Raw genomic sequence first — 56,057 nt, 5'->3', positions numbered from 1 at the left:
TCGAAATGTCGGGCCAGAGCGGTCGTGCTTTCTCAAGTCGCCAGTATCCTTGCGAGAACTGCCCGTTGCGGCCGTTACCGGTCTTCCGCGACTTCGAAAAACAGGAACTGGCCTTCATCAGCAAATTCAAGAAGGGCGAACTCGCCGTCGACAAGGGCGCCACGGTCCTGGTGGAGGGAAGCCACAGCGCCCATCTCTACACCGTGCTCTCCGGCTGGGCGTTCCGCTACAAGCTGTTGCAGGACGGCCGCCGCCAGATCCTCAACTATCTGATGCCCGGCGATCTGATCGGCCTGCAGGGCAGCGTGATGGGCGAAATGCAGCATTCCGTCGAGGCCTTGTCGCCGATGCTGCTGTGCGTTTTCGAACGCGAGTCTCTCCACGAGCTCTACCGCAATCATCCTGGGCTCGCCTACGACATCACCTGGATCGCGTCGCGCGAAGAGCGCATGCTGGACGAGAATCTGCTCAGCCTCGGGCGGCGCAGCGCCATCGAGCGCGCAGCCTATCTTATCGCCTTCATCGGCAGCCGGGCAAAGGTCGTTGGGCTGAATGGCAAGCAATCCGTTCAGATACCGATTACCCAACAGCACATCGCCGACACGCTCGGCCTGTCGCTGGTCCACACCAACAAGACGATCCGCAAGCTGATGGACCGCAAGCTGATTGTCTGGCGCGACGGCGGTTGCGAGGTCACCGATAATGAAGGGCTCAAGCAACTCGCCGGCTGGGAAGGGCTGGGCGAGGCGCGCCGGCCGCTGATCTGACGAAGTGCCTTTTTGTCAGCGCCAGCGGATCGGGTGCACACGCACGCGTTTTCGGCTACTTTGTCCCTAATGCCGGAACCTTGAGACATGCGGCGCGTTTGAAATCAAGCAATCACAAGGAGTTAAGCAATGGCTACTGCCGCAGGAAAGACCGCAACCGAAGGCCCGTCGAGTTCAGATCTCGAAGCCGATATCAGGCAATTGAAGGCCGATATCGACAAGCTCACCAAGCAGTTGGCCAAGACCGGAGAGCATGGCTACGGCACCGCGCGCCGTGCGGCTACGGAAGGGGTCGAGCAATTGCGTGCGCAGGGCGAAGCAGCCTTTGACAGCCTGCGCGGCAATGCCAAGGATATCGAAGCGCAGTTGATGGCGAGCGTGCGCGAAAAGCCGGTGACGTCACTGGCGATCGCCGCCGGCGTCGGCTTCCTCTTCGCGCTCCTCGCGCGTCGCTAGTCGCATTCCAGATGGGAATGCTCGCATCCCTGATTGCAGGTCTGGCGTCGGGCGAAACCGCCGCCGCCATACGCCGGGCGCGCACGGCGGCAATCGTCTATGGGCTCGCCATATCCGTGGCGCTCTGCGGCCTCGGCTTTCTGGTCGGGGCAGCCTATATCTGGACGGCAAGTCGCTACGGATCGCTTGCCGCCGCGCTGTGCTTTGGCGCCGGTTTCCTGCTGCTTGCCGGGCTGATCCTGCTGATTTTCCAGATATCCGCAGGCTCACGTGCCCGGCGCCGCGCACAACAGCGCAATGCCGACATGAAAGCGATCGGCATCACCGCGGCGCTTGCCGTGCTGCCGGCGCTGCTCAAGGGCAAGGGCGGTCTCGGCGTCATTCTGGGTCCTGCCGTGGCGCTGGCTGCCTACGCCATCTACCGCGAAAACTTGAAACCACACGATCCGGAAGAAGACGAGCGGAAGTAAGGTCGGTTCTCTCTTTGACCATGATCTCTTCCGAAAACCGGCTTCAACTTTGCGTCGCGGCCTTTTGGTTCGGCATCATGGCTTGTCACTCGGCAGATCTTCCAGCGGCATCGATATTTCGGCAAACACGCCTTCCGGCCGGAACTCATGGGTCACTTCGCTTGAAATGACCTTGGCAAGGCTGCGTCGGATGAGGATCGAGCCGAAGCCGTGTCGCTCCGGCGGGGCGACTTGCGGGCCGCCGCTTTCGCGCCAGGTCAGCACGAGGCGTCGGGTCCCCTTTCTGCCTTTCGTCCTCCAGCCGAGATCAACCTTGCCTGACGCCACCGACAGCGAGCCATATTGCAGCGCATTGCTGGCCAGCTCATGCAGGATCAGGCCAAGCCCGACAGCCTGGTCTGGCGACAGCAACAAATCGTCGCCGGAGATCGTCATGCGCGGCTGGTCGGCGGTGTCGAAAGGCCTGACCTCGATCTGGACGAGTTCACGGATGCCGATGCCGCGCCACTCGCGGTCGGACAACAGATTGTGGGCGATGCCCAGGGCCTGAAGCCTCGCACCAAAGGCTTCGAGGAACTCGCTCGGCTGGCGGGCATGCCGCACGGTCTGCGTCGCCAGCGCCTGGACGGTCGCCAGCGTGTTCTTGACGCGGTGGTTGAGTTCGCGCAGCAGCAGCCGTTGCCGCTTGTCGCCAAGCTTGCGCTCGGTGATGTCGTAGTTGACGCCGAAGATCAGGGTCGGCTTGCCGTCGCCGTCGCGCTCGATGACGCGGCCGCGCGTGGCGAGCCAGCGCGGAGGATGAAAGCCCTTCACCCGGTATTCGCCGAAATAGTCGTCGCTGCCGGTCAAGGCATCGCGAAAGCGGGTTTCGGTCTGGTAGACGTCGCGAGGATCGATGGCGGTGAGGATGTCGCGCGCCCGCAGCCGGTTCGAGCGCGGCAGGTTGAACAGCTCCGACAGCAATGTATCGCATTCGATGATGTCGGTGCGGATGTCCCATGCCCAGCTGGCGAGCGAAGCCGCGTCGAGCGCAATGGCGCGCCGCTTTTCCTCACGCACAAGTGCTGCCTCGGCGATGGCGCCGCTGCGGGTCGCATCCTTCAAAGTGAACAGGCTGCCGGCGAGGCCGGCGAGCGCCTTCAACTGCTCGAGCATGGCGCTAGACGGAAAGGCATGCGGCTTGCGGTCGAGCACGCACAGCGTGCCGATGCGGGCGCCAGCCACGATCATCGGCGCGCCGGCGTAGAAGCGGAGATGATGCTTGCCGGTGACCAGCGGGTTGGTCTTGAAGCGTGGGTCCGTCGTGGCGTCCGCCACAACCATCGGCTCGTCGCCTGCAGCAATCGCATGGGCGCAGAAGGAGATGTCGGTCGCGGTTTCGGTCTCGTCCAGACCGACACAGGATTTGAACCATTGGCGCTTGTGGTCGACGAGCGTCACCAAGGCGATCGGAACCTGCATAGCCGCCGCGGCAAGGCTGCTTATGCGGTCGAAATCCGGATCGGCCGCCGTATCCAACGCCTCCAGACCGTGCAGCACGGCCAGCCGGTCCTCGTCCTTGACCGCGCGCGCAACTTCGGCCGGCAGATTCGGCACTGTTTCCGCCTTGCTGTTCACCCAAGTCCCCAATGGCCCGTCCCGGCCTTCGCTGCTTCCCGCACCTGCCGGCTCATGACCAGCCGGCGTCCCCGGAACCATCCTAGCGAGGAACCGTTACCCGACCGTGTTTTGCCGACCGCGCCAGTTGGCGAATAACGAGACAAGGACCGATCATGACCAAGATCATCCCCGAAAACAAAGCGCGTCAGGGGCGGTGGGGCTGGCACGGCTTGCGTATCCTGATTGCAGCGCTGCTTTTGGCCTTCGCGGCCTGGGGCATCGCCGACATCTATGGTGAAATGGCCAAGACGCCGGCGACGGAGCAAGGAAGCGCGCCAAGTGGCTAGATTTTCGGCCTTCATCGTTCGAGATCGCATCAGGCAGCCTTCGCCTCTGCGATGCGGGCCGGCACCAGGACATTGAGTGCGCCAGGCCGGATTTCGATCGCCGTCTCACGGTCAAGCCTGACCAGTTCACCGTCGATGACGGCGCGGAACTTGCTGCTGCCCGAATGGATTTTCAGGACCGTTCGGTCGGCTTGATGGATTTCCACGTGTTCGTTGTCGCGCCATTTTCCGCGCGCCATGTTGAAGAAGAATTTGACCAGTTCGGCACGCTGCTGCGCCACCGTGACATAGACGCCAAGCACGCCGCCCGCCGGGTTGTCGGCGTAGGGCAGGTGGCCTTCGCCGAACAGATTGTTGGTGATGCCGATGCCGGTGATGCGGACCGCCATCTCGGCGTTGCCGATGCTGAGCGTCACGTTCATCGCCGGTGGATTGTTGATCGTCGCCCAGGCCGCCTTGGCCGAGGCGCCGATCTTTCCCAGACGTGAACCGAATTCCATTTTCTGGCGCAGCTGCACCATCTTGGCATGCATGCCGATCGAGAACTGATGAACGAAGGGCCGGCCGTTTGCCGTGGCCACGTCGACTGCGATGATCTCGCCATCGGCGAAGGATTTCAGCGCGGCATCGAGGGACTGCGGAATACCCAGTCCGCGTGCGAACAGATTCATCGTGCCGGCCGGCAATATGGCAAGCGCCTTCCTGGTGCCCATCAGCCGAGCGGCGGCGGCGGAAATGGTTCCATCACCGCCGCCGGCCAGCACGACATCGACAGAGCGTCGCGATGCAGCGCCGTCAAGCGTCTCCACCACGTCCTTGCCGGCAACAACATCAATGCTGAGGCAGTGGCCTGCCGTCTCCAGGGCCTGGCGCATCCTGTCGGAAAAGGCGGCAAGGTCCGTTGTGCGCAAGGTGCCGCCGTCCCGGTTCAGCACCGCAGCAAATTTCATGCCCCGCTCCGCCATTCCATCATGATTCGGCCGGGATAGAACCAGCCACGGGCTGAAACGCGATCAAGCGGGAAAGGTTCCGTTTTGAGAAATCGCTGGCGCTTCCCCGCTTATTGGCTTCGCCACAACGCGAAGTGTTTTGTCGGAACAACAGCATGGTCACGACGTTGTGAAGAAGATGCCGCGTCCGAACCTCCTCAGTGACGGTTCAACCGGGCGCGGCGCGTACCAAATCACCCACGAGGAGGGATCATTATGACCCGCAATCTCTTAGCCACGACCGCACTTGCAGCGCTGGTCGCGACCGGGGCCTATGCGCAGAATGCGACATCCCCGGCGCCCGCCCAGACCCCCGCTGTTCAGGAGCCAGCCGCCGCTCCGGTGCGCACTGAAGGCAGCATCGTCACCAACATCATCGGTGAAACCGTCTACAACGGCACCGGCGACGATGCCGAGAACATCGGCAAGGTCAGCGATGTCGTCTTCGACAAGGATGGCCAGGCCAAGTCCGTCGTCATCGGCGTTGGCGGTTTTCTGGGTGTCGGAGCGAAGAATGTCGCCTTCGATTACGACAAGCTGCAATGGGCCGAAAGGAACGGCGACCGCTGGCTGGTTGCCCAGACGACCAAGGACGAACTGACGGCGCAGCCGGAGTTCGACAGCAAGCCCTATGCACCGGCTCCGGCACCGGCCGCATCGACGGACGCAAAGGCTCCGGCTGCATCCGCGCCGGCTGACACCGCGCAGACACCCGTCGACATGAATGCTGCGCCGGCCGAACCGGTGAAGCGCGCCGACGGCAATCTCGCCACCAACATCATTGGCGAAACCGTCTACAACGGCACCGGCGATGACGCGCAGAACATCGGCAGCGTCAACGACATTGTTCTGACAAATGAAGGCAAGGCCGAGTCGCTGGTCATCGGCGTCGGCGGCTTCCTCGGCCTTGGCGCCAAGAATGTCACCTATGATTTCGGCAAGGCCCAGTGGGCGGAGAAGAACGGCGACCGCTGGCTGGTGGCCCAGACCACCAAGGAGGAACTTCAGGCGCAGCCGGATTTCAACCGCAAGGCCTATGATCCGGCACCGGCAACGACGGCTTCCAATGAGCCGGCTGCAACCGCACCGGCTGCTGCACCGTCCGATGCCACGGCTCCTGCCGTTGCACCGGCTGACAAGACGGCTGAGGCTCCTGCTGCTTCGACACCCGATGCCTCGGCACCCGACCAGACCCAGACGGCGGCAATCGACAAGTCGACCTTGACCGAGATACCTGTCGGCGAGATTCGCGCCGACGACCTGAAGGGCACGACCGTCTACGGCGCCAATGATGCCAAGGTCGGCGAAATCGGTGACGTCGTGCTGGCGCCCGACAGAAAGACCGACGCGGTGATCGTCGATGTCGGTGGCTTCCTCGGCATTGGCGAGAAGGAAGTCGCGGTCGGCATGGATAATCTCAAATTCATGACCGACAAGGATGGCAGGAAGTACCTGTACACGACCTTCACCAAGGAACAGCTCGAGGCTCAGACTGCTTACGACAAGGGCAGCTATACGGAGAAGCGTGACCAGCAGCGCATGATCGTGCAGTAGGATAGCAGGGCAGTAGGGCAGTAGGGCAGTAGGGCAGTAGGGTGCGGCGTAGTCCAAGCCTACCGCTCTACTGCCTTGATCCCCTGCTAACATGGCCGGCAACACCGTGCTCGGTCAGTTCGGCCAGTGCCAGCGACTGGTCGAGATGTTCGGCTCGCCAGGCAAGTAGCCTTTCGGCGAATTCCAGCCGCACGGCCAGGTGGGCCGGATCGGCGGCGAGGTTGTTCAATTCGCCCGGATCGCCTTCCAGGTCGAACAGCAGCGGCGGCAAGTTACCGCCGAAATGCACATATTTGAATTCTTCCGTGCGGATGACGGCGAGATTGCATTGGCGTGAGGCGACGCCGAAATGCCGTTCGGCTTCGCCTTCGGCAATCGAGCGGAAATCGAACTCCCAATGCGCGGCATCGCGCCACGCTGCAGGGCTCCCGCCGCTCAGGAACGGTTTCAGCGAGCATCCGTCGAGATGCGGTTGTGGGGCTTCGCCGAGCAGGTCGAGAAGCGTCGGCAAAATGTCCACCGCTTCGGTGAACCGATCGACACTACCGCCGGCAGCCTTGCCATGGCGCGGGTCGCGGATGATCAGCGGAATGTGGTAGCTGCCGTCGAAATAGCCGCCCTTGCCCAGCATGAAATGGTCGCCCATCATCTCGGCGTGGTCTGATGTCAGCACGATGATGGTGTCGTCCCACGCGCCTGCGGCCTTGACCGCTTGCCAGATACGGCCGAGCTGCGCGTCGACCTCCGAGATCATGCCGTAGTAGATCGCGCGGATGCGGCGAAAGTCGTCATCGCTCCAATCATGCACCTTGCCACTGGCCTCGGGACGGAACTTGGCCTGCTTCTGCCGGCCGAGATCATAGGCGAGATAGGGGTGGCTCTCCGCTTCTGCCTGCCAGCTTGCCGCACGGTGGAAGGCAGGACCGGCAGCCGGATCATACAAATTGTTGTATGGCTCGGGCGCGATGAAGGGCGGGTGCGGGCTGATGAAGGAAAGATGGGCAAACCATGGCGCGTCGTCCTCCTGCTCGCCGAGCCAGCGCGTGAATTCGCCGGTCAGAAAGGAGGATGCGGTTTCGTCCTTCGAATAAACGGGCGGTGCGTTGCTGACGGCGGCCTCGGCCTTGCCGCTTTCGTTCACCGGGCGATGGATATCTGGCGATCCGGCGCCGGTATCGATGCCCCGCTGCTTGAGCCAGGACAGCCACTGCTTCTGATGCTCGGGCAGCAACTGACGCACTGTGAATCCCGGCAGCACACCTTCATAGCTTTGCAGCCGCGGGTCGCCTGGCGCCAGCAGGCGCGGGTCGAGCGATACGTCGGTGTAGCCGAACAGCGTCGGATCATAGCCGAGGCTGCGGGCATGCAGCGCGATGTTGCCGTGACGGGCGTCGAGCGGCGTGCCGTTGCGGCAGACGCGGTTGTTCATCTGGTAGAGGCCGGTGTAGAGGCAGGCGCGGGCCGGCGAGCAAGGTGCCGCACCACCATAGTGCCGCTTGAACAGCGCACCCTCGGCGGCCAGCGCGTCGGCATTCGGCGTCTTCACAACCGGATGGCCGGCGGCGGACATGCAATCGCCGCGCCACTGGTCGCATGTGATCAGAAGAACATTCGGGCGCCTGGCTTTTCCGGTCACTCGCGATACCCTTATCCTGTATGGTCGAACGCCGCTCATGGAACCGAATTCCGGCGACGGCGCAAGCCTGACTTGTTCGTCAATTGGTGAACGAAGTTATTTGGATTGTTCACTATTAAAGCACAGTCCATTCTGTGTTTGCCGCCTTTGCCGCAGGCGCTGGTGTCCTCATATAGGCGTGGACAGCGGCTAGGGCCGTACAAGCACCAAGGGAAGGAGCAAGACAATGCTCGATCAGATCAAGGGCCTCCATCACGTCACTTCGATGGCCAGGGATGCCCGCCAGAACAACGAGTTCTTCACCAGGAAACTCGGCCAGCGCCGGGTCAAGAAGACCGTCAATTTCGACGCGCCTGACGTTTACCATCTCTACTATGGCGACGAGGCCGGCACGCCGGGTTCGGTGATGACCTATTTTCCGTTTCCCAACATCGGCAAGGGCCGTCATGGCGTCGGCGAAGTCGGCACCACGGTCTACTCCGTGCCGGAAGGCACGCTCGCCTATTGGGAAAAGCGCTTTGCCGATGAAGGCGTCTCGGGCCTGTCGCGCGACGAGACATTCGGCGAGAAGCGCCTGGCCTTTGCCGGACCGGACGGCGATGGTTTCGCCCTGGTCGAGGACAAGGCCGACGCCAGAAAGCCATGGGCGAAAGGCGGCATCCCCACCGATGAGGCGATCCGCGGCTTTCACTCCGTGTCGCTCAGGCTAAAGGATGGCGGCGCCACCGAGGAGCTGCTGAAGTTCATGGGCTACGAGGAGATCGACAAGTCCGGAAATGTCCGGCGGCTGGCGGTGAAGAACGGCAATGGCGCCGACGTCGTCGACATCGAATCGCTCCCGGGTGCCGCCTTCGCCGATCTCGGCGCGGGCTCCGTCCACCATGTCGCCTTCGCCGTCGAGAACCGCGCCAAGCAGCTCGAAGTGCGCAAGGCGCTGATGGACACCGGCTATCAGGTGACGCCGGTGATCGACCGCGATTATTTCTGGGCGATCTATTTCCGCACGCCGGGTGGCGTGCTGTTCGAAGTCGCCACCAACGAACCGGGTTTCGATCGCGATGAGGATACCGCTCATCTCGGTGAGGCGCTGAAGCTGCCGACGCAGCATCAGCATCTGCGGCCCTATCTCGAACAGCATTTGCAGAAGCTGGAAGGCTGAGACCATGAGCAAGGACGCTTACACTTACAAGGTGCTGCCCGGTTCGCCGGGCGGTCCGCTGCTCTTCGTCTTCCACGGCACGGGGGGAGATGAGAACCAGCTTCTGTCGCTGGGGCGCGATCTCTTGCCCCAGGCAACCATCATCTCGCCACGCGGCGATGTGGCGGAACATGGTGCGGCGCGCTTCTTCCGCCGCACCGGCGAAGGCGTCTACGACATGGGCGATCTGGCGCGGGCGACGGACAAGATGGCCGGCTTCATCAAGGCCCATATCGAGGCGGCGAAGCCGTCAGCCGCGTTCGGCCTTGGCTATTCCAACGGCGCCAACATCCTGGCCTCGGTGGTGTTTGCGGCGCCGGCGATGTTCGATGCCACGGTGCTGATGCATCCGCTGATCCCGTTCGAACCCGAGATCAACGGCAGTCTCGCCGGCCGTCACATTCTCGTGACCGCCGGCAGGCGCGATCCGATCTGTCCGCCGAACCTGACCACGCGGCTCGAAGCCTATTTGCGTGCCGATGGCGCCGATGTCACAGTGGCGTGGCATGACGGCGGGCACGAGGTGCGGCCAAACGAAATCGAGGCGGCACGGCATGTCTTTGCCGGCGCCACCCAGGGAGTATAGCGATGYCGGACCAACTGCCTGAAATCGAACTGGAAGATCGCGGTTCCAAGGGTCGCTACGTCCTGCGCGGGCCAGACGGCGCCGAGGCGGAGATGACCTTCACCAAGATCGGCGAGCACCAGATCATCATCGACCATACGGAAGTGCCGGACGTCTTCCGCGGTCAGGGTGCCGGGCTTCGGCTCGTCACCCGCGCCGTCGAGGATGCACGCGCGGCGGGCAAGAAGATCATCCCGCTTTGCCCGTTCGCGAACGCCCAGTTCCGCCGCCACCACGAGTGGGCAGACGTGCTGAAGCAGTAGGATCGGCCGGCATTTCGTCGATCGGAACGGGGCGCGACATCAGGCTGTCGTCCCGCTTCGATGGCTTTGGCATTTGCACGGGTAGCGCATCTTGCCTAAGTGGATATGATCTATCGCAGCCACCGCGCCGACAAACGAACCGAATGATCCCCCAATGACCGAAACCGACCTCGTTCCCGTCTTCGACGGCCACAACGACACGTTGCTCAGACTCTACCAGTCAAAAGACACGGACGTCGAAAAGCTGTTCATCGAGGGGAAATCGGGCGGTCATATCGACCTGCCGCGCGCGAAAGCCGGTGGCTTTGCCGGCGGCATGTTCGCCATCTTTCCGCCGCCTGTCGAGAAAACCAGGCGCAGCGCCGTGCCGCTGGCGCCGAGCGATGCCGAGCCACTGCCGCCCGAGGTCCCGCGGGCCGATGCGTTGACCTCGACGATCGCGATGGCCTCGATCCTGTTCAGGCTGGAACGAGCCGGAGGGCTCACCGTCTGCCGCAGTGCCGGCGATGTCCGCAACGCCATGGCGCAAGGCTCGATGGCGGCGGTGTTCCACATCGAAGGGGTCGAGGCGATCGATCCCGAGCTCACAATGCTCGACGTGTTGCATGCCGCCGGCCTGCGCTCGCTCGGCATCGTCTGGAGCCGGCCGAACGCCTTCGGCCACGGCGTGCCGTTCCGCTTTCCGTCCTCGCCCGACACCGGCCCAGGGCTGACCGATGCCGGCAAGGCGCTGGTCAAGGCCTGCAACCAGCTAAAGATCATGATCGACCTGTCGCATCTCAACGAGAAGGGCTTTCGCGATGTCGCCGCGCTCAGCGCCGCGCCGCTGGTCGCCACTCATTCCAACGTCCACGCGATCTGCGGCCATTCGCGCAACCTCACTGACTGGCAGCTCGGCGCGATCCGCGAATCCGGCGGCATGGTCGGGCTTAACTTCGCCACCGGATTCCTGCGTGAGGACGGCAGGATGAATGCCGACACCAGCCTCGACATCATGGTGCGCCACGTCGATTCGCTGCTGCAGGCACTGGGCGAGGACGGTGTCGGCCTTGGCTCGGATTTCGACGGCGCCATGATCCCGGCCGTCATCGGCGATGTCGCCGGCCTACCGAAGCTGATCGATGCATTGGCGGCGCGCGGTTTCGGCCGCGCGCTGATCGAAAAGATCGCCTATCGCAACTGGCTCAGCATGCTGGAGAGAACCATCGGGTAGAAAGACCTATTCGAAACCCATGCGCTTGAGCCAGTCCTTGCCGACACCGCGATCGCGGATGATCGGCAGAGGATCTTCCGAATCGAGCCGCGCGCAGATGCGGTAGACTTCGAGCGTCTCGGCGCTCATCTCGCCGCCTTTGTAGAAGAACATGGCGGCGGCATAGCGTGTGCGGCCCGACCATTTCTCGCCGAGCGGCGTGTTGACCAACTCCCATTGCTCGGCGGCTTCGAGTTCGGCTTCGTCGGTCATGGTCAGAAATCCGCCGGCGGATTGGCGGTGCGGCGGTCGAGCTTGATGAAGGGCCGCGCCACCACCTTGGCCCGCTTCATCAGCTTCTGATACTGCAGCTCGCGCATGGCGTAGATCTCGACCCAGAGGTCCTCGACCATGGTGTCACCATACGGCCGCGCCAGCGAGGCGATGGCGATGTTGCGCTTGGCCATTGGCGACCACATGGCGGCGCTGACCAGGCCGACCTCCTGGCTTTTCTTGTGGTAGACGATGGCGTGTTCGGCGGGGATGTTGCCTTCGATCTCCAGCCCGACCAGCACATGGCGCAGCTTGCGTTTGGCGCGAGCCTCGAGGATGGCGCGGCGACCGTTGAAATGACCTTTCTCCAGATCGATCATGAAGCCGAGGCCGATCTCGTCCGGCATGCGCAGGCGATCGGCACGGATGGCGTGCTCGGCGGTGGTGAAATCCGCATTGGCGACGATCAATCCGGCTTCGAGCCGGGCGCGATTGAGCGCGGTGTAGCCGATGGCGCGGATACCGCGCAGTTGGCCGGCCGTCATCAAGCGGTCCCAAAGGCTGAGCGCCCTGTCGGCCGGGACGAACAGTTCGTAGCCGAGATCGCCGGTGAAGCCAGTGCGAGAAATGCCGACGGTGCCGCCATCATGCTGGAAATCGGCGAGGTCGAATATTTTCAGCTTCTCGACGCCGGTGAAGCCGGCATCACGCAGCACCGCAAACGAGGTCGGCCCTTGCAGCGCGAGCCCGGCTACAGCCTCTGTTTCCTCCGCGACGGTGACATCGAAGCCAATCGCGCTGTCGAGCAGCCATGGCAGATGCCGCTCCTGCGAACACAGCCGGAAGCGTGTCGGCGACAGCCGGAACAGCGTGCCGTCATCGAGGACGAAGCCCTCGTCGTCGCACCACGCCGTGTAGTGGACACGGCCCGGCCTGAGCTTGGCGACATCGCGCAAGGTGACGCGGTCGAGGAAGGCTTCGGCGTCCGGCCCTTCGATCCGGTACTTGGTCATCGGCGAAATGTCGAACAGGGCCGCCTGGCTGCGGATGGCGAAATATTCGAGTTCCTCGTCCCACAGCGAATGTGGCGCGCGGTAGCCGGCCCAATTGTACCAGTCCTGGGTCTTGGCCAGCGCGTCGATTCGCGGCTGGAACGGCGTGCCAAGCCGCAGCGTGCGGAAATGGTCCTGCGTGGCGATGCGGGCGGAAACAGCTGCGTTGACTGTCTTCGAGACGGGCTTCTTCCTGATTGCCTGGGCCATGGCTTACCCCTTCATCGCGATGATGCGCCGCGCGGCGTTGAGGCCGGGAGCGCCGGAGACGCCGCCGCCGGGATGCGAGCCGGCGCCCGCCAGGAACAGCCCTTCGAGCGGTGTGCCATAGCCCGACCAGCCGGACACCGGTCGCGAGATCAGCATCTGGTCGGCCTGCAATTCGCCGTGGTGCCAGTGGCCGCCCGGCATGCGGTAGCGCGCTTCGATGTCGGCCGGCGTCAGAAGCTCGGCGTGGACCACGCTTTTGCCGATGCCAGGCGCATAGGCTTCGAGCTGGGCCATGATCGCCTTGAGGAATTTCGGCTTGCCGGCATCCCAACCCTCTTTCAGCGCGTAGGGCGCGTATTGCACGACCGCCGACAGCACGCAGGCGCCGCTCGGCGCGAGCGACGGGTCGGCGAGGCTTGGCAGCGTGATCTCCATCACCGGCTCGGGTGAGAACTCGCCATATTTGGATGGGTTGAAGGCGCGCTCGACATGGTCGGGCGAGGGCGCGATCACCAGGCGGCCCTTGTGGCCGGCGGCATCGACTCCGGTGAATTGCGGCGGCCGGTCGAGCGCCAGATTGAGCTTGGCCGCATCGCCTTTCATGCGAATGTTTTTCACCTTGCGCACAAAGCCGGTATCGATCTCGCGCGGCCCGACAAGGTCGAGGAAGGTGGTCGCCGGATTGATGGCCGAGACGATCGTCCTGGCACGCAGCACCTCGCCAGTGTAGAGCGCAACACCGACTGCGCGGCCTTTCTCAACAATGATCTTCGCCACCGGCGTCGACGTGCGGATGGTAACGCCGGCCTTTTCCGCCGCGGCACGGATGGCAGCGGCAATCGCGCCCATGCCGCCTTGCGGAAGTATCTGCGCGCCGGCTGCACCGCCGGTCTCGCCGGCCAGCCGGTAGTAGAGGCCGAGCAATGATGTCGGCGAGCGGGGGCCGAGATGGCTGCCCAGCGTCGCATCGAAAGCGAGCAGGCCTTTTAGCCTGATATCAGCCAACTGCTCGTCGAGCAGGTCGGCAACATTCATCAGCAGCACGCGCAGGAAGTCGCGCATGTCTTCCTTGCCGAGCTTCTTCAGCGCCAGCGCGGCCTGGCCGAGGGACGCGGTCTCGATCAGTGACATACCGGCGAGATCGGGCGGGCGCCGGGAGAGGAACGGCTTCAATAGGCCGGCATAGCGCAGCAGCTGCGCGCGCAGCTCCTTCCAGGCCGACTGCTCGGACGAGCTGGCGCCTGTCAGCACCTCGCCATAGGCGCCATGCAAGACCAGCGGCGGGCCGTCCCTCGACAGCGCAACCGACGGCATGAAGTCGGCGCGCGCGAATTGCAGCCCGTGCTTGTCCAGGTCCAGCGCCTTGACCACATCCGGATGCAGCCGGTTCAGCAGATGGGCGACTGACGAGACACGAAAGCCCGGCGCGAATTCCTCGGTGCGCGCGGCGCCGCCGACTTCGCTTCCGGCTTCCAGCACCAGCACCTTGCGGCCGGCTTTCGCCAGCGCGGCCGCGGCGACGAGGCCGTTGTGGCCGCCGCCAATGACGATTGTCTCAGATGACGTCATGGGCAGCGCTCATATGCGAGGTGGATTTGGCGAGGTCGCGCAGGATTTCCGCCGCGGCGTTGCGGCCGGGCGCACCCATGACGCCGCCGCCGGGATGGGTCGAGGAACCGCACATATAGAGGCCGCCGACCGGCGAGCGGTATTGCGCGTAACCCGGCACGGGCCGGTTGAACAAAAGCTGGTCGAAGGTCAGTTCGCCCTGGAAGATGTTGCCTTCGGTGAGGCCGACCTCGGCTTCGATCTCGCGCGGCGTGCGCACCTCCATGTGGACGATGCGGTCGCGAAAGCCCGGCGAGTATTCCGCGATCTGCGAAATCACGCTCTCGGCAAAGCCGTCGCGGTCGGCGTCGGTCCACTCGGCTCCTGCTATCTTGGGGGGCGCGTATTGCACGAAGCAGCTCATGAAGTGCTTGCCGGCCGGCGCCATGGTCGGGTCGAGGGTCGTTGGAATGACCATGTCGAGGAACGGATCGGCCGACCAGCGCCCGGCCTTCCAGTCGTCATAGGCGCGCTCCATGCGCTCCATCGAATCGGTGAAATGCATGTCGCCGCGATAGACCGGCGAATCCTTCGGCAGCGCCGGGAATTCCGGCAGCGAGTCGAGAGCGATGTTGACCTTGCCGGACGAGCCGCGGATCTTGAAGTTCCTGACCCGGCGCAGGAAGACATCGGGCAGTTCCTTTTCCTCGACCAGCTTCAGGAAGGTGCGCTTCACGTCGGCATTGGAGACGACGAGCTTGCCATAAATCTCCTCGCCGCCGGCCAGCACCACGCCCTTGGCCTTGCCCCTCCCGACCAGCACATGGTCGACCTCGGCACCGGTGCGGATGGTGCCGCCCGACGCCTTGAACGACGCGGCCAGCGCCTTGGTGACCGCGCCCATGCCGCCGCGCGCATAACCCCAGGCGCCGACCGAGCCATCGACCTCGCCCATATAGTGATGCAGCAGCACATAGGCGGTGCCGGGCGACATCGGCCCGAGCGCGGTGCCGATGATGCCGGACAATGCGAAGTTCGCCTTGATGACGTCGGTCTCGAAATATTCGTCGAGAAACTCCGAGATCGACATGGTCCAGAAGCGCAGTGTCAGCGCCATTTCCTGCGCCGACAGGCCTGCGAATTTCTTGCCGAGATAGAGCAGTTCTCCGAGGTCGCGCGGCCGCAGGCTGGTCGGGTCGGGTGCGGTGCGCATCAGGAGCGGCTGGATGAAGCGGCACTGCCGCGTCACGTCGCGGGCGTAGCGGTCATAGGCTTCGGCATCGCGCTTCGAGAAGCGGGCGAACTCGCGCCGGTGGGCATCGTGGTCGCGGTAGTTGGCGAGGTAGTCACCGTCGCGCGTGAATACCGCGCCGCCCTCATAGGAGATGACCTGCAGGCCAAAGCGCGGCAGTTCGAGGTCGCGCATAATCTCGGGGCGAAACAGCGAGCAGACATAGGAGCAGTTGGAATAGAGGAAGCCCGGCGTCAATTCCCGGCTGGTGGCGGCACCGCCGACCCAGTCGTTCTTCTCGACCACCAGCACGTCGAGGCCGGCGCGCTGCAGATAGCAGGCGTTGACCAGCCCGTTGTGTCCGCCGCCGATGATGATCGCATCCCAAGCTTTCATTTTGGCCCAGTCTTCCCGTGCGACCCGCTCTTCATTTTTGCGTGATCTGTTCCCGAATGCGCGGAATTTGGCATGGCAGCCGCCATTTTGTCCAGCCATATTGAATGAATGTTCAACAAATGGTGTTGCGTTTTGCCCTGTATGCGCTACGCTTTGCCGGCAATCGAAAGTGCTCAAATCGGCTGACGGGGCCGAGGTGCGATGATCGAAACGGCAGCAGCCGAGCCTGAGTATGACGACACCGCCATTCGCTTCCTCGAGGCGCTGTGGGGCGATGGCTACCTGTCGCCCGGTGGGCCGGACGAGGTTGACCGGGTGGTCGAAGGGCTTTCGCTCAAAGGCAAGACGATCCTCGACATCGGCTGCGGCTCGGGCGGCATCACGCTGCACCTGGTCGAGCGCCATGGCGCTGCCCACGCCACCGGCTTCGATGTCGAACAGCCGGTGATCGAGACAGCCCGGCGCCGCGCCGGCGCGCGTGGGCTCGCGGATCGTGTCAGCTTCATCCAGGCGCCACCGGGCTCGCTGCCTTTCGCCAACCATTCCTTCGATGTCGTCTTCTCCAAGGATGCGCTGCTGCATGTGCCCGACAAGGATGGCCTGTTCGCCGAAATCTTCCGCGTACTGAAGCCGGGCGGTGTCTTTGCCGCCTCCAACTGGATGATCTCGCATGACGGCGAACCGTCGCCCGAGATGAAGGCCTACGTCGCTGCGGAGGGCCTGTCCTTCGCCATGGCATCGCCCTCCCGCTATGCGCAGGCGATGCGCCGCGCCGGCTTTGCCGATGTCACCGTCAGGGACCGCAATCCCTGGTACCGCGACGTCGCGCGTGGCGAGTTGGAAAGGCTGAAAGGACCGCTCTATCCGACTGTGGCCGCGGTGGTCGGCGCCGCCTATGTCGACAAGAACATACGAACCTGGGAAGCCATGCAGAAGGTGCTTGACAGTGGCGAACACCGTCCCACTCATCTTCGCGGTCGGAAGCCGGTTGGATAGCCGGCGATGCTGGAGACCATCAGACCCATGAAGACGGCAGACGCCAGGGAAACCCTCCTTGAACCAATGCGGAAAGCTGAATCCGAGAAGCGCGGACGCAAGGCCTCGAAGGAGGTCAGGCAGCTTCAGCTCATCGAGGCGACGATCGATTCACTGGCCAAGCGCGGCTATTCGGAGACGACGATGGCCGATGTCGCCGATGGCGCGGGCCTGTCGCGCGGCATCGTCAATTTCCATTTCGAGAGCAAGGAAAAGCTGCTCATCGCGACCTTGCAGCATATGTATGACGAGTACTCGGCGCATTGGCGCAATGCCCTGCAGAAGGCCGGCGATGATCCCGCCCGGCAACTCCAGGCGCTGGTCGCGGCCGATTTCGACCGTTCGATCTGCAACAAGCGCAAGCTCGCCGCCTGGTGCGCCTTCTGGGGCGAGGCCAAGTCGCGGCCGACCTATCAGGCGCTGAGCAGTGCCCGCGATGCCGTCTACCAAAACATCTTCATCGACCTTTGCGCGGCGCTGAAGCAGAGCGGCGACTATACCTATGAGCCGCAGGTCATGGCGCTGGCACTCAGTGCCATGACCGAAGGGTTGTGGCTGCGGTTGATGATGGGGACCGAGGACACCACCCGTGAAACCGCCTTGCAGGCGGCAAACGAATTCCTGTCGGCGGCATTCCCCAAACACTATCCGTGGAAGGCGGCCGGCGCGGCGAAACCATAAGAAAACCACAGAGGATGGAACAATGAAAACACTAACGAGACGCCTGACACTGACCCTGGTGCTGGCCGGAACGCTGGCGGCGTCGGCAGCCGCACTTGCGGTCGCCGCCGACAAGGACTTGATCGTGTTCGACTGGTCCGGCTACGAAGACCCCAGCTTCCATCCGAAATATGTCGAGAAGAACGGCGACTCGCCAACCTTCGCCTTCTTCGGCGACGAGGATGAGGCGTTCGAGAAGGTTCGCTCCGGCTTCAAGGCCGACCTCGGCCATCCCTGCTCGCAGAGCGTGGTGAAATGGCGCGAGGCGGGCCTCTTGCAGCCGCTCGACACGTCGAAGATCACGGGCTGGAAGGACCTCAATCCCGGCATCATGGCGATGAAGGATCTTGCCACCACGCCGGACGGCAAGGCGTGGTTCATGCCTTGGGATTGGGGCAACACCCAACTCACCTACAACACCTCCAAGATCGACGCCAAGGACGTGCAGTCGCTGAAGGCCTTCGCCGACCCCAAGTTCAAGGGACGGGTGTCGATCGGCGACAACGTCGACGACGCCTATGCGCTGGCTAGCCTCGCTATCGGCCTCAAGGACTGGACCAAGATGACCGATGACCAGTTCAAGCAGGCTTCGGATTTCCTGCGCCAGGTGCACAAGAACGTGCGCTCCTACTGGACCGACACCACCGACGTCGTGCAGCTGTTAAGCGGTGGCGAGGTCGACCTCGCCTGGGCATGGAATGACGCGACGGTGCAGTCGGTGGCGGCCGGCGTGCCGATCATGTCCAAGAAGGACACCGACGAAGGCATCTCGACCTGGGTCTGCGGCTACGTGCTGTTCAAGGACGCGCCCGACAATATCGACAAGGCCTATGACTATCTGAACGCCGTCAACGATCCGGAGACCGCCAAGGTGCTGGTCAAGGACTGGGGCTATGGCCAGGCCAATGCCAAGGGCATGGCTGGCGTCGATCAGGCGGTGCTGAAGGAAAAGGGTTATGACGACGTGCAGAAATTCGTCGACAAGACGCTGTTCCAGTCGCCGGTTCCTTCCGAACTCAAGCTCAAGATGATCGCCGAATTCGAGAAGATCAAAGCCGGCTATTGAGCCTGTCTCGCCGGTCCGTCCGCCCGTCGACATGGCGGGCGGACGGGCTCGCCAAAGAAGCCGAATTCTCCTAACGTCACAGCAACCTTTTTCGCGACGGGGGAGTTTTCGAGCCATGAAGTCAGTGCTACGCCGCCTTGCCCTTGCCACCGCGTGTTTGATCGGCGCAGGCTCCGTCCATGCCTTGGCGGAGGGTGGTGGCGACCTCGTAGTGTTCGACTGGTCGGGCTATGAAGATCCGCTGCTGCACCCCACCTACGCTGCCAAATACGGCGCCGAGCCGACCTTCGCTTTCTTTGGCGACGAGGACGAAGCTTTCGAGAAGATGCGGGCGGGCTTCACGGCCGATGTTGCCCACCCTTGTTCGCAAAGCGTGGTCAAGTGGCGCGAGGCCGACATGCTGCAGCCGCTCGACACCTCCAGGATCGCCGGCTGGAAGGACCTCAATCCCGGGATCATGGCGATGAAGGATCTCGCCACCACCGCCGACGGCAAGGCCTGGTTCATGCCGTTCGACTGGGGCAACACCTCGCTGCTCTACCGCACCGACAAGGTGACGGCCGAACAGGCGCAGTCGCTCAGGATTTTTGCCGATCCCAATTTCAAAGGCCGCGTCACCATCGGTGACAATGTCGACGACGCCTATGCGCTGGCGAGCCTCGTCATCGGCCTCAAGGACTGGACCAAGATGACCGATGCGCAGTTCCAGGAGGCATCCGCTTTCTTGCGCGACGTGCACAAGAACATCCGCTTCTACTGGACCGACGACACCGACCTCAACCAGGCCTTTATCGGCAACGAGGTCGACCTCGTCTGGGGCTGGAATGAGACCTTCGTGACGCTGAGGGGGCAAGGCATGCCGATCGCCATGAACCGCGACACCAAGGAAGGCATTTCGACCTGGGTGTGCGGCTATGTGCTGATGAAGGATGCGCCGGGCAAGCTCGACGAAGCCTATGATTTCTTGAACTCCGTCAATGCACCCGCCGTGTCGGACTACTTGGTCAAGACTTTCGGCTACGGCCATGGCAATGGCGCCGGCATGGCGGCGATCGACCACAAGGTGCTGGTCGACCGCGGCTTCGACAATCTCGACATATTCCTCGACAAGACGCTGTTCCAGCAGCCGGTGGCGCCGGAGCTCAAGCAGCGCATGGTCGCTGAGTTCGAGAAGATCAAGGCCGGCTATTGACGAGCGAACCGCAAAGAACCGACGTCGTCATCGTCGGTGCCGGCTTCACCGGCCTGTCGGCAGCGCTCGAGCTGAAGGCGGTCGGCATCGACTTCCGGCTGCTCGAAGCGCGTGACCGCGTCGGCGGGCGCGTCGAGTCCAGGCAGAATGGGCTTGGCGAGCGCGTCGACAGCGGCGGTCAGTTCCTGTGCGAGGACATGCCGGAGCTGATGGCCCTCGTCGCGGCGCGCGGCAAGACGCTGGTCGAGACTTATCTGGATGGCGACTTCGTCGCCCAACCGGCGATGTCTGCGAGGGAGGCGGAACGAACTTATGCCGGCTCGATGGCGATCCGCGACCGCATGAATGCGATCTCGCCTGATGATCCGGCAATTGCCGGCCTGACCGTAGCCACATGGCTCGCTGGCCAGAGCGATCCTGACGACGCCAAGGCGGTGTTCCGCTCGATGATCGAAGGCCTGTGGTGTCAGGCTCTGGAAAAGCTGCCGTTGTGGCACCTGATCGACAATGACCGGCGCATCACCAACGAGGTGACGGAGCTGCAGTATTTCGTGCGCGAAACCATGCATTCGCTGGCCGACGATCTGGCTCGCGATCTCGGCGACCGGCTGCGGTTGAGCAGAGCGGTTACGGGGATCGAACATGGGCCGGGAAGGGTCCGTCTCGCATCGGCGGCGGGCACCATCGAGGCGCGGACGGTGTTGATCGCCGTACCGCCGACGATGGCCGCGAAACTGGATTTTGCGCCGCCGCTGCCGGCTGGCCTGCAAAGAGCTCTGGCGGTCTGGCAAAGCGGGGCGGTGATCAAGGTGCTGGTGCGCTTTCCCACCGCCTTCTGGCGCGACCACGGCCTGAGCGGCATGGTGATGTGGCGCGACCTGCCGGGGCTTTTTGCCTGTGATGTCAGCAAGGACGACGATGACGCCGCGCTGGTGGTCTTCGTCGGCGGGCCGCTCGCCTTGCGCTGGCGCGAACTCGGCGATGGGGCACTGCGCGCCGAAATAGCGAAAAGGCTGGTGGAGGCTTTGGGGCCCGAGGCGGCCGGCATCCTCGATCTCAGCTATCGCGACTGGACGGATGACCGCTGGAGCGGCGGCGCCTACGGCGATCTCATCATCGATGCGACGGCAACCGACGCCGAGCGCACAATCCTGGCCGGCGCTGCGCCGGTGTATTTCGCCAGTTCAGAACTGTCGCCGTCATTTCCGGGCTATGTCGAAGGCGCCATCGTTGCCGGGCGCATCGCGGCGGGCAAGATCATGGCCGATCTTCAATCGGCCATCGCCACCAGCGCCTCGGGATCGTAGGCGAGGCGGATCGAGGTGCCGACGGGGATGTCGTCGGCGCCGAAATCGTTGGTCTCGGTCACCGACAGCGGCTTTTCCAGGCCCGGTATCTCGACGATCAAATGGGTGATCTCGCCGAAATAGTGGCGTTCGACGACTTTGCCTGCGACCTCGAACTTGGCCGTCGCGTTATCCCACAGCACGCGCAGGCGTTCCGGCCTGATGCCGAGCGTGGCTGCGCCACCATTGCGCACGAAGGCCTTGGGCTTGTCGGTCTTGACGCGGCCGAAGCCCAGCGTGTCGACAACCAATGACGCGGCATTCTCCTCGACGATCTCAGCCTTGACGAAGTTCATGCCGCCGAGGAAGTCGGCGACCTGGCGATTGACCGGCCGCTGGTAGATTTCCTTGGGCGAGGCGACCTGCGCGATTTTGCCGCCGAACATCACGGCGATGCGGTCGGACATGGCGAGCGCCTCATACTGGTCGTGGGTGACCAGCACGAAGGTGATGCCGACAGCCTGCTGCAGGCGGCGCAACTCGACCTGCATCTGCTCGCGCAGTTTCTTGTCGAGCGCCGACAGCGGTTCGTCGAGCAGCAGCACCTTGGGCCGCATGACCAGCGCACGGGCGAGCGCCACGCGCTGCCGCTGGCCGCCGGAAAGCTCGGTTGCCAGACGCTTGCCGAGGCCGGTCAGCGACACCTGCGCCAGCGCTTCCTCGACGCGGCGTTTCTCCTCGCCGCCCTGCAGCTTGAGCCGCTTCAGCCCATAGGCAACGTTCTGCTCGACATTGAGATGCGGGAAGATCGCATAGCTCTGGAAGACCATATTGGTCGGCCGGCGATTGGCCGGGATGCCTTCCATCGGCTGGCCGCCGACCGAGATCGAGCCGCTGGTCGGATTGTCGAAGCCGGCGATCATGCGCAGCAGCGTGGTCTTGCCGCAGCCGGATGGACCGAGCAGCGAAAAGAATTCGCCCTCTTTGATGGTCAAGGAGGCGTCGTCGAGCGCCTTGAACGCACCATAGCTGCGGGTGATGTTGCGGATCTCGATCATTGGCCTATCGGACTGGGAGCGCTCGACTTGCGGCTGCTCAGGCATAGAGGCCTCCCTCGTTCTGGGTGCGTCTGGCGGCGCGGCGACGCAGGATTTCGGCAACTGTCATCAGCAGGAAGGAGGCAACCAGCAACAACGTGCCGAGCGCCAGCACACCGGGCAATTTCGCCGCGAAACGCAACTGGCCCCAGATGTAGATCGGCAGCGTCGCCTCTGTCCCGGTGAGGAAGAAGGCGATGATGAACTCATCCAACGAGATGGTGAAGCAGACCAGCAGGCTGGAGATGATGGCCGGCGCCACCATCGGCAGCGTCACCCGCCGGAACGTTCCGAAGGCGCTTTCGCCGAGATCGGCGGAGGCTTCCTCCAGGCTACGGTCGAAGCCTTCGAAGCCGGAGGTCAGCACCGTCATCGAATAGGGGATGCAGACCAGGACATGGCCGAGCACGACGGTGAACAGCGACAGGCTCAAGCCGAGCTGCAGCATCACCAGCAACATCGAGATGGCGACGATGACTTCCGGCAGAACCAGCGGCGCCATGATCAGGCCGTTGATGGTGCGGCGGCCGGGATAGCGGTAGCGGGTGATCGAACGGGCGGCGAGGATGCCAAGCACCGTGGAGAGAACCGCGGCCGACACGCCGACGATCAGGCTGTTCCAGGCGGCGTCGAGCAAAGCCGGGGTGCGGGGCAGGTCCTCGTACCAATGCAAGGTGAAGCCGGAGAGCGGGAACTTCGGCGTCGCCGCCGTGTTGACCGAGAAGATCGGCAGGAAAATTACCGGCAGGTAGAGAAACACGACGTAGAGAAACGCGTAGGCCGGCAGCCAGCCGCCGGACAGGAAACGCCGCACCGTCGTCATCGCGCCAGCCTCTGCAGAGCGCGGATGATGAGCACCGTGGCGCCCGCCATCAGCGTCACGATCAGCATGGTGGTGACAGACAGGGCCGCGCCCAGCGGCCAGTTTGAGGCCTTGCCGAACTGCGCCTGGATGGCATTGGCGATCATGACGCCGTCCTTGCCGCCGACAAGCTTCGGTGTGACATAGTCGCCGACGGTCGGGATCATGACGATCAAGGCCGCAGAAATCACGCCTGGCGCCGACAGCGGCAAGGTCACGCGCAAGAATGAGCGCAGTGGGCCGTCGCCGAGATCGGTGGCTGCCTCGACCAGCGTGCGGTCGACCTTTTCCAGTGAGACGAAGATTGGCAGTATCGCGAAGGCCGCCCAGGCATGGGTGAGCGTGATGATGACGGCGCTTGAGTTGTAGAGCAGGGCGGTCGACGGTTCGTCGATGATACCGAGACCCATCAAGCCGGAATTCAGGACGCCGTTGTAGCCGAGGATAACCTTCCACGACATGACGCGCAGGAGATAGCTGGTCCAGAACGGGATGGTGATGAGGAACAGCCACAGGCTCTTGTGGCGACCGCCGTGGAACGAAATGAAGTAGGCGATCGGATAGGCCAGGATGACCGTGAACAGACTGACCGTCAGCGAGATGTAGAGCGAACGCCATAACAGATCGCGGTAGATCGGCTCGGTCAGCGCGATGCGGTAGTTTTCCAGCGTGAAAGTGCGGTCGATGGTCAGGTAGTTCTGCGTCCAGAAGGAGTGCGCAATGACCACCAGGATCGGCAGGACGAGAAGGATGAGCGCGTAGAGAAAGGTCGGGCTGATCAGGGCAAGGCCCTGTACGGGTTCGGATTGCAGAAGGGCATTTCGTCTGGCCCGCGTCATGCGCCACGGGGGCGACCCTTCCGCCGCCGCCGTCATTGCAGGGCTCCGGGTGTGATCTCGGTTGCTGGCCTGGACTGTCCCGCCATACGGCATCCCATTGTGCTGGCGCCGGCGCCTGTTCCCAATTTTGTTTTGGCTTGCCGGCTTTCTTGATCATGCGCGCATCGGCGGATTGAAATCAAGCGCTATTTCTGCAATATTGATTGAACGGACATTCAAAATGAAGTGAAGAACGCCGCCATTTCCGGCATTTGACGCTGAATTTCATGCCGAGAAAAATTGGACGAGATGATGTGGAGGCTATTGTGGCTGCTGTGAGAGATTTGAGGGCTAGCAATACGGCTGATGTCGGCGATGACGATGCCGTCGAGCTGGCCAAGCGCCATCTCATCCAGCCCTGGCCCTATGCCGGTTCTGTCGGTGCCGAAGCGCGCACGCTGATCGGCGAAGGCGACGGCATCTACATCACCGACAGCACCGGCAAGCGGCTGATCGACGGGCCTGCCGGCATGTGGTGCGTCAATGTCGGCCACCGCCGCGAGGAACTCGCCAGGGTGATGTACGACCAGGCGATGGCGCTGTCCTACAACACGCCGTGGTACACGATGAACGCGCCGTCGGCGGAACTTGCCCAGCGCATCGCCGGCCATGCGCCAGGCGATCTCAGCCATGTCTTCTACACCACCGGCGGCTCTTCGGCCGTCGAGACGGCGCTGCGCTTCATGCAGTTCTACAACAATGTGCGCGGCCGGCCGGAAAAGAAGCTGATCCTGAGCCGGGGCGGCGCCTACCATGGCTCGACCTATCTGTCGGCCTCGCTGAATGGCCGACCGCGCGACCACGACTGGATGGACGGCGCCGACGAGCTGGTGATCAAGCTGTCTTCGCCCGATCCGTTCCGCCGCCCGCACGGTATGAGCCTTGCCGCTTTCACCGATTTCCTGGTCGATCAGTTCCGCGACACGGTAGCCCGAGTCGGCGCTGAGAAGATCGGCGCCTTCGTCGGCGAGCCGGTGCAGGCGTCCGGCGGCGTCGTCGTGCCGCCCGACGGCTACCTCAAGCGCATCCGCGAGATCTGCCGCGACAACGACATCCTCTATGTCTCCGACGAGGTGGTGACTGCCTTCGGCCGGCTTGGCCATGTCTTTGCCTCGGGCGACATGTTCGGCATCGATCCCGACATGATCACCTTCGCCAAGGGGGTCACCTCGGGCTATTTCCCGCTCGGCGGTGTCATCATCTCGGAGCGGCTGCTGGAAGAATTGCGCCGGTCGAACCATCCCGACGCGATCTTCGGCCACGGCCTGACCTACACCAGCCATCCCGTCGGTTGCGCCGTGGCGCTGAAAAACCTCGACCTGCTGGAAGAGAGCGTGCTTGCCCATACGCAGGACGTCGCGCCCTATTTCCAGGCGCAGCTGAAGACACTGGAAGAGCTGCCGCTGGTCGGCGAGGTGCGTGGCCTCGGGCTGATGGGCTGCGTCGAATGCGTGGCCGACCGCGAAAGCAAGAACCCGCTGCAGCTCGACAAGAATGTCGGCAAGCGCATCGATGCCCATTGCCATGAACTCGGCCTGCTGGTCCGTCCGCTAATCAACATGTGCGTGATGTCGCCGCCGCTGGTCATCACGCGCGAGCAGATCGACGACATGGTCGGCATCTTGCGCGAGGGCATTTCGCGCACGATGGATGATCTGACGAAAGAAGGCGTGTGGCGGGGGTGAATTCTCCCTTCTCCCCGTAGCACGGGGAGAAGGCCTCTGATCGCCGTCTGCCCTTAAGACCGCGACCTGAGCGCGTCGTTCAGATTCCACATGTCCTTCTCCTCGGGCGCGGTTTCCAGGCCGAGCACCGGCAGCATCTTGCGCAGGTGGTCATGATGGGTGCGCACGCCATATTCGAGGTCGGAGAGATAAAAGCCCTCGAAGGCCTCGGACAGCATGGATTCGTTCGACCATACCGAAAGCTGGACGTCCTCCGACATGGTGTCGCGATCGATGCGGAAGGAGAGGTAGCGGGCCGCGGCCTGCTCGCGGCTCTCGTCGCGGTAGCGGTAGATGGCGCCGCGCAGCAGGGTCTGCCCGGTCGACAGCGGAAACTCCTGATAGAACTGCACCGATTCCGGCATCACCGAAATGACCGCATTGGGGAAGATGCCGTAATAGACCCAGGCCTTCTTCAGATAGTCGGGCAGATGCGTCGGCTCGGGCGCGATCTTGACATAGTTCTTGACGCTCCAGCGGCGGCCGGCATGCGGATTGTAGGTGGCAAAGGAGCGTGACACGCCGTTGATGAACGGCTCGTCGAAATAGGTGGCGCCATAGAGATCCTGCAGCGCGGGATGCGCCATGGCGACGTGATAGCCCTCATTGTCGACATCGCGCACCGACTTCCAGTTGACCGGCGTCTTCTGGGTCCAGATGCCCCAGGAGGGCACCATGTCGGCGGCCTTGTAATGCGCGAATTCCGGCTCGATCGGCTTCATCAACTCGGCGACCGAAGGCTGCGGCCCACCATTGCGGAAACGGATGAAGATGAAACCCATCCAGATTTCCAGATCGAGCGGCATCAAGCCGAATTCGGTCTTGTCGAGATCGGGAAAGGAGCGCGGGCGCGCGGCACCGCGCAGCGTGCCGTCGAGATTGTAGACCCAGCCATGGAACGGGCACACCAGCGCATTCTTGCAATTGCCCTGGCTGTCGGCGACGACGCGGCTGCCGCGGTGGCGGCACATGTTGTTGAAGCCGCGCACGACGTCGTCCTTGCCGCGCACGATCAAGGCGCGCTCGCCGACCACATCCATGGTCAGGTAGTCGCCGGCATTCGGGATGTCCGAGACATGACCGACGATCTGCCAGTGGTTGCGGAAGACGTGCTCCTTCTCGAGTTCCAGAAGGGCATCGGAATGGTAACTCCAGCCCGGCAGTCCCCGCCGGTCCCAATCGTTGGGGATCGCCACGTCGCGGAGGTGCGGGTTCATAAAACGTCTCTTCTTTTTGTTGAATGCTCATTCAATAAAAGCATATTTTTCATTGAAATGCAATGGTTTGTAGGAATCTGGCAATTTCTGGGACGGAATCCTTATGTCGTCTGGAGCCAAAATCTCCGCGGCTGTCGGCCCGGAAAATCCCGGAGAATCCGGGTGTTAGTCACGATTTCAAGGGCGCTGTCCCGACACAATTTTGCGAGGCGAACGGGCGAAGGACGAAGCGCCTCTGCGCGGGCGGGGAAGGGCTTGCCGGTCGCCGCTTTGGGCCGCGCCGCGGCTGCGCTTTGGCCAGTGCAAATTGGGGTCGGAATCGGGCGAAGCCCCATTCTTCGAGAGGATGTGGATACCGCTGTGACCGGTTTTGCCCGATTTTGCCCGAAACACTGTTTCAGGCCGGTTACATTGTCAGACTTGCGCCACCCTAGCCCGGTTACAAAGTGCGGCTAAGTTCGTTTCATCACCAAAAAGAAACTCAGCGAAGGGAACGGCGATGTATGCGAAAGTCAACACGACCCGTGGCGAGCACCTCCTCCAGGCTCCAGAGCGCGATGACCGCCGTCCGAAACTGGCGCTGCGCCAGCAGGCCAGCGACCATCCCATGGCGATGTTCATTCTGCTGGCTGCTTGCGCCTTCATCGGCATGGCGTTCGCGCCGACAGTCGGGCCGGCCTTCGCCTCGTTGAATCCGCCAGCCAACCTCGTCGACGGCGCGCAGACGACGACCAGGACCGCGCGCCTGCCGATGCCGACGATCGACTTCGCCTGCAAGGGTCAGGCCTGGGGCGCCGAGAGCATGGATTGCCTGCGCGCCATCGCCGAGCAGTCAGGAGCGCACAAGATCCGCGCGATCCGCATGATCGCCAATGCTGCGCCGTTGACCAGCACGCCGAACGTTTTCTGATTTTTGTCAAAGCCTGATCCCGAAACCGGTTCCCTCGTTGGGATCATGCTCTGACCTCCCCCGAGCGCTCCCTCCAGCGCGCTCTTCTTCGGCCCCCTGCCACGAGCCCGGCTGGGGGCCTCTTTTTATCCTTTCAATGCCGCCTGTTCGGCAATGGCGGACAGCACGCTGCGTACATCCAAAGTGCTGAACGGCTTTTCCAGGATCTGCGGCCGCTGCTGCGCCGGCAAGGCCTCGATTTCGGCTTTCGCGCCGATCAGGTCGCCGGTGACCAGCACGAAACGCTGCGCCAGGTCGGGCCTTTCGACAAGCAACTCGCGATAGATCGATATGCCACTGATGCCGGGCATTCGCAGGTCCGAAAAGACGATATCGGGCGGCATGTGGCCGCCCAAGGTGATGGTGCCTGATTCCCAGACGGGTGCAATTCGCGACTTGATGCCCATCAATTCGAGGATGTCGGAGAGCGAGCCGGCGACATCCGGCTCGTCGTCGATAATCAAGGCATGACGCAAGCCGCTCGAGCGCGGTTGGTTCTCGCCGGCGCTGGCGGCGCCGGCCGCAATGGCGGGCAGCTGGACCACGAAGCGTGCTCCCCTCGGTATCACTTCCTCGAACCAGACATTGCCATTGTGCCGCTCGATGATCGATTTCGAGATCGACAGGCCGATGCCGGTGCCGACGCCGACCGGCTTGGTGGTAAAATAGGATTCGAAGATGCGGCCGCGGATCGCTTCCGGCACGCCGGGGCCATTGTCCTCGACCGAGAAGCCGGGGTTGCCCCGATCACTGCGGAACGTCCGTACCTTGATCAGCCGGTCGCCGGCAATGCCGGCCAATGCATGCTGGCTGTTGATGAGGAAGTTGGCCGCCACCTGCGTCACGTGGTCGGCGTCGGCCATGGCCAGCAGCGGGCCGGCGGCGAAATCGGTGTCGATGATGATGCCGCTTGATCGCGCGCCGTAGGCGGTCACCTCGAGGGCAGCGCGGATCACCTGGTTGAGGTCGGTCTCGGCCTGGGCTGCAGGATGAAGGCGGACCATCGACAGGAAGCTCTTGACGATGCGGCCGCAACGCTCGGCGGCGGCACGCACCTTCTCGGCACGTACCTTGGTCTGCGGATCGGAGGCGAATTCGTGCAGCAGCGTCGATTGCGCCACCACCACGGCCAGTGGGTTGTTGAGTTCGTGAGAGACGCCGGCCAGCAACGAACCCATCGCCGCCATCTTCTCGTTCTGGTGTAGCTTCTCGCGCTGGCGACCGATCTCCTCCTCGGCGCGTAGCCTGTCGCGCAAATCGCGGATCGAACCGAAGATCAGTCGGCGATCGGCGACCCGCATCTCGGTCGCCGTCAGCTCGATCGGAAACACCTCGCCGGCCGCATTCTGCGTCACGGTCTCTAGCCGCTGGCCAACCATAGGCGCGCCGCGGCCGGACATATAGTCGGCGCCCGAAGAATAGCCCTTGCGGTAGTATTCGGGCACGACGGTGTCGAGCAGGTCCTTGCCGAGGATGTCGCTGCGCTGGAAGCCGAACATCTTTTCGGCGGCAGGGTTGAATTCGATGATCGACCCGGCCTCGTCGATGACGATGATGGCGTCGAGCGAGGCCTGCAGCATGGTGCGGCGAATGACTTCGCTGGCATGGGCGTCGGAGGGCGATCGCTCGATGGCGTCGCCGATGGCGAGCGCGATGATGTGCAGCGTCGCCTCTTCCTCGTCGGTCCACTCGCGCTCGTCGACGCAGTCATTGACCGCCAGCGTGCCCCACAGATGGCCATGCGCGAAGACCGACACCGACAGGAACGACTTGATGTTCTGCTTTTCGAAGTCGGTTCTCAGGAAGCCTTCGAGATCGCGCGTGTGACCGGCGAAGATCTTGCCTTGCCGCTCATCCTCGGCCACCCGCTCCAGCAGCGGATCCGAATTGACGACCGACTGCATGATGACGGTTGGCGATGCCAGTTCTCCGCCGAAGTCGGGGTCGATCCAATAGGCGGCGACCGACTGGGCGAAGCCCTGGCCGGGCAGCTCGCGCAAGCGAAACAGGATGCCGCGCTGGCATTCTATGGCCCGGCAGAGCGTTTCGAGGATGCCCTCCATCTCGCGCTGCCAGTCGCCGGCCTCGCGCAGACGGCGAACGACGCGCACGGCCGCCATCGCCGCGCCCTGCCTGAGCCCTTGCATATCCGTGTTTGCTGCTTCAGCGGTCATCTTCTGCCGTCATTCCAGGGCCAGTTCGATCGGCGAGCGACGGCTGCGAGCCTGACCCTTCTTTGGGGTCGGGTGCTCAGTTGCCGTCGCCGGTCGGCAGCGAAAAGATATAGCCTTCGCCGCGCACCGTGCGCAGAAATTTCGGATTGGCCGGATCCGTCTCGATCTTCTTGCGCAGCCGCATGATGCGGATGTCGACCGCGCGCGACGAGTCCGGGTCTTCGGTGAAGCCGATCGCCTCGGAGATCGCGGCGCGGGTCAGCAGCCGGTTGGCGCGGGTCAGGAAAACCTCCAGCACGTCGAACTCGCTCTTGGCCATGTCGATCACCGAGCCATTGGCGCCGGTGACCAGCCTACCATCGAGATCGGCCTGGAAAGGGCCAAAGGCAACGGAACGGCGATCCGTCGCGGCCTTCTTGCCCTGAAGCTCCTGCGGCTGAGGAACCCGGCGCAGCACGCTACGGACCCTTGCCAGCACTTCGCGCAATTCGTAGGGCTTGACGATGTAGTCGTCGGCGCCGAGTTCCAGCCCGACGATGCGGTCGAGCGCGGTGCCGGCGGCGGTCGCGTAGATGATACCGATCGGCAGCCGCGAACGCAGCCAGCGACCGAGCGAGAGGCCATCCTCGCCCGGCATGGCGATGTCGAGGATGGCGAGGTGGAACGACTGGGTTTCAACAAGGCTGCGCGCGGCGGCCGCACTTTCGGCGGTGACCACGTCATAGCCGGCGGCGCCGAGATATTCGGCAACCGCGTCCCTCAGATCGGGCTCATCCTCGACGATGACAATTCTTGCCCRCACGATGCTCTCGCTCCCACTTTCAGTGGAAAGTAGATTGGGTATAAACATGATGTCCAGCACTCATATCTAGTTGCCAAGGAACGGTTGGAAAATATGGCCGCACGATCCGTCATTGCGCTCGTTTCGGTCGCCGAAGTGGTCGCGACCGAACTCGCCGACCATCTCGAGCGGCGTGGCCACGATGTGCATCAGGCGCGGCAGCCATGGGAGGCTGAGTCGCTGCTGTCGGGAAAGGGCATCGACGTCGTCGTCATCGGCGACAGCGTCAGCCAGGCGGAGGGGCGGGATCTGCTCAAGCGCCATGGTGGCGAGGGCGGACCGGATTTCATCTTGATCTGCCGGCCGGCAGATCTCGTCGACAAGGTGCTGGCGCTCGAGCTTGGTGCGGCCGACGTCGTCGAGAGCCCACTCAATGTCAGGGAACTCGCCGCCCGTGTCGGAGGCTTGCTTTCGCGACGCGGCAGGGGCACGCAGGAACTGATCGTGCTGGAGAACGCGACCGTCGATCTGAGATCGGCCATGGTCATGCATCGGTCCGGCACGGAAGAGCAGCTTTCGCCCGGTCAGGTGGCGCTGCTCAGGCTGTTCCTGGCCAGTCCGCGCAAGGTGCTGACGCGTGACGATATCATTGCCGCGGCACCTGCCGAAAACGCCGACGCCTTCGATCGCTCGATCGATTCGCGCATCGTGCGGCTGCGCCGCAAGCTCGACACCGACACCATCACCACCATTCGCGGCGCCGGCTATCGGTTTGATCCGCCGCAGCAATTCGTCGACTGACGGCTGGGCACTGACGCCATCTCTTGGTTCGAGCATCGGAGTTTCCACCTGGATCCGATGCTCCTGACGATCAGCGCACCACCAGCAGCGAGGGACCCGATGGGATGTCATTGCCCATGCTGAGCTCGCTCGCATGGGCGCGGTCCCTGAGCAGCACGGTGGCAACGGCGGCAAAGCCCAGCAGGCCCTGTGCGTAAAGCAGTGCAGAAAGCACCGAAGCGGCGAATTTCGTGTTCATCGTATCAGTTCCCCATATGTGTGTTGCAGGTCACTTCAGGATACTCCCGAAGTGCCCGCGCCGCTCACGGAGCCCCCCGCTGCGGCGCGGGCCTTCGGTCCTCTCGGCAGCAAGTTGCCGGAGGGGCCGCGCATTCCCGTCAGCTTAAGACCGACCCGCCAGAGGGCCTTGAGCCGAACGACGCGCAGGCTGGAAACAATCCAGACCGTGGCAAAAAACAGTGCGGCATGCAGGGTCGAAATCTCGCCCGACGTCATCGCGCCGAGATTTGTCAACGAGTTGCCGGCAACCGTGCCGACGCCGCCGATGACCACTGCCGCGATGCTGATCCTGAGAACCCAGGACAGTGCGTTCGATTTCGTTTCCATTTTCGTACCGGCTGTTTTCGTTACGTCAACTTTGCTTGCGGCCGGTATCCGGATCATGCCGCTTGGAGTCGCGCTTTGTTGCCGCTTGGTTTCGAGATCGAAGATCATTGTTTCATATACAGAAATTCGCACCTTCGTTTAGAGGCAAATACCCATGTTTGTGATCTGAGCCCCGTCAGCAAGCAGTGTCTGTCCCCCATTCTCGGCTGCGTCAGCGGCGTTTCTTGTTAACCAGAGGAAACAGATTCGAAACAAAAACGAGCATTTCACGAAATCTCCCCGAAACATGCCATTGGGATAAGCAGCCATCGAATTGGAGCCGGCCAAGTCCGGCAGAGAGAGGGGATACCATCATGCACACCGCCATTTCCGCCAAGCTCATCAACGTCGCCGCCGCCGCCCTGACCGGTGCGGCACTGCTGTTCGGCGCAGGCTCGGGCGCAGCGCACGCCGCCAACAAGATCGTGGCGCGCGTCTCGCTTTCACAGCAGGTCATGGAAGTCTCGGTCGACGGCCGGCCGGCCTTCGCCTGGAAGGTTTCCACCGGCGACGGAGCCCATGTGACGCCGACCGGCTCGTTCAAGCCGACACGCATGCATGAGATGTGGTATTCGAAGAAGTACGACAACGCGCCGATGCCGCACTCGGTCTTCTTCAGCGGCGGCTATGCGGTGCATGCCACCAACGCGATCAAGCGCCTCGGCCAGCCGGCTTCGCATGGCTGCGTGCGGCTGCATCCCGACAACGCCGCCGATTTCTATCAGCTCGTCGAAATGTTCGGGCCGACCAACACCAGCATCGTCATCGTCAAGTAGCAGGCTGTGAAACGGGGCAGGCCAACCGCGGCGTCCTCGTTCAAGGCTCCCGCAGGAAAGTTTGCGCGGTATCGAGTACAGCTCAAACCGGCGGTATCGAGCCCAGCCAAAAAAAGAGGCCGGAATTTTCCGGCCTCTTTTTTTGTTGTCATCCTGTTTTTGCTTCAGTTCGGTAGTGCCGGCATCAGCTTGGGATCCGGCTTCTCGGCCAGATGCGGCAGGTCCTTGCTGGCGATGAAAGTGTAGAACATGGGCACGACGAAGAGCGTGAACATGGTGCCGACCAGGATGCCGGTGAAGATGACCAGGCCCATCGAATAGCGCGCGGCGGCGCCCGCACCGCTGGACGTGATCAGCGGCACCACGCCAAGCGCCATCGCCGCCGTCGTCATCAGGATCGGGCGCAGGCGGACCTTGGCCGAGGCGATAATGGCGTCACGCCGCCGCATGCCATGGATTTCACGCTGCTGGTTGGCGAACTCGACCAGAAGGATGCCGTGCTTGGTGATCAGGCCGATCAGCGTGATCAGGCCGACCTGCGTATAGATGTTGAGCGTGCCGAGGCCCAGATTGAGCGGCACGATGGCGCCGAAGATCGACAGCGGCACCGCCATCATGATGATCAGCGGGTCGCGGAAGCTTTCGAATTGCGCCGCCAGCACTAGATAGATGACGATGACGGCCGCCGCAAAGGCGATCAGGATGGTATTGCCCTGTTCTTTCTCCTGCCTGGACTGGCCGGAGTAATCGATGAAGAAACTATCGGGCAAGTTCTCCCTGGCGATGTCCTCCAGTGCCTTCAGCCCGTCGCCGGTGGTGACGCCGGGCAGTGGAAGCGCGGAAATCGTCGCCGAATTCAGCTGGTTGAACTGCTCGATGGCCGCCGGCGCGGCATTGGTCGAAATCTTCACCACCGCCGACAGCGGCACCATTTCGCCAGTAACGCTGCGTACGAAGTATTGGCCGAGTTTTTCGGGGTTGTCGCGGAACTCCTGCGGCACCTGCGGGATGATGTCGTAGCTGTTGGAGTCGCGATCGAATTGCGCCACTTCGGCACCGCCGACCAGCAGCGTCAACGTCCGGCCGATATCGGCGATCGGCAGGTTGAGGGCCGCGGCGCGGTCGCGATCGATGGTCACCGTCACCTGCGGTGCGTCATAGGCCATCGAATTCTGCACGACGATGAAGCGGCCGGAGGCTTGCGCCTTGTTCTTGATCTTCTCCGCCACATCGTACACTTCCGAGGAATCGCCGGTCGATCGCACCACCATGGCGATGGGCAGGCCGCCGCCGGAGCCCGGCAGCGTCGGTGGCGCAAAGACGAAGGCCTGTACACCCGCCACCTTGGCGAGACGGGCCGTAATGTCGGCCTGCAATTCCTTGGAATTGCGTTTGCGCTCAGCCCAGTCCTTGAAGGCAAAGCCGACGAAGGCGCTGTTTGTCTCACCGCCGAAGGCGACGGCGGAGAACTGCGCCCGCGTCTCGGGAATATCCCTCACCAGGCCGAGCATCTGGTTGACGTATGTCTCGGTGTAGTCGGACGTCGCATAGCGTGGCGCCGTCACAATCGAGAGCAGAAAGCCCTGGTCCTCTTCCGGCGCCAGTTCGCTCGAGGTCTTGGTGAACATGAAGCCGGTGACGCCGACAAGCGCCAGCACAATGATCAGCGTCAGCGGGCGATAGTTCAACGAACCGGTGACGGCCCTCTCGTAGACGTGTTCGACCCGCGCGAAGGTGCCGTCGACAATGCGCTGGAAACGGCCCGGTGTGCTGGACTTCAAGAGGCGCGCCGACATCATCGGGGTGATGGTGACGGCGATGACACCTGACAGCACCACCGAGCCAGCGAGCGTGACCGCGAATTCGCGGAACAGCGCGCCGGTCAGGCCGCCGGTGAAGGCCAGCGGCGCGAACACGGCGGCCAGCGTCATCGTCATGGCGACAATGGCCGACGCGATTTCGCGCATGCCGCTGAACGCCGCCTGCATCGGCGACATGTGATCTTCTTCCATGTGGCGGTGGATGTTTTCGACCACCACGATGGCGTCATCGACGACGAGGCCGATTGCCAGCACCATGGCCAGCAGGGAGAGGAGGTTGATCGAATAGCCCACCGCAAACAAAAGGAAGCAGACGCCGATCAGCGACAGCGGGATGGTGACGATTGGCATCATCACCGAACGGAAAGAGCCAAGGAACAAAAGGATGACGACGATGACGATGGCAACCGCCTCGGCGATGGTCTTGAACACCTCTTCAATCGAGGCGCTGATCTGCCCGGTCGCATCGTAGACGACCTCGATGGTCATGCCTTTCGGCAGTGTTTCCTGAATCTGCGGTACCAGCTTGGTAAGCGCCGCCGCCGTGGTCAGCGGGTTGGCCGCGGGTGTCGGGAAGATGGCAAGGAAGGTGCCGGGCTTGCCGTTGAAGCTGACCCTGGTGTCGGTGTTCTCGGCGCCGAGTTCGACGCGAGCTACGTCGCGCAGCCGCACCACGTTGCCGTCGGTCGAGCGCAGCGGCAGCGCGGCGAACGCTTCCGGCGTCTGCAGTGTCGAGCGCACTGTGATCGACGAGACCACATACTCGTTCTGCGTATTGCCCGGCGCCGACAGGAAGTTGGAATTATCGATCGCCTCCAGAACTTCGGCGGCAGTCACGCCGCGCGCGGCAAGCTTGACCGGGTCGATCCAGACGCGCATCGAGTATTCCTGGGCGCCGAAGATCTGCACGTCGGCGACGCCTTCGACCGTCGACATGCGTGGCCGAATGACGCGCTCGATATACTCCGTCAGCTGCTCCTTCGTCATGTTCGGATTCTGCATCGAGATGTACATCATCGCGAACTGCTGGCCGGTGCCCTTGACGATGACGGGGTCCTTGGAGGCGTCCGGCAAGGTGCCGCGCACGCCCTGGACCTTGGACAGCACTTCGGTCAGTGCCACGTCGGGGTTGGAGCCAAGCTTCATCTGCACCGTCACGGTGCTGGAAGACGGACGGCTCGACGAGGTGACGTAGTCGATGTTCTCGGTCGAGGCCACGGCGCGGGCGATCGGAGCGGAAATGAAGCCCTGGATCAGGTCGGCACTGGCGCCGGGATAGGCCGTCGTGATGGTGATCGCCGTCTCGTCGACCTTCGGATATTGCCGGATCGACAGGTTGAAGATGCCCTGGAAACCCAGCAGCAGGATCATGCAGGCAAGGACCGTCGAAAGGACAGGCCGGCGAATGAAGATATCGGAAAAGCTCATTGCGGGTCGGCCTGCTTGTTCGCCGATTTGGTCGGGTCGATAGTGTTGTCGACCGCGACGGACATGCCATTGAAGAGCCGGTTCTGACCGGCGGTGACGACTTCGTCTCCAGCCTTCAACCCCTCGACGATCTCGACCATGCCCTCGTTGCGACGACCGGGCTTGACGAAGACCTGCGACAGCACCAACGCGGGCTTGTCAGCTTCCGCCGCCGGCTTGGCCGGATCGGCAGCCTTGTCCGCTGGCTTTGCCGCATCGGCGGCAGGCTTGGTTGCATCTGCCGCCGGCTTCATCGCGTCAGCCGGTTTGGTATCCGCGGGCTCTTTGTCTGCGGGCTGGGCGTCCGCCGGTTTGTCGGTTGCCGACGCGGCGGGCTTTTCTTCCGGCTTGGCTGCCTGCGCTGGGGGCGCTTCGGCGGGCTTCGCCGGCTGTACGACGAATATATAGTCGCCATAGAGACTGGTGGTCAGCGCCGTCTGCGGCAGCGCCAGCACATTCTGCTCTTCGGGCAGTTCGACACGGACCTGCACGAACTGGCCCGGGGTCAGCTTGCCTTCAGGATTGGCGACTTCCGCCCTGATATTCACCAACCGGCTGGATGGGTCGATTTTCGGGTCGATGCCGCGAATGGTACCGGCATAGGGCATCTCGCCGCCGCCGATGCCCAGCCGCACCGTCTGGCCGATCTTGAGTAGCGGGAGCTGTTGTTCGGGAACCGAGAAATCGACCCGCATCGTGTCCAGATCCTGCAACGTCACCACTACGGTGCCAGGCGCCAGGTACTGGCCGAGGTCGATTCTCGGAATGCCGACCGTGCCGCTGAAAGGCGCCGTCAGCTGCTTTTGGTCGAGCACCGCCTGCAGTTTGTTCACTTGCGCGGCGGTTGCCGATGCGGTTGCCCGCGCCGTGTCGAGCGTAGCGTCCGCATTGACGCCGCGCCTCTGCAGTTCAATGGCGCGCGTCAGCGCCATCTGGACGACCGCGACTTGCGCCTTCGTCGCTTCCAGATCGGCGCGCTCGACCGCACCGTCGAGTTGCAGCAGGACCGCGCCTTCCGCAACCTTCTGGTTGGCGTGAAACAGGATTTCCTTGACGATACCGGTGGTTTCAACCGTCAGATCGACACCGCGCACAGCCCTGACCGTACCGATAGCCTCGACGCCCGGCGTCCAGGTCGACGGCTTGGCGATGGTCGTCGACACTGTCGCCGCCGGCGGCTTCATCGTAGCGAAATACTGCTTGATGCCGTTGTCGCGCAGGAAGTTGAAGCCCACAATGCCACCGACCACGACGAAGAGGACGAGCAGAACCAGGGCGATGATGACGATACGAAGGATACGCTTGAACAAGGAAGTCCCCTCAGCCGAAATCCGGCGCAAAGCGCGGACATCGGGACACATATCGACTGCGGGTCCCGATTTCAAATAACGGCGGTCTTACTGTACCGTCTGGACGGTCTTGTCAATTGGGCCTAAGCTTGCGATGGGAGGGGCCATGAAAGCTCCAAGATCGAATTCGCGCGAGAAGATTCTTGCTGCGGCGGCGGACGTCGCAAGAGAATCCGGGCCCGGCAGCCTGTCGCTGGAAGCGGTCGCCAGCCGCGCCGGCGTATCGAAAGGCGGGTTGCTCTACAATTTCCCGACCAAGGCCAAGTTGATGCAGGGATTGGTCGAGGGCTATTTGCGTGACTTCGGGCAAGCGCTCGAAACCGCAAACAGTGCCGACAAAGGCAAAAACCCACTCGCCGTCTACATCACGCTGTCGGCAAGCGATTGCGAGGAGAAGCGGCCATCGGCATCCTGGATCTTTTCGGCGATCGCCGAGGATCCCGACTTCATGACGCCGATAAAGACGTTCAAGCAGCAGCTTTTCGAGCGGCTGAAGGGCGAGACGCCGGATCTGAAGTCGTTGCTGGTCTGCTACCTGGCCATAGAAGGGCTGCGCAGCATGAGCCTCTTCGATGCGGATGTCCTTTCGAAAGACGAGCGGCAGTTGCTGGTGGCGTCCTTGCTTGAGATTGCGGGATCGCCTCAGACCCGCGAGGACATCGATCAGGGCTGATCCAGGAAGGCCTTGCCGGTTGCCGGGTCAAACAAGCGAAGCGCTGTCTCGTCGAAGGCGAAGCTGCATGCTTCACCCTTGGCAAGCCGGGTCCGTGGCGGCAAGCAAGCCGTCAGCCGCTGTGCACCGATGCGGGCCGTGGTGACCAGTTCGGGTCCGGTCAGTTCGACGACCTCGATCTCCACGGGCAATGACAAGTCTGTCGCAGCACTGGTCGCCACGCGAAGCGCTTCGGGCCTGATGCCGACGACGACCGGTGCGCCGTCGCGGGCCGAGTGTCGAAAGCGTGCAGGCACGGGTATCCGCACCTCGGTATCGGCTATGGCCAGCTTTCCGTCGGCGACGACCGCCTGCAGCATGTTCATCGACGGCGCGCCGACAAAACCCGCGACATAGAGTGTCGCCGGCTGGTCGTAGATATCTTCGGGCGTGCCGAGTTGCTCGATCCGGCCGTCGCGCATCACCGCGATGCGGGTCGCCAGCGTCATCGCCTCGATCTGGTCGTGGGTGACATAGACGATCGTGGTCTGCAACATCTGGTGCAAGCGCTTCAGCTCGGTGCGCATTTCCAGGCGCAGCTTGGCGTCGAGATTGGACAGCGGCTCGTCGAACAGGAAGACCTGCGGCTTGCGCACCAGCGCCCGGCCAATGGCGACGCGCTGGCGCTGGCCGCCGGAAAGCTGGCTCGGCTTGCGGTCGAGCAGGGTCTCTATCTGCAGCAGCTTCGCCGCTTCGTGTACGGCCCTGTCGCGCTCGTCGGCGGCAACCCCGCGCATCTCCAATCCGAAGCCGATGTTGCGGTGGACGGTCAGGTTCGGATAGAGCGCATAGGATTGGAAGACCATGGCGATATCGCGGTTCTTGGGATGAACGCCAAGGATCGAGCGACCGCCGATCAGCACATCGCCGCTGGTCGCCTCGGCCAGCCCGGCGATGATGTTGAGCAGCGTCGATTTTCCGCAACCCGAGGAGCCGAGCAGCACTAGGAATTCGCCGCTCTGCAGCGCGATGTCGATGCCTTTCAGCGTCTCGACACTGCCGTAGCTCTTGCGGATGTCGCGGATTTCAAGCGCGCTCATGTGTGGATTCCCTGAACTGCATCGGCCCACCATAGTTGCGGGGCAAGGTGGAAATCGCGCGTGACGCCACATGCGTCGCGGCGGAGAGACAGTCCGACAACGGCTGCTCCTGCGCCAGTGCAGCGAGGAAGGCGGCGTTGAAGACATCGCCGGCGCCGATCGTGTCGACCACCCGGACATCGGGCGCGACGGCTTCGACAAGTGCGCCGTCCGGGCCGATGGCGATGGCGCCCAGCGGGCCGCGCTTGACGACGAAGGTCGCGCCTTCCCTCATGCTCGACCGGATCGCGCGGGCTGCCTCTACAGGGCTCTGCATTCCGGCCAGGGTCACGGTCTCGACCTCGTTGAACAGCGCCAGTTCGCAGCGCGACAGCCATGCGCGGGTGGCCGTGCAATTGGCCTCGGTCCAGCCATCGATCGGCCAGCCGGTGTCGAGCGCGACGGCAATGCCGTTGCTGTCCGCCCAGTCGAAAAACGCGTCGTAATGGCGTGTGAGATCGTCGGTCAGGAAAGAGCCGCACAACAGCGCGTAGCCGCCCGAGAGCGCCCTGCCGTCGAGCACGGAAAACACATCGCCGAGGCCGAAGCGCGGCAGATGTCCGCGTGTGGTGAAGAAGGTCCGCTCGCCGTCTGGGTGGGTCATGCCGACGGACAGCGTCGTGCCTTCAGGACGGACCGGCCATTTCTCGGCGCGGCGGCCAAAGGCCTCGCGAAGCCAACGGCCGAACTGGTCGTCGCCGACATTGGCGGCAACGGCGAAATCGACGCCCAGCGCCTCCCAGGCCAGCGCGCTGTTGCCGGCCTGACCGCCGACGCGCAATTCGTCGTGGTCGACGACGGTCTCCGTTCCGGCGGCAGGCCACGGCGCTACTGGGCCGACAATCAGGTCGACATTGACGTTGCCGATCACCGCAAGCGGACGCATCACTCGCTCCTGGTGATCTTGGTCGAGCGAACCGGCGTGCCGGCATTGTCGACGCGGGCATCGGCGAAAGCGATCATCAGGCGCTGCGCTGGAGGCAGCATGGCGAAGATCGCGGCCATACCGGAAGCCGGTTTGAAGGAAAGTGTCACGGCTCCTGCGACAGGCGTTTGCCCGGACGAATCGAAGACGACCAGCGGTGCGCCGGCCTCGACCACTGACATGGCCATCGCGGTCACCAGATCCGATGTCGGGTCGTTGCCGCGAAACAGGATGACGCCGATGTGCGGGCCGAGCATTTCCATCGGCCCGTGACGCAACTGGCCGCCCTCGAGCGAAAAGCACGGCAGGCGCGACAGTTCGGTGAGGCCAAGTGCCAGCGCTTCGGCAAGACCTTGCAACTGGCGGCCCGAGGTGACGATGGCCGTCGCCCCAGCCAGTGCTGCGAGCGCCTGTGTGATGTCGTTGTCTTGTGGCTGATCCAAGGCGCCAAGCGCGGCACTCGGGTCCTCGCCGAGTGCGGCGAGGATCGCCAGATGCAAGGCGAAGGTCACGGTCAGGCTGCGGGTCGCGGCAAACGCCAGTTCGGTGCCGCCGGCGCCGACCATGCAAGGCACGGTGCGAGCCAGGAACGAATCGCCTTCAAGCGTCAGGCCGAAAACATCGGCGGTGCCGCCAGCCTCTGCGAACCATCTGACGACCTCGGCGCTCTCACCGGACTGCGAGGTGACAAGCACCGTCCTGCCGGCCAGTGGCAGCGGTTGGCCGAGTTGCTCGGAAAGCGGCAGTGCCAGCGCATCGATGCCAAGCGCGCGGTAGAGCGGCTCGACGGCGCGGCCGACGGCATGCGAGCCGCCCATACCGAGCAGCAACAGGCGCCCGCTCCGCCGGATCGAGGCGGCGACCTTTGCAGCCATGGCGGCGTTGCGTTCGAACGACGCGATCGCGTCGGCATGCTGGCGCGCCATTTCCCGGTCGATCGCCATGAGCCCGGCGGGGCGGCTCTTGCCAGTGGTCATCGTCATCCTTTCACACCGCCGCTGGTCAGGCCCGAAATCAGCGCCCGCTGCATGACCAGGCCGATCAGCACCGGCGGCAAGGCTGCCAGCACGCCGGCCGTGGCGATCAATCCGTAGTCGGAAACACGGCCGCCGGCCAAATCGGCGATGGCGACGGTCAGGGTCTTGGCGCGCTGGTCCGAGGTGAACAGCAGCGCATAGAAGAATTCGTCCCAGGCAAGCAGCACGGCAAACAGCGCCGATGTCGCCATTACAGGTGCGGCCAGCGGCAGCGTGATGATGCGCAGCGTCTGGAACAGGCCGGCGCCGTCGATCATTGCCGCCGCCTCGATTTCGCGCGGGATCGAGTCGAAACCCGACTTCATCAGCCAGGTGGTGAACGGCGCCAATATGGTYAGGTAGACCAGCGCCAGGCCGAAGACATTGTTGAGCAGGCCGAGATACGACAGGCCCATATAAAGCGGCACGGCAAGCGCCACCGGTGGCAGCATGTAGGTGGCGATGACCATCGACAGCGACCAGCCGATCGACGGCGTGCGCGAGACGGCCCAGCCGGCCGGGATCGCCAGCGCGAGCGCGGCGATGGTCGCCATGCCGGCAATCTCGAGGCTGTTGCGCAGCGATGAGGTGAAGGCAGCGCCGGCGCTGTTTTCGGCGGTCGACAGCAATTGCCCGTAGCGCGAGAAGTCAGCACTTTGCGGCCACCAGCGCAGCGGCTTGGCGGCAAGGTCGGCGGCTGGCGAGATGCTCATGATGAACAGCCAGGCAAGGGGCGCCAGGATGACGGCTGCGAGCAGCACAGCGCAGGCGTGGATGAAGATGGTGAAGGCAGGGCTCTGGCGTTCCATCAGGCGGCACTCCCGGCGGTCTTGCGCACCAGCGCCGCATAGGCGACGGCCAGCACGGTGACGAGCAAGGTGACGATCAGCGCCAGCGATGCGCCGGAGCCGGCGCGCTGGAAGGAGAAAGCCTCCTGGTAGACGAGGATCGACAGCGTGCGCGTGCTGTTGGCAGGGCCGCCGCGGGTCATCACCCAGATGATGTCGAAGACCTTGAAAGCCTCGATGGTGCGCAGCACCAGCGCCACCATCAGCGGGCCGGCGAGATAGGGCAGGATGACGAAGCGGAAGCGGTTTAAGGCCCCGGCGCCGTCGACGAGCGAGGCGGCGGTGATGTCGCGCGGCACCGCCTGCAGTGCGGCCAGCGCGATCAGCGCCACCAGCGGAAAGTTCTTCCAGCAGTCGGCGACGATCAGCGCCGCCAAGGCGGTGCCCGGCTCGCCGAGCCAGGAACGGTAGGCATCGATGAGGTGCATTTGTATGAGGGCAGCGTTGAGCGCGCCATATTCGGGATTGTAGATCAGCCGCCACAGGGTGGCGTTGACCACGGTTGGCAGCGCCCAGGGCAGGATCATCAAGGCGCGCAGGATGGCGCGGCCATGAAACTGCTGATTGAGCAGCAGTGCTGCGAGAACGCCGATCACCATTTCGGCGGCGACCGAAATCACCGCGAAGAGTGTCGTGGTGACCAGCGTGCGCGAAAAATTCGAGCTGGACAGCATGTTCGCATAATTGTCGAAGCCGACGAAATTGCCGCCCGTGCCGACAAGCTTGGCGTCGGTGAAGGAAAGCCCGACGGTATCGACTAATGGCCATCCGATGACGGCGACCATGACCACGAGCAGCGGCAGCATCAGCAACCATGCACGGGTTGTCATCCAGGTGCCCGACATCGGAGCAGCCTTTCTTCGTTCATCTTTGATCTGGACATAACATGGGCGGCACAAGGCCGCCCATGTTGAACGACAACAGTGCTCAGAGGCCGCTGTTTTGCGCGGCGGTCTTCAAGGCGTCTTCCGGTGAAGACTGGCCGAGAAGCGATTCCTGGATCGCCTGCTGCAAGGCGGTCGACAGCTCCTGGTACTTCGGCGTGGTCGGGCGCGGATACATCGCAGCCAGGCCGAGCTTGGCGGCGGCGATCAGCTCTTCCTGGCCCTTGGTCACCGCCGGGTCGTCATAGGACGACGCCCAGATCGGCAGCGAGAGCTTGGCATACTGGTTTTGCGTCGCCTGCGAGGTCATGAATTCAATGTATTTCCAGGCTTCGTCCGGATGCTTGGAGACCGCTGTGACGCCAAGGCCCATCGAGCCGTTGACGGCCGACACCTCGCTGGTGCCACTGACACCTGGCGCCGGCACAACGCCGACCTTGCCCGCCACCTTGCTGTCCTTCGGGTCGTTGGCCATGTTGTACATGTAGGTCCAGTTCAGCGCGAAGGCGGCGTCACCGTTTTCGAAGACCTTGCGCACGTCCTCTTCCAGGAATTCCTTGGAATTGGGATTGGTGAGGCCCGACTTGTAGCTGTCGACCATGTATTTCAACGCCGCGACGCCGGGGCCATTCTGGAAGTCCGGCTTGCCGTCCTTGAGGAAGTCGCCGCCATAGGCGCTGACCAGCGTGGCGTAGTCGCAGATCGCGGCCTCGGCCTGCGACCAACTCCAGGCGATCGGTGTCTTCAGCAAGCCCTTGTCCTTGATGATCTTGGCCTGTTCGCCGAGTTCTTCCCAGGTCTTCGGCGGCGCCTTGATGCCGGCCTTCTCCAGGATATCCTTGTTGTAGAACAGGTATTTGGTGTCGAGGATCCACGGCATGCCGTAGTATTTGCCTTCATACAGGACCGTGGTCCAGGCGCCGGGCAGCACGCCCTTCTTCATGTCGCCAGTGATCTTCGAAGACTCATCGACCAGCACCTTGTTGGTGGCGTATTCGGCCGGCCAGATGACGTCGAACAGCACGACGTCGTAGCCACCGCCCGAGCCCTGCGCGAGCACGGTCTTGTCGTGCAGGCCCTCATAGGGGACGAATTCGAGATTGACCTTGATGTCGGGATTGGCCTTCGTGAAGGCGTCCGTCATGGCGCGTACGTCAGCCTCGCTGTAGGCGGCCTGCGCCATGAAAAGCGCATTGATGGACGTTTCGGCGAAAGCATGGGGAACGAGCAATCCTCCGACAAAGACTGCACCCAAGAGTGTCTTACCGATCGATTTCAGCATCTTCTTCTCCCATTTCCGATGTTGGCGGGCGGGCGATATATGCGTTGCCTTCCCGGATTGATGTCACGTGACCCAATGGTCCCCGACCGTGGGCGGCGCCCGGCACAAAGCCCTGGCCGTCTTTTTCTGCGGTCGGTTTGCTATTAAGTCAATTCGCTTGACTTAATTAGTCGATCAATATCCTAATGGAGTCAAGAGGGAAACGCCGGTGGACGATTTCAGCCCAATCCGCGCCAAGAGCGGCACCAACCAGGAAGGCACGAGTGCGCACAACCGTCGTGTCATGATCGAGGCGCTGCGCCTCAATGGCGCCCTGTCGCGCGCCGACCTGGCGCGGGCGACCCAACTCACCAAGCAGGCGGTCTCCAACATCATCGAGGATCTCGAAAGCGACGGCCTGGTCGTTGCCCTCGAGGCGGTGCGCAAGGGCAGGGGTCAGCCCTCGACCCCTTACAGGCTGGTTCCCGAAGGCGCCTTCGCCATCGGGTTGCAGATCGATCGCCACCTGACGCGGGCGGTCGCCGTCGACCTGGTCGGCAGCGTGCTGGCGCGAGCCGAGGCCAACCTGCCGTTCGATGAGCCGTCGAAGGGCGTCGAGGTGATCCTTGGCCTGGTCGGCGGCGTCCGGCGTGAGCTGTCCCAGATGTCCGCCCAATCCGAAGAGAGGCTCGTCGGTCTCGGCGTCGCCATGCCGGGTCCTTTCGGGCTGAAGAATTCCGACGATAAATGGATGATGCCGGCCTGGCAGAAATTTCCGCTGCTGGAGACGCTAGCGAAAGGCACAGGCCTGAATGTCAGCTTGCAGAACGACGCCGCCGCCTGCGCGACGGCGGAGCGCATCGTCGGCGCGGCGCACGGCGTCGATCACGCGGTCTGCCTCTACATCGGTTACGGCATCGGCGCCGGACTGATCCTGAACGGCGAGCTCTACAGCGGCGGCTATGGCAATGCCGGCGAGATCGGCATGGCGCTGCTGTCGCCGGCCGGCCCCGGCTCGACGCCGCTCGAACATCGCGCGTCGCTGGCCTCGCTTTACCAGCATCTCGGCCTCAACCCGGCCGACGACGACATCTACCGACAGATGGACGGCCTCGTCACGGCCGAGGATCCCAAGATCATTGCCTGGATCCATGGTGCGGCGCATGATCTGCGCTGGAGCGTGCATCTCATCGAAACGATCTTCGATCCGCAGACCGTCATCCTGACCAGCGGAGCGCCGGAAGCGCTGGCCCGCCGGCTGGTCGAGGCGATGCATCCGCTGCTGCCGTCGATCGCCGATCGGCCGGGGCGGCATTTGCCGCGCCTGCAGCTCGGCACCACCGATCCCTGGTCGATCGCGCTCGGTGCCGCCGCGGCGCCGATCAGCCGGGCCTTCGATCCGCTGTTTTCGGCGATCCTGAAGACGCGGTCCAGGGGCGCCTGACAGCGTCGACGCCAGGCTTTTCGCCTGAAATATCCTCGGAAGTTGTGTCCGATATCGTCACACAGGGTTCATTGTGCGGCCATAGCGTTCGTCCCGGTTCTTTGCTGCAATGCAATAGGAGTGGGACTTGGTGGACATAGTTTCTAGTGAGGCGGGCATTCCGAGACCGGATCATCCGCTGCACAGTTCGGGTAGCGCGAAGTGGTTCCTGCCGGCCTTCGGCGTGCTGGTGCTCGTCGGCGTCGTCTATGTCGGCTACGCGCTCAGCCAGGATCTGGCCGAGGCCAAGACCGTGCCGTGGATCCTGCTCGGCATTGCCTTGCTGATCGCGCTCGGCTTCGAATTCGTCAACGGCTTCCATGATACCGCCAATGCGGTGGCGACGGTCATCTACACACGCTCCATGCCGGCCGAATTCGCGGTCATGTGGTCGGGCGCCTTCAATTTCCTCGGGGTTCTCACCTCCAGCGGTGCGGTCGCTTTCGGCATCCTTTCGCTGCTGCCGGTCGAGCTGATCCTGCAGGTCGGCTCTTCCTCCGGCTTTGCCATGGTGTTCGCACTGCTGGTTGCAGCCATCCTGTGGAACCTCGGCACCTGGTTCCTCGGCCTGCCGGCGTCGAGCTCGCACACGATGGTCGGCTCGATCATCGGCGTCGGCCTCGCCAACCAGTTCATGGCACCTGCCGGCAGTGCCACCAGCGGTGTCGACTGGTCGCAGGCGACCAATGTCGGCATCACCTTGCTGGTGTCGCCGATCATCGGCTTCTTCGCCGCGGCGATCCTGCTCTATGCGATGAAGCTGCTCGTGCGCAATCCGGCCCTCTACGAAGCACCGAAAGGCAACACGCCGCCGCCATGGTGGATCCGCGGGCTGCTGATCTTCACCTGCACCGGCGTCAGCTTCGCGCACGGCTCCAATGACGGACAGAAAGGCATGGGACTGATCATGCTGATCCTGATCGGTGTCGTGCCGACGGCCTTTGCGCTGAACCGGACGCCCGACATCAACTATCTCGAGGCCTACAAGGCCGCTTCCGTCAACGTCGAACAGGCGCTCGGCAAATATGTCAAGCCGGGCGTCACCGTCACCGACGCCAAGGCCGCCGTCCAGGATGCCGTCCGCACCCGGACCTGGAGCGACCAGACGACGGTCGCGCTACAGACCTACATCCACAACACGACAGCGGGCCTGCAGCCCTATGCGACTGTCGACAACGTGCCGACCGATCTGGTCAGCAACGCCCGCAACGACATCTACCTGATCGGCGAGGCACTCAAGCTGATCGACAAGAAGAAGTTGCTGCCGATGGAGGCCGCCGATCTGAAGGCGGTCACCGACTATCACAAGGCCGTCGACAACGCGACGAAGTTCATCCCGATCTGGGTGAAGGTCGCCGTTGCCCTGGCGCTCGGCCTCGGCACCATGGTCGGCTGGAAGCGCATCGTCGTCACGGTCGGCGAGAAGATCGGCAAGAGCCATTTGACCTATGGCCAAGGTGCCGCCGCGGAGCTTGTCGCGATGGTGACCATCGGCATGGCCGACCGGCTAGGACTGCCAGTGTCGACAACGCACGTGCTGTCGTCGGGCGTTGCCGGAACGATGGCCGCCAACGGTTCGGGGCTGCAATGGTCGACGGTGCGCAACCTGCTGCTTGCCTGGGTACTGACCTTGCCGTGCTCGATCACGCTCGCCTTCGTGCTGTTCATCATCTTCCGCCAGGTGTTCTAGAGCGGACAATCAGATGTTGAAATGAAAACGGCGCCGGTTTCGGCGCCGTTTTTTGTTTGGGGTAGTCTGGCTTATTTCAACGCGGCTGAAGGCCTTGGTCCGCAAAACTGTGAAATTTGGCGTGCGCCTCGTCAGAGGAAGGCGCAGCAATGACCTCAGGTCGGATCCTCGCGGTGCAGATCGTGGATGGCGACGCCCTCGACATTGGTCGGCAGGGTCAGCCACTGGCGATGGCGCAGCGTGCGCTGCGTGTCCTCCAGCCCCATCTCCCAGTGCTCATGCATTGAGGTGCCGGAGAATTCGTAGTCCTTGGCGTGACCCTCATAGCCTTTGTGCTGGTAGATCAGGTGGACGATGTTGACGACGCCTGCCTGCGAATAGTCCTCGATCAGCTCTTTTTCGCCATCCTTCAACAGTTCGGCGGGCACGCGCTTCAGCGCCTCGAGCAGCTTCATCTTCAGCGCATGGATGCGCTGGAAATTGTCGGTGTTCTGGCGCGTGCGGCTGGAATACATGATGTCCTTGTGCCGCGACAGCACGTCGGCCATGCCGCGTGGCAAGGTGCCGCGCGCGCTGAACAGGTCGACCTGGAACACCAGCGAAGAGCGGTCCTCCTCCTGGTCGAGCAGGTATTGCAGCGGCGTGTTGGAGACGATGCCGCCGTCCCAGTAGTATTCGCCCTCGATGCGGATCGACGGGAAGGCCGGCGGCAGCGCGCCGCTGGCCATGATATGCTCCGGTTCGATGCGCACTTTCTCGGTGTCGAAATAGACGAAGTTGCCGGTTCTGACATTGATCGCGCCGACGCTCAGCCGCTTCTTGCCGTCGTTGAGGATATCGAAGTCGATCAGGCTTTCCAGCGTCTCCTTCAATTCGGCCGTGTCATAGAAGCTGGTGGCGCCTTCGGCTCCCGGCTGTTCGAACCAGGGATTGGGATTGCGCGGCTTGAAGAAGCCGGGCTGGCCCATGGTCATCGTCATCCAAGAACTTGTGCGGTTGCGGATGTCGCGGTAGATGTCGCCTTCCGGCGTATAGGCCCATATCTTGCGGCCCGAGATCGTCTGCCAGAATTGCTCGAGACGCTGCAGGCGGCGGCTTGATTCATTGCCGGCGATGATCGCCGCATTGATGGCGCCGATCGACACGCCGGAAAGCCAGCTCGGCTCGCAGCCGGCGTCGGCCAGTGCCTGATAGACCCCGGCCTGATAGGCGCCGAGCGCGCCGCCACCCTGAAACACCAGCGCGATGCGGTCATACTGCGCCGAGATTTCCTCGATGGTGGCTGTGGCCTCCTTCTTGCGGTTGCGTTCAAGCACGAATTTTCTCCGGCTGGGTTGCGCTGATCTCGGAAGGGTTGCGATCAGCGAGGTAGTCGTAAACCACCTCGCCCAGCCCGAGCGTCAGATCGGCGGTGAAATGAACAGCCGATACGATGTCGAGCACTGGCAACTTCGCAACGTCGGCCATGACATGGGGCCGCAGATCGAGTGCCGCGGGCGCCGTCCATGCCTCCTTCAGCGTGATGTCGGTGAGGTAGTAGCGAACCAGCTCGCAGATGCGCGGCGTGCCGTCGACATGCGGGATGATCTTGACCAGGAAGTTGGGAGCAGCCAGCGAGGCAAGCACGGAATCGTGATCGGCCTCCCGGTGCTTGTAGCCCATGGTGCCGGTGGCGCACAGAACGCTGCCATAGTGCAGCGTGCCGACCACCACTTCGCCCTCATGCACGATCTTGGGGCTGGCCAGCTTCTTGGGAAATCCCCACAGTTCACGCCCGCCGGCGATCGGCGCGTCGTCGTCGAGATACATCGAATGAACGTAGCCGCCGTGCTGGCCTTTGTAGCGCACCGGGATCACCTGGCCGGTCTCGGTATAGTCGCCGAAGCCGGTTGAATCAGGCATGCGGATGAATTCGTACTTGACCAGCGGCTCGTCGATCTCCAGCGGCGCTGGCACGACGGCTTCGAGCGCCTCGCGCGTCGTGCGGTAAGTAATGATGACGTATTCGCGGTCGAAGAAACGATACGGCCCTGGCGGGAAGGACGGATTGGTCAGCGGCATCGCATAGGCCCGCTTCACGACATCGGCGATTTCCAAGCTGCACCCCCAAGGTCTTTAACAGGCAAAATTTCGTCAGGAATGACCGCGCGAATGCGCAACCGATTATGTTGCACGGCACCATGACAGTGCCGTGTCACCCCGGCGACACGGCTTCGAAGCGACAGGAGCCATGCTCCGGCGTTGTCGCAAGGTTGTAATCGCATCGACACATGGCTCTGCCATTGTCATGCTGCGATGCACAATTATATGTCATGTTCCCTCCCACCTCGCGCGAGATCACCATGGGTTCCCTGTCTTCGAAGAATGCCCTCGTCACCGGCTCGACCAGCGGTATCGGCCTGGCAATAGCCCGCGCCTTTGCCGCTGAAGGCGCAAACGTCACCATCAACGGGCTGGGGGATGCCGCGGCAATCGAACAGGAGCGCGCCGGCATCGAGAAGGATTTCGGCGTCAAGTGCCGCTACTCCGATGCCAACATGATGGACGGCGCGGCGGTGAGCGCCATGGTGCATGAGGCCGAGGCCGCGTTCGGCAGTCTCGATATCCTGGTCAACAATGCCGGCATCCAGCATGTCGCGCCGATCGAGGACTTCCCGGACGACAAATGGGAAGCCATCATCCGCATCAACCTGCTCGCCGCCTTCTACGCGATCAAGGCGGCGGTGCCCGGCATGAAGGCGCGCAAATGGGGCCGCATCATCAACACGGCTTCCGCGCATGCGCTGGTCGCTTCGCCGTTCAAGTCGGCCTATGTGTCGGCCAAGCACGGCATTGCGGGCCTGACCAAGACGGTGGCTCTCGAGACAGCGCTTGACGGCATCACGGTCAATGCGATCGCGCCGGGCTATGTCTGGACGCCGCTGGTCGAAAAGCAGATTCCCGACACGATGAAAGCGCGCGGCATGACCGAGGAACAGGTCAAGCACGACGTGTTGCTGGCGGCACAGCCGACAAAGGAGTTCGTCACCGTCGACGAACTTGCGGCATTGACGCTGTTCCTGTGCTCGGATTCTGCCAAGCAGATCACCGGCACGACCTTGCCCATGGACGGCGGCTGGACCGCACAGTGAGGATGGTCAACGCGTTTCGTTTGCCGGCTGGTGCCGCCAGGATTCAACAGGAAAGCCGCCAACAGGAAGCATCCCGGTCAGGTCCATGAAAGTCATCCAGATATCCGATCCGCATCTGATGACGCCGGGCGGTCTTCTTTACGGCTCCAATCCGCTCTCCAGGTTGCAAGCCTGCCTTGCCGACATCGGCGCCAACCATGCCGACGCTGATCTGGTGGTCATTTCCGGCGACCTGACCAATGACGGCGAGCGCCCCGCCTACGAAGCGCTGAGGGAGAGCCTGACAAAGTTCGGTCCGCCCTGCCGGCTGATGCTCGGCAACCATGACGACCGGGCGGTGTTTCTCGAGATGTTTCCGCAAGCCGCCGCCGAGCGCGGCTTCGTCCAAAACGTCGTCGATGACGCTGAGGGCCGCCTGATCCTGCTCGACACGCTGGACAGCGGACGTGTCGAGGGCAAGCTATGTGCAGCGCGTCTCGACTGGCTCGATGAGCAACTGCAAGAGGCCCGCGATCGGCCGGTCTTCCTGTTCATGCACCATCCGCCGTTCCGGATCCACATCCCCAAGCTCGACCGTGTCATGCTCGCCGACGCCGATGCCTTGCATGAGGTTCTGCTACGCCACGGCAATGTCCGCCACATCTTCGCCGGACACGTCCACCGGCTGATCGCCGGCAGCTGGCGTGGCATTCCAATCAGCACGTTGCGCAGCACCAATCATCAGACCGCGCTGGATTTCTCGCAGAGCTGGAGCCTCGGCCACGAGCCGCCAGCCTATGCCGTGATCCTGATCGATGCGGATGGGGTGATCGTGCATTTCCACGATTTCCCGGTGCCGCCGGCTCTATAGCCTGAACCGTCGAGAGGCGTGGTGCAGCGATCGCCACGACCGGTGGACGAGCTACCCAGAATCCGTGTGCCGGGAGGCACGCAGCCGTGCCAGTGTGTTGTCTGCGCAACGGCTGCGCGGCCCCCGCGTTGGTGGGCTGTTTTGGGTCACGCGGAGCCTCCACAATGGGGCGTCAAAAAGCGACTAGCGTGCACATTAGTCTTGACAGAAATACATATGTTCAATACCGGTCAGGCAATTGAATAGCCTGCATTATGGGAGGAACGAGCGGTATGGCTTCCAATGTTTCGTTGACGGGCCTTGCCCGCGATCTCGAGGAACGCGGCAGGTCGGGCAAGCCCATCCGCATCGGCCTGATCGGCTCCGGCGAGATGGGAACTGATATCGTCACCCGCGTCGCTCATATGTCCGGCATCGAGATCGGCGCCATTTCCGAACTGAACCTGCCCGCCGCCAGCAAGGCGGTGGATATTGCCTTCCAGCAAACCGGCCATGCGCGCGAAGTGTCGAACGCTTCGGCGATGACGGCGGCGATGGAGGCCGGCAAGGTCGCGGTCACCAACGATGCCAGCCTGGTCATCGACAATGACCTGATCGATGTCGTCATCGACGCCACCGGCGTTCCTGCGGTCGGCGCCGAGATCGGCCTGCGCGCCATGGAGCATGGCAAGCATCTGGTGATGATGAATGTCGAGGCCGACGTCACCATCGGCGCCTATCTGAAAAGCGAGGCCGACAGGCTTGGCGTCACCTATTCGCTGGGTGCCGGCGACGAGCCGTCGTCCTGCATGGAGCTGATCGAATTCGTCTCGGCGATGGGCCATCCGATCGTCGCCGCCGGCAAGGGCAAGAACAATCCGCTCAACATCGACGCTACGCCTCCCGACTATGAGGAGGAGGCCGAGCGCCGGCATATGAATGTGCGCATGCTGGTCGAATTCGTCGATGGCTCCAAGACCATGGTCGAGATGGCGGCGATCGCCAATGCCACCGGGCTGGTTCCGGACAAGCCCGGCATGCATGGCCCGGCGGCGACGCTTGGCGAGCTGTCCAAGGTCCTGGTGCCGCAGAAGGACGGCGGCGTGCTGTCGAAGGTCGGCGTCGTCGACTACTCGATCGGCAAGGGTGTCGCGCCTGGCGTCTTCGTCGTCGCCGACATGTCGCATCCGCGCATTTCGGAGCGCATGGAAGATCTGAAGATGGGCAAGGGCCCGTATTTCACCTTCCACCGTCCCTATCATTTGACCTCGCTCGAAGTGCCGCTGACCTGCGCCCGTGTCGTGCTCTACGGCAAGGCGGATATGGTCCCGCTGGCGAAACCAACGGCCGAAGTCTGCGCGGTGGCCAAGAAGGAGATGAAGCCGGGCGAGACGCTCGATGCCATCGGCGAATATTGCTACCGCGCCTGGATCATGACGGCGCCGGAGGCGCGCGCAGCCAAGGCCATTCCCTGCGGCCTGCTGCAGGGCGGCTCGGTGACCCAGCCGATCAAGAAGGGCGAGCTCATCACCTATGCGAATGCTGCTCCAGCGCCAGGCTCCAAGATCGCCGAACTGCGTGCCCGCCAGGACAAGCTCGTCTACGGGTCCGCGGGAGCCTGACCATGGCCGGAGCCAGCAAAGCCGTCGCCGACAGTCGCGCCAACCTGCCCTTCGTCTATCGACAGTACAGCGCCGAGCAGCTCAGAAATGTGCTCTACAAGATGTACCTCATCCGGCGCTTCGAAGAGGGTGCGGAGGAGTGCTACACGCGCGGCCTCATCCACGGCACAATGCATTTGTCGATCGGCCAGGAAGCCAGCGCCATGGGCATCTGCATGCCGCTTGCCGAAGATGACCAGATCACCTCGACGCATCGCGGCCACGGCCACTGCATCGCCAAGGGCGCCGAGGTCAAGCGCATGTTCGCCGAGTTCTTCGGCAAGACCACCGGCTACTGCAAGGGCCGTGGCGGCTCGATGCACATCGCCGATGTGGGCAAGGGCAATCTTGGCGCAAATGGCATCGTCGGCGGCGGCATTCCGATCGCCGTTGGGGCAGCACTTTCCGCCAAGATGATGAAGACTGGAAAGGTCGTGGTGTCGTTCTTCGGCGATGGCGCCAACAATGAAGGCGCCTTCCACGAGGCGTTGAACATGGCCTCGGTCTGGAAGCTGCCGGTGATCTTCGTCTGCGAGAACAACGGCTACGGCATGTCGACTTCGACGGCGCGCTCGACCGCCGTCAAGAACATCGCCGAGCGCGCTGCCGCCTATTCGATGCCAGGTGTCATCGTCAACGGCAATATTTTTTCGGAAGTCGCCGAGGCGTCGTACAAGGCTGTGGAGCGTGCACGCGCCGCCGAGGGGCCGACGCTGATCGAATCCAAGACCTATCGCCATCGCGGTCACTCCAAGAGCGACCGCAACCGCTATCGTAGCAAGGAGGAGATCGAGGACTGGATGTCGAACCGCGATCCGATCACCCTGTTCGAAAGCGAGCTGCGCGAATTCGGCTTCATCGACGACAAGGGCATCGAGGCCATTCGCGGCGCGGTGGCACAGGAGATCGCCGACGGCATCGAGTTTGCCAAGGCCAGCCCGTCGCCGGATGTGCGCGACACCGGCAATTATGTCTATACGGAGCAGGCGTGATGGACGCGATGGTGCGTGAACTGAGCTACGCCCAGGCGATCCAGGAAGCCATGGCGATCGCCATGGACATGGACGAACGCGTCTTCCTGATGGGCGAGGATATTGGCGTCTATGGGGGCGCCTTCCAGGTGACCGGCGATCTGGTCGATCGGTTTGGCAGCGAGCGGGTGATCGACACGCCGATTTCGGAACTGGGTGGCGCGGGCGTCGCGGTGGGCGCCGCCCTCACCGGCATGCGGCCGATCTTCGAGTTCCAGTTTTCCGATTTCGCCACGCTCGCCATGGAGCAGATCGTTAACCAGGCGGCCAAGATGCGCTTCATGCTCGGCGGCGAGGTTTCGGTTCCGGTGGTAATGCGCTTTCCCGCCGGCTCCGGCACCGGTGCCGCGGCCCAGCACAGCCAGAGCCTCGAGGCCTGGCTCGGCCATGTGCCGGGCCTCAAGGTCATCCAGCCGGCGACGCCATACGATGCCAAGGGCATGTTGCTGGCCGCGGTCGCCGATCCCGATCCCGTGATGATCTTCGAACACAAGCTGCTCTATAAGATGAAGGGGCCAGTGCCCGAAGGCTATTACACGGTGCCGATCGGCAAGGCCGACATCCGCCGCGAGGGCCGCGACCTGACCGTCGTCGCCACCTCGATCATGGTGCACAAGGCGCTCGACGCCGCGGCGGCGCTGGAGGCCGAAGGCATCGATATCGAAGTCGTCGATCTCCGAACCATCCGGCCGATGGACAAGCAGACCGTCATCGACAGCGTCAAGAAGACGTCGCGGCTGATGTGCGTCTACGAAGCGGTCAAGACGCTGGGCATCGGCGCCGAGGTCAGCGCGATGATCGCCGAGAGCGAGGCGTTCGATTACCTCGATGCGCCGATCGTGCGGCTGGGCGGGGCGGAGACGCCGATCCCCTACAATCCGGAGCTGGAAAAGGCTGTTGTGCCGCAGGTTCCCGACATCATCGCGGCTGCGCGCGACCTGGTGAGAGGGGGTCGCTGATCGATGCCGACCGAAGTCATTCTTCCCAAGGTCGACATGGACATGGCGACCGGACAGATCTCGCGCTGGTTCGCCGAGGAAGGCGCCAGCGTCAAGAAGGGCGATGTGCTGTTCGAGATCGAGACCGATAAGGCGGCGATGGAGATCGATGCGCCGGCCAGCGGCGTGCTGCGTGACGTCACCGGGAAGGAGGGGATCGACATTCCTGTCGGCGCGGCTGTCGCGTGGATCTATGCCGACGATGAAATTTACGGGGCTGCTACGAAGCAGGACAAGGCGCCAATCTCCCCCCTCGTGGGGGAGATGTCGACGAAGTCGACAGAGGGGGGCGCTGTCCCGCCCGCATCTCAGTCCGTCGCGCCCCCCTCTGCCCTGCCGGGCATCTCCCCCACAAGAGAGGAGATCGGCAAATCGCCTTCGGTTGCGCGCGCAACACCCTTGGCTCGTCGTCTTGCCCGTGAGGCGGGTCTTGCACTCTCGACCATTGCAGGCACCGGCCCGCATGGCCGCGTGGTGAAAGCCGACGTCGATGCGGCGATTGCCGGTGGCAGCGTCAAGCCTGCCGCCAAGGCAGCGCCCGCAGGCGCTCCGGCGGCTCCGGCTGCTGCCGCCGCGCCGGTGAAGGCGATGTCGGACGAGCAGGTGCTGAAACTGTTCGAGCAAGGCTCCTACGAACTCGTCCCGCATGACAATATGCGCAAGACCATCGCGCGCCGCCTGGTCGAGGCCAAGACCACCATCCCGCATTTCTACCTGACGCTCGACTGCGAACTCGATGCGCTCTTGGCATTGCGCACGCAGATCAATGCGGCAGCGCCAGTCAAGAAGACCGAAAAGGGTGACGTGCCGGCCTACAAGCTGTCGGTCAACGACATGGTGATCAAGGCAATGGCAAGGCAATGG

53 protein-coding genes (1 of these 53 running past the window's edge) are annotated in these 56,057 nt (G+C 63.2%); 27 read left to right on the top strand and 26 right to left on the bottom strand.

The genetic code is table 11. The annotated features are described in order from the left end of the window. Positions 1-36 carry the start of a response regulator gene (locus tag AC1D0I_RS16530; protein WP_477227759.1) on the bottom strand. 519 nt of this gene lie to the left of the window's left edge, so the window shows 36 of its 555 coding nt (coding positions 1-36); the start codon lies at positions 34-36; its stop codon lies off the left edge, out of view. Between AC1D0I_RS16530 and AC1D0I_RS16525 the strand changes: the two genes are divergently transcribed. The 3 genes from AC1D0I_RS16525 (at position 6) to AC1D0I_RS16515 (ending at position 1,693) form a co-directional block, all read left to right on the top strand. Continuing rightward, positions 6-767 (top strand): Crp/Fnr family transcriptional regulator, encoded by a 762-nt coding sequence (locus tag AC1D0I_RS16525; protein WP_095089297.1) that lies wholly within the window; start codon positions 6-8, stop codon positions 765-767. The genes AC1D0I_RS16530 and AC1D0I_RS16525 overlap by 31 nt on opposite strands. 129 nt (positions 768-896) lie before the next feature. Further along, positions 897-1,223 carry an ElaB/YgaM/YqjD family protein gene (locus tag AC1D0I_RS16520; RefSeq protein WP_477396409.1) on the top strand — a complete coding sequence of 109 codons (327 nt, stop codon included), beginning with the start codon at positions 897-899 and terminating at the stop codon, positions 1,221-1,223. 11 nt (positions 1,224-1,234) lie between these two features. Continuing rightward, on the top strand, positions 1,235-1,693 hold the full coding sequence (locus AC1D0I_RS16515) for a hypothetical protein (RefSeq protein WP_457153026.1): 459 nt from the start codon (positions 1,235-1,237) through the stop codon (positions 1,691-1,693). A gap of 75 nt (positions 1,694-1,768) precedes the next feature. Here AC1D0I_RS16515 and AC1D0I_RS16510 read toward each other — a convergent pair whose 3' ends face one another. Further along, positions 1,769-3,310: a sensor histidine kinase gene (locus tag AC1D0I_RS16510; RefSeq protein WP_477396407.1), complete on the bottom strand. Its 1,542-nt coding sequence runs from the start codon at positions 3,308-3,310 to the stop codon at positions 1,769-1,771. 155 nt (positions 3,311-3,465) lie between these two features. Here AC1D0I_RS16510 and AC1D0I_RS16505 point away from each other — a divergent pair, with 155 nt between their 5' ends. After that, positions 3,466-3,639 (top strand): hypothetical protein, encoded by a 174-nt coding sequence (locus tag AC1D0I_RS16505; RefSeq protein WP_477396406.1) that lies wholly within the window; start codon positions 3,466-3,468, stop codon positions 3,637-3,639. Between the two features lie 29 nt (positions 3,640-3,668). Here the strand turns inward: AC1D0I_RS16505 and AC1D0I_RS16500 are convergent, their stop codons facing one another. Continuing rightward, entirely contained in the window at positions 3,669-4,589 is a 921-nt protein-coding gene (locus tag AC1D0I_RS16500; protein WP_477396404.1) for a diacylglycerol/lipid kinase family protein, read from the bottom strand. Positions 4,590-4,844: 255 nt separating this feature from the next. Here AC1D0I_RS16500 and AC1D0I_RS16495 point away from each other — a divergent pair, with 255 nt between their 5' ends. Then, the gene (locus AC1D0I_RS16495) at positions 4,845-6,182 is read left to right on the top strand and encodes a PRC-barrel domain-containing protein (protein ID WP_477396402.1); all 1,338 of its coding nucleotides are present in this window, start codon (positions 4,845-4,847) and stop codon (positions 6,180-6,182) included. Positions 6,183-6,249: 67 nt separating this feature from the next. Here AC1D0I_RS16495 and AC1D0I_RS16490 read toward each other — a convergent pair whose 3' ends face one another. Further along, positions 6,250-7,857 (bottom strand): alkaline phosphatase family protein, encoded by a 1,608-nt coding sequence (locus AC1D0I_RS16490; protein ID WP_477396401.1) that lies wholly within the window; start codon positions 7,855-7,857, stop codon positions 6,250-6,252. Between the two features lie 187 nt (positions 7,858-8,044). Here AC1D0I_RS16490 and AC1D0I_RS16485 point away from each other — a divergent pair, with 187 nt between their 5' ends. The 4 genes from AC1D0I_RS16485 to AC1D0I_RS16470 all read left to right on the top strand — a co-directional run bounded on the left by AC1D0I_RS16485 (position 8,045) and on the right by AC1D0I_RS16470 (position 11,117). Then, positions 8,045-8,977: a VOC family protein gene (locus AC1D0I_RS16485; RefSeq protein WP_477299916.1), complete on the top strand. Its 933-nt coding sequence runs from the start codon at positions 8,045-8,047 to the stop codon at positions 8,975-8,977. 4 nt (positions 8,978-8,981) lie between these two features. Next, positions 8,982-9,602 (top strand): alpha/beta hydrolase, encoded by a 621-nt coding sequence (locus tag AC1D0I_RS16480; RefSeq protein WP_477396399.1) that lies wholly within the window; start codon positions 8,982-8,984, stop codon positions 9,600-9,602. 2 nt (positions 9,603-9,604) lie between these two features. Next, a complete protein-coding gene (locus AC1D0I_RS16475; RefSeq protein WP_477396397.1) occupies positions 9,605-9,904 on the top strand; it encodes a GNAT family N-acetyltransferase in 300 nt (99 codons plus the stop codon). Between the two features lie 154 nt (positions 9,905-10,058). Next, positions 10,059-11,117, top strand: coding sequence for a dipeptidase (locus AC1D0I_RS16470; RefSeq protein WP_477396395.1), 1,059 nt, complete (start codon positions 10,059-10,061; stop codon positions 11,115-11,117). A gap of 6 nt (positions 11,118-11,123) precedes the next feature. Here AC1D0I_RS16470 and AC1D0I_RS16465 read toward each other — a convergent pair whose 3' ends face one another. Genes AC1D0I_RS16465 through AC1D0I_RS16450 form a run of 4 tightly spaced genes read right to left on the bottom strand, consistent with a single transcriptional unit; the run spans position 11,124 to position 15,806 of the window. Beyond that, positions 11,124-11,369, bottom strand: a complete 246-nt coding sequence (locus AC1D0I_RS16465) for a hypothetical protein (protein ID WP_457153546.1) — start codon at positions 11,367-11,369, stop codon at positions 11,124-11,126. A gap of 2 nt (positions 11,370-11,371) precedes the next feature. After that, positions 11,372-12,631, bottom strand: coding sequence for an aminomethyl transferase family protein (locus AC1D0I_RS16460; RefSeq protein WP_477396393.1), 1,260 nt, complete (start codon positions 12,629-12,631; stop codon positions 11,372-11,374). A 3-nt stretch (positions 12,632-12,634) separates the two neighbouring features. Then, positions 12,635-14,200, bottom strand: a complete 1,566-nt coding sequence (locus AC1D0I_RS16455) for a phytoene desaturase family protein (protein ID WP_477396391.1) — start codon at positions 14,198-14,200, stop codon at positions 12,635-12,637. After that, positions 14,187-15,806 (bottom strand): phytoene desaturase family protein, encoded by a 1,620-nt coding sequence (locus tag AC1D0I_RS16450; protein WP_477396390.1) that lies wholly within the window; start codon positions 15,804-15,806, stop codon positions 14,187-14,189. Before AC1D0I_RS16450 ends, AC1D0I_RS16455 begins: the two co-directional genes overlap by 14 nt. A 201-nt stretch (positions 15,807-16,007) precedes the next feature. Between AC1D0I_RS16450 and AC1D0I_RS16445 the strand changes: the two genes are divergently transcribed. From AC1D0I_RS16445 to AC1D0I_RS16425, 5 genes are all read left to right on the top strand, one after another. Beyond that, positions 16,008-16,802 (top strand): class I SAM-dependent methyltransferase, encoded by a 795-nt coding sequence (locus tag AC1D0I_RS16445; RefSeq protein WP_477396388.1) that lies wholly within the window; start codon positions 16,008-16,010, stop codon positions 16,800-16,802. Between the two features lie 6 nt (positions 16,803-16,808). Then, entirely contained in the window at positions 16,809-17,522 is a 714-nt protein-coding gene (betI, locus tag AC1D0I_RS16440) for a transcriptional regulator BetI (RefSeq protein ID WP_477396386.1), read from the top strand. A gap of 22 nt (positions 17,523-17,544) precedes the next feature. Continuing rightward, positions 17,545-18,627, top strand: coding sequence for an ABC transporter substrate-binding protein (locus tag AC1D0I_RS16435; RefSeq protein ID WP_095089274.1), 1,083 nt, complete (start codon positions 17,545-17,547; stop codon positions 18,625-18,627). 115 nt (positions 18,628-18,742) lie between these two features. Continuing rightward, positions 18,743-19,819, top strand: coding sequence for an extracellular solute-binding protein (locus tag AC1D0I_RS16430; RefSeq protein WP_477396384.1), 1,077 nt, complete (start codon positions 18,743-18,745; stop codon positions 19,817-19,819). After that, positions 19,816-21,126, top strand: coding sequence for a flavin monoamine oxidase family protein (locus AC1D0I_RS16425; RefSeq protein WP_477396383.1), 1,311 nt, complete (start codon positions 19,816-19,818; stop codon positions 21,124-21,126). Before AC1D0I_RS16430 ends, AC1D0I_RS16425 begins: the two co-directional genes overlap by 4 nt. Here the strand turns inward: AC1D0I_RS16425 and AC1D0I_RS16420 are convergent. The 3 genes from AC1D0I_RS16420 to AC1D0I_RS16410 are packed head-to-tail and all read right to left on the bottom strand — an operon-like array spanning position 21,090 to position 23,939. Continuing rightward, positions 21,090-22,163: an ABC transporter ATP-binding protein gene (locus AC1D0I_RS16420; protein ID WP_477396451.1), complete on the bottom strand. Its 1,074-nt coding sequence runs from the start codon at positions 22,161-22,163 to the stop codon at positions 21,090-21,092. The genes AC1D0I_RS16425 and AC1D0I_RS16420 overlap by 37 nt on opposite strands. Positions 22,164-22,200: 37 nt before the next feature. Further along, positions 22,201-23,025, bottom strand: coding sequence for an ABC transporter permease (locus AC1D0I_RS16415; RefSeq protein WP_477396381.1), 825 nt, complete (start codon positions 23,023-23,025; stop codon positions 22,201-22,203). Beyond that, positions 23,022-23,939 carry an ABC transporter permease gene (locus AC1D0I_RS16410; RefSeq protein ID WP_095089267.1) on the bottom strand — a complete coding sequence of 306 codons (918 nt, stop codon included), beginning with the start codon at positions 23,937-23,939 and terminating at the stop codon, positions 23,022-23,024. The genes AC1D0I_RS16415 and AC1D0I_RS16410 overlap by 4 nt, the downstream gene beginning before the upstream one ends. Before the next feature lie 269 nt (positions 23,940-24,208). Between AC1D0I_RS16410 and AC1D0I_RS16405 the strand changes: the two genes are divergently transcribed. Then, a complete protein-coding gene (locus tag AC1D0I_RS16405; protein ID WP_477396379.1) occupies positions 24,209-25,627 on the top strand; it encodes an aminotransferase in 1,419 nt (472 codons plus the stop codon). 53 nt (positions 25,628-25,680) lie between these two features. Here AC1D0I_RS16405 and AC1D0I_RS16400 read toward each other — a convergent pair whose 3' ends face one another. Next, a complete protein-coding gene (locus tag AC1D0I_RS16400) occupies positions 25,681-26,883 on the bottom strand; it encodes an aromatic ring-hydroxylating oxygenase subunit alpha (protein ID WP_477396377.1) in 1,203 nt (400 codons plus the stop codon). 499 nt (positions 26,884-27,382) lie between these two features. Between AC1D0I_RS16400 and AC1D0I_RS16395 the strand changes: the two genes are divergently transcribed. Then, positions 27,383-27,793 (top strand): hypothetical protein, encoded by a 411-nt coding sequence (locus AC1D0I_RS16395; protein WP_477396375.1) that lies wholly within the window; start codon positions 27,383-27,385, stop codon positions 27,791-27,793. Between the two features lie 125 nt (positions 27,794-27,918). On the opposite strand, the gene AC1D0I_RS16390 is transcribed toward AC1D0I_RS16395, so the two are convergent. Continuing rightward, a complete protein-coding gene (locus AC1D0I_RS16390) occupies positions 27,919-30,006 on the bottom strand; it encodes a PAS domain S-box protein (RefSeq protein ID WP_477299899.1) in 2,088 nt (695 codons plus the stop codon). Between the two features lie 76 nt (positions 30,007-30,082). Next, positions 30,083-30,856, bottom strand: coding sequence for a response regulator (locus tag AC1D0I_RS16385; RefSeq protein ID WP_477396373.1), 774 nt, complete (start codon positions 30,854-30,856; stop codon positions 30,083-30,085). Positions 30,857-30,901: 45 nt separating this feature from the next. On the opposite strand from AC1D0I_RS16385, the gene AC1D0I_RS16380 reads away from it, so the two are divergent. Next, complete coding sequence (locus AC1D0I_RS16380) at positions 30,902-31,588, top strand: winged helix-turn-helix domain-containing protein (RefSeq protein ID WP_457151571.1); 687 nt, start codon at positions 30,902-30,904, stop codon at positions 31,586-31,588. 70 nt (positions 31,589-31,658) lie between these two features. Here AC1D0I_RS16380 and AC1D0I_RS16375 read toward each other — a convergent pair whose 3' ends face one another. Both AC1D0I_RS16375 and AC1D0I_RS16370 read right to left on the bottom strand, forming a co-directional pair. Next, a complete protein-coding gene (locus AC1D0I_RS16375) occupies positions 31,659-31,826 on the bottom strand; it encodes a hypothetical protein (RefSeq protein WP_457151570.1) in 168 nt (55 codons plus the stop codon). Positions 31,827-31,861: 35 nt separating this feature from the next. Further along, entirely contained in the window at positions 31,862-32,302 is a 441-nt protein-coding gene (locus tag AC1D0I_RS16370; protein WP_477396371.1) for a hypothetical protein, read from the bottom strand. A 245-nt stretch (positions 32,303-32,547) separates the two neighbouring features. Between AC1D0I_RS16370 and AC1D0I_RS16365 the strand changes: the two genes are divergently transcribed. Beyond that, entirely contained in the window at positions 32,548-33,009 is a 462-nt protein-coding gene (locus AC1D0I_RS16365; RefSeq protein ID WP_095089260.1) for a L,D-transpeptidase, read from the top strand. 164 nt (positions 33,010-33,173) lie between these two features. On the opposite strand, the gene AC1D0I_RS16360 is transcribed toward AC1D0I_RS16365, so the two are convergent. Beyond that, complete coding sequence (locus tag AC1D0I_RS16360; protein WP_477396369.1) at positions 33,174-36,257, bottom strand: efflux RND transporter permease subunit; 3,084 nt, start codon at positions 36,255-36,257, stop codon at positions 33,174-33,176. Continuing rightward, positions 36,254-37,606, bottom strand: coding sequence for an efflux RND transporter periplasmic adaptor subunit (locus tag AC1D0I_RS16355; protein ID WP_477396367.1), 1,353 nt, complete (start codon positions 37,604-37,606; stop codon positions 36,254-36,256). Before AC1D0I_RS16355 ends, AC1D0I_RS16360 begins: the two co-directional genes overlap by 4 nt. 145 nt (positions 37,607-37,751) lie before the next feature. Between AC1D0I_RS16355 and AC1D0I_RS16350 the strand changes: the two genes are divergently transcribed. Further along, positions 37,752-38,318: a TetR/AcrR family transcriptional regulator gene (locus AC1D0I_RS16350; protein ID WP_477396365.1), complete on the top strand. Its 567-nt coding sequence runs from the start codon at positions 37,752-37,754 to the stop codon at positions 38,316-38,318. Here AC1D0I_RS16350 and AC1D0I_RS16345 read toward each other — a convergent pair. From AC1D0I_RS16345 to AC1D0I_RS16320, 6 genes are all read right to left on the bottom strand, one after another. After that, complete coding sequence (locus AC1D0I_RS16345; protein ID WP_477396363.1) at positions 38,309-39,397, bottom strand: ABC transporter ATP-binding protein; 1,089 nt, start codon at positions 39,395-39,397, stop codon at positions 38,309-38,311. The two genes, AC1D0I_RS16350 and AC1D0I_RS16345, sit on opposite strands and share 10 nt — an antisense overlap. Beyond that, the gene (locus AC1D0I_RS16340) at positions 39,384-40,322 is read right to left on the bottom strand and encodes a PfkB family carbohydrate kinase (protein ID WP_477396361.1); all 939 of its coding nucleotides are present in this window, start codon (positions 40,320-40,322) and stop codon (positions 39,384-39,386) included. The genes AC1D0I_RS16345 and AC1D0I_RS16340 overlap by 14 nt, the downstream gene beginning before the upstream one ends. Beyond that, entirely contained in the window at positions 40,322-41,344 is a 1,023-nt protein-coding gene (locus AC1D0I_RS16335; protein WP_477396359.1) for an SIS domain-containing protein, read from the bottom strand. The genes AC1D0I_RS16340 and AC1D0I_RS16335 overlap by 1 nt, the downstream gene beginning before the upstream one ends. After that, on the bottom strand, positions 41,341-42,186 hold the full coding sequence (locus tag AC1D0I_RS16330) for a carbohydrate ABC transporter permease (RefSeq protein WP_477396357.1): 846 nt from the start codon (positions 42,184-42,186) through the stop codon (positions 41,341-41,343). The genes AC1D0I_RS16335 and AC1D0I_RS16330 overlap by 4 nt, the downstream gene beginning before the upstream one ends. Then, on the bottom strand, positions 42,186-43,070 hold the full coding sequence (locus AC1D0I_RS16325; RefSeq protein WP_477396355.1) for a carbohydrate ABC transporter permease: 885 nt from the start codon (positions 43,068-43,070) through the stop codon (positions 42,186-42,188). The genes AC1D0I_RS16330 and AC1D0I_RS16325 overlap by 1 nt, the downstream gene beginning before the upstream one ends. A gap of 82 nt (positions 43,071-43,152) precedes the next feature. Continuing rightward, positions 43,153-44,391, bottom strand: coding sequence for an extracellular solute-binding protein (locus tag AC1D0I_RS16320; protein WP_095089244.1), 1,239 nt, complete (start codon positions 44,389-44,391; stop codon positions 43,153-43,155). 208 nt (positions 44,392-44,599) lie between these two features. Between AC1D0I_RS16320 and AC1D0I_RS16315 the strand changes: the two genes are divergently transcribed. Then, positions 44,600-45,814 carry an ROK family protein gene (locus AC1D0I_RS16315; RefSeq protein ID WP_477396353.1) on the top strand — a complete coding sequence of 405 codons (1,215 nt, stop codon included), beginning with the start codon at positions 44,600-44,602 and terminating at the stop codon, positions 45,812-45,814. 127 nt (positions 45,815-45,941) lie between these two features. Beyond that, on the top strand, positions 45,942-47,543 hold the full coding sequence (locus AC1D0I_RS16310; protein ID WP_477396351.1) for an inorganic phosphate transporter: 1,602 nt from the start codon (positions 45,942-45,944) through the stop codon (positions 47,541-47,543). Between the two features lie 155 nt (positions 47,544-47,698). Here AC1D0I_RS16310 and AC1D0I_RS16305 read toward each other — a convergent pair whose 3' ends face one another. Further along, complete coding sequence (locus AC1D0I_RS16305; RefSeq protein ID WP_477396349.1) at positions 47,699-48,859, bottom strand: DUF3734 domain-containing protein; 1,161 nt, start codon at positions 48,857-48,859, stop codon at positions 47,699-47,701. Beyond that, positions 48,852-49,640 (bottom strand): acetoacetate decarboxylase, encoded by a 789-nt coding sequence (locus AC1D0I_RS16300; RefSeq protein ID WP_457154597.1) that lies wholly within the window; start codon positions 49,638-49,640, stop codon positions 48,852-48,854. The genes AC1D0I_RS16305 and AC1D0I_RS16300 overlap by 8 nt, the downstream gene beginning before the upstream one ends. 245 nt (positions 49,641-49,885) lie before the next feature. Here AC1D0I_RS16300 and AC1D0I_RS16295 point away from each other — a divergent pair, with 245 nt between their 5' ends. The 6 genes from AC1D0I_RS16295 to AC1D0I_RS16270 form a co-directional block, all read left to right on the top strand. Further along, a complete protein-coding gene (locus AC1D0I_RS16295; protein ID WP_477396347.1) occupies positions 49,886-50,674 on the top strand; it encodes a 3-hydroxybutyrate dehydrogenase in 789 nt (262 codons plus the stop codon). Positions 50,675-50,759: 85 nt separating this feature from the next. Further along, positions 50,760-51,524, top strand: coding sequence for a phosphodiesterase (locus AC1D0I_RS16290; protein WP_477396345.1), 765 nt, complete (start codon positions 50,760-50,762; stop codon positions 51,522-51,524). A gap of 272 nt (positions 51,525-51,796) precedes the next feature. Beyond that, the gene (locus AC1D0I_RS16285; RefSeq protein ID WP_477396343.1) at positions 51,797-53,125 is read left to right on the top strand and encodes an NAD(P)H-dependent oxidoreductase; all 1,329 of its coding nucleotides are present in this window, start codon (positions 51,797-51,799) and stop codon (positions 53,123-53,125) included. A 2-nt stretch (positions 53,126-53,127) separates the two neighbouring features. Then, the gene (locus tag AC1D0I_RS16280; protein ID WP_477227791.1) at positions 53,128-54,156 is read left to right on the top strand and encodes a thiamine pyrophosphate-dependent dehydrogenase E1 component subunit alpha; all 1,029 of its coding nucleotides are present in this window, start codon (positions 53,128-53,130) and stop codon (positions 54,154-54,156) included. Continuing rightward, entirely contained in the window at positions 54,156-55,154 is a 999-nt protein-coding gene (locus AC1D0I_RS16275) for an alpha-ketoacid dehydrogenase subunit beta (protein WP_477396341.1), read from the top strand. The genes AC1D0I_RS16280 and AC1D0I_RS16275 overlap by 1 nt, the downstream gene beginning before the upstream one ends. 3 nt (positions 55,155-55,157) lie before the next feature. Continuing rightward, on the top strand, positions 55,158-56,057 hold a 900-nt coding region (locus tag AC1D0I_RS16270), incomplete at its 3' end, for an E3 binding domain-containing protein (protein WP_477396339.1).

This window comes from Mesorhizobium sp. P2_D1, assembly GCF_056404455.1.
The sequence above is the reverse complement of the archived record's forward strand: the minus strand, read 5'-3'. Positions and strand labels throughout refer to the sequence as shown.

What these genes read in the sequence shown, in the direction of transcription:
- AC1D0I_RS16480 (WP_477396399.1), top strand. Translation starts at nt 8,982, where the DNA reads ATGAGCAAGGACGCTTACACTTACAAGGTGCTGCCCGGTTCGCCGGGC.
- AC1D0I_RS16455 (WP_477396391.1), bottom strand. Translation starts at nt 14,200, where the DNA reads ATGACGTCATCTGAGACAATCGTCATTGGCGGCGGCCACAACGGCCTC.
- AC1D0I_RS16495 (WP_477396402.1), top strand. Translation starts at nt 4,845, where the DNA reads ATGACCCGCAATCTCTTAGCCACGACCGCACTTGCAGCGCTGGTCGCG.
- AC1D0I_RS16380 (WP_457151571.1), top strand. Translation starts at nt 30,902, where the DNA reads ATGGCCGCACGATCCGTCATTGCGCTCGTTTCGGTCGCCGAAGTGGTC.
- AC1D0I_RS16515 (WP_457153026.1), top strand. Translation starts at nt 1,235, where the DNA reads ATGGGAATGCTCGCATCCCTGATTGCAGGTCTGGCGTCGGGCGAAACC.
- AC1D0I_RS16350 (WP_477396365.1), top strand. Translation starts at nt 37,752, where the DNA reads ATGAAAGCTCCAAGATCGAATTCGCGCGAGAAGATTCTTGCTGCGGCG.
- AC1D0I_RS16420 (WP_477396451.1), bottom strand. Translation starts at nt 22,163, where the DNA reads ATGATCGAGATCCGCAACATCACCCGCAGCTATGGTGCGTTCAAGGCG.
- AC1D0I_RS16505 (WP_477396406.1), top strand. Translation starts at nt 3,466, where the DNA reads ATGACCAAGATCATCCCCGAAAACAAAGCGCGTCAGGGGCGGTGGGGC.
- AC1D0I_RS16320 (WP_095089244.1), bottom strand. Translation starts at nt 44,391, where the DNA reads ATGCTGAAATCGATCGGTAAGACACTCTTGGGTGCAGTCTTTGTCGGA.
- AC1D0I_RS16280 (WP_477227791.1), top strand. Translation starts at nt 53,128, where the DNA reads ATGGCCGGAGCCAGCAAAGCCGTCGCCGACAGTCGCGCCAACCTGCCC.
- AC1D0I_RS16290 (WP_477396345.1), top strand. Translation starts at nt 50,760, where the DNA reads ATGAAAGTCATCCAGATATCCGATCCGCATCTGATGACGCCGGGCGGT.
- AC1D0I_RS16460 (WP_477396393.1), bottom strand. Translation starts at nt 12,631, where the DNA reads ATGGCCCAGGCAATCAGGAAGAAGCCCGTCTCGAAGACAGTCAACGCA.
- AC1D0I_RS16490 (WP_477396401.1), bottom strand. Translation starts at nt 7,857, where the DNA reads ATGAGCGGCGTTCGACCATACAGGATAAGGGTATCGCGAGTGACCGGA.
- AC1D0I_RS16335 (WP_477396359.1), bottom strand. Translation starts at nt 41,344, where the DNA reads ATGACGATGACCACTGGCAAGAGCCGCCCCGCCGGGCTCATGGCGATC.
- AC1D0I_RS16445 (WP_477396388.1), top strand. Translation starts at nt 16,008, where the DNA reads ATGATCGAAACGGCAGCAGCCGAGCCTGAGTATGACGACACCGCCATT.
- AC1D0I_RS16360 (WP_477396369.1), bottom strand. Translation starts at nt 36,257, where the DNA reads ATGAGCTTTTCCGATATCTTCATTCGCCGGCCTGTCCTTTCGACGGTC.
- AC1D0I_RS16295 (WP_477396347.1), top strand. Translation starts at nt 49,886, where the DNA reads ATGGGTTCCCTGTCTTCGAAGAATGCCCTCGTCACCGGCTCGACCAGC.
- AC1D0I_RS16470 (WP_477396395.1), top strand. Translation starts at nt 10,059, where the DNA reads ATGACCGAAACCGACCTCGTTCCCGTCTTCGACGGCCACAACGACACG.
- AC1D0I_RS16390 (WP_477299899.1), bottom strand. Translation starts at nt 30,006, where the DNA reads ATGACCGCTGAAGCAGCAAACACGGATATGCAAGGGCTCAGGCAGGGC.
- AC1D0I_RS16410 (WP_095089267.1), bottom strand. Translation starts at nt 23,939, where the DNA reads ATGACGGCGGCGGCGGAAGGGTCGCCCCCGTGGCGCATGACGCGGGCC.
- AC1D0I_RS16465 (WP_457153546.1), bottom strand. Translation starts at nt 11,369, where the DNA reads ATGACCGACGAAGCCGAACTCGAAGCCGCCGAGCAATGGGAGTTGGTC.
- betI (WP_477396386.1), top strand. Translation starts at nt 16,809, where the DNA reads ATGCTGGAGACCATCAGACCCATGAAGACGGCAGACGCCAGGGAAACC.
- AC1D0I_RS16400 (WP_477396377.1), bottom strand. Translation starts at nt 26,883, where the DNA reads ATGAACCCGCACCTCCGCGACGTGGCGATCCCCAACGATTGGGACCGG.
- AC1D0I_RS16430 (WP_477396384.1), top strand. Translation starts at nt 18,743, where the DNA reads ATGAAGTCAGTGCTACGCCGCCTTGCCCTTGCCACCGCGTGTTTGATC.
- AC1D0I_RS16375 (WP_457151570.1), bottom strand. Translation starts at nt 31,826, where the DNA reads ATGAACACGAAATTCGCCGCTTCGGTGCTTTCTGCACTGCTTTACGCA.
- AC1D0I_RS16285 (WP_477396343.1), top strand. Translation starts at nt 51,797, where the DNA reads ATGGCTTCCAATGTTTCGTTGACGGGCCTTGCCCGCGATCTCGAGGAA.
- AC1D0I_RS16345 (WP_477396363.1), bottom strand. Translation starts at nt 39,397, where the DNA reads ATGAGCGCGCTTGAAATCCGCGACATCCGCAAGAGCTACGGCAGTGTC.
- AC1D0I_RS16525 (WP_095089297.1), top strand. Translation starts at nt 6, where the DNA reads ATGTCGGGCCAGAGCGGTCGTGCTTTCTCAAGTCGCCAGTATCCTTGC.
- AC1D0I_RS16450 (WP_477396390.1), bottom strand. Translation starts at nt 15,806, where the DNA reads ATGAAAGCTTGGGATGCGATCATCATCGGCGGCGGACACAACGGGCTG.
- AC1D0I_RS16340 (WP_477396361.1), bottom strand. Translation starts at nt 40,322, where the DNA reads ATGCGTCCGCTTGCGGTGATCGGCAACGTCAATGTCGACCTGATTGTC.
- AC1D0I_RS16365 (WP_095089260.1), top strand. Translation starts at nt 32,548, where the DNA reads ATGCACACCGCCATTTCCGCCAAGCTCATCAACGTCGCCGCCGCCGCC.
- AC1D0I_RS16325 (WP_477396355.1), bottom strand. Translation starts at nt 43,070, where the DNA reads ATGTCGGGCACCTGGATGACAACCCGTGCATGGTTGCTGATGCTGCCG.
- AC1D0I_RS16500 (WP_477396404.1), bottom strand. Translation starts at nt 4,589, where the DNA reads ATGAAATTTGCTGCGGTGCTGAACCGGGACGGCGGCACCTTGCGCACA.
- AC1D0I_RS16415 (WP_477396381.1), bottom strand. Translation starts at nt 23,025, where the DNA reads ATGACGACGGTGCGGCGTTTCCTGTCCGGCGGCTGGCTGCCGGCCTAC.
- AC1D0I_RS16275 (WP_477396341.1), top strand. Translation starts at nt 54,156, where the DNA reads ATGGACGCGATGGTGCGTGAACTGAGCTACGCCCAGGCGATCCAGGAA.
- AC1D0I_RS16520 (WP_477396409.1), top strand. Translation starts at nt 897, where the DNA reads ATGGCTACTGCCGCAGGAAAGACCGCAACCGAAGGCCCGTCGAGTTCA.
- AC1D0I_RS16370 (WP_477396371.1), bottom strand. Translation starts at nt 32,302, where the DNA reads ATGATCTTCGATCTCGAAACCAAGCGGCAACAAAGCGCGACTCCAAGC.
- AC1D0I_RS16435 (WP_095089274.1), top strand. Translation starts at nt 17,545, where the DNA reads ATGAAAACACTAACGAGACGCCTGACACTGACCCTGGTGCTGGCCGGA.
- AC1D0I_RS16395 (WP_477396375.1), top strand. Translation starts at nt 27,383, where the DNA reads ATGTATGCGAAAGTCAACACGACCCGTGGCGAGCACCTCCTCCAGGCT.
- AC1D0I_RS16485 (WP_477299916.1), top strand. Translation starts at nt 8,045, where the DNA reads ATGCTCGATCAGATCAAGGGCCTCCATCACGTCACTTCGATGGCCAGG.